This window comes from Paracoccus panacisoli (assembly GCF_042435015.1).
Classification (GTDB): domain Bacteria; phylum Pseudomonadota; class Alphaproteobacteria; order Rhodobacterales; family Rhodobacteraceae; genus Paracoccus; species Paracoccus panacisoli.
Map to the genome: position 1 here is coordinate 1 of NZ_JBHMQU010000088.1, position 54,220 is coordinate 54,220.

55 protein-coding genes and 1 pseudogene (1 of these 56 cut by a window edge) are annotated in these 54,220 nt (G+C 70.8%); 24 read left to right on the plus strand and 32 right to left on the minus strand.

Going from position 1 to position 54,220, the window contains the following annotated elements; genetic code table 11:
• Both ACFHYO_RS15070 and ACFHYO_RS15075 read left to right on the plus strand, forming a co-directional pair.
• Positions 1-842: efflux RND transporter periplasmic adaptor subunit (locus ACFHYO_RS15070; protein WP_394321467.1), on the plus strand; the 842-nt coding region annotated here is incomplete at its 5' end.
• Positions 839-3,901 carry an efflux RND transporter permease subunit gene (locus ACFHYO_RS15075; RefSeq protein ID WP_394321469.1) on the plus strand — a complete coding sequence of 1,021 codons (3,063 nt, stop codon included), beginning with the start codon at positions 839-841 and terminating at the stop codon, positions 3,899-3,901. The genes ACFHYO_RS15070 and ACFHYO_RS15075, both read left to right, overlap by 4 nt.
• A 101-nt stretch (positions 3,902-4,002) precedes the next feature.
• On the opposite strand, the gene ACFHYO_RS15080 is transcribed toward ACFHYO_RS15075, so the two are convergent.
• The 5 genes from ACFHYO_RS15080 to ACFHYO_RS15100 all read right to left on the minus strand — a co-directional run bounded on the left by ACFHYO_RS15080 (position 4,003) and on the right by ACFHYO_RS15100 (position 9,728).
• Entirely contained in the window at positions 4,003-5,388 is a 1,386-nt protein-coding gene (locus ACFHYO_RS15080) for a pyruvate dehydrogenase complex dihydrolipoamide acetyltransferase (RefSeq protein ID WP_394321471.1), read from the minus strand.
• A 12-nt stretch (positions 5,389-5,400) separates the two neighbouring features.
• The gene (locus tag ACFHYO_RS15085) at positions 5,401-6,843 is read right to left on the minus strand and encodes a pyruvate dehydrogenase complex E1 component subunit beta (RefSeq protein WP_394321473.1); all 1,443 of its coding nucleotides are present in this window, start codon (positions 6,841-6,843) and stop codon (positions 5,401-5,403) included.
• Positions 6,844-6,854: 11 nt separating this feature from the next.
• The gene (pdhA, locus tag ACFHYO_RS15090; RefSeq protein ID WP_244961004.1) at positions 6,855-7,919 is read right to left on the minus strand and encodes a pyruvate dehydrogenase (acetyl-transferring) E1 component subunit alpha; all 1,065 of its coding nucleotides are present in this window, start codon (positions 7,917-7,919) and stop codon (positions 6,855-6,857) included.
• A gap of 139 nt (positions 7,920-8,058) precedes the next feature.
• The gene (locus ACFHYO_RS15095) at positions 8,059-8,400 is read right to left on the minus strand and encodes an FtsB family cell division protein (protein ID WP_394321475.1); all 342 of its coding nucleotides are present in this window, start codon (positions 8,398-8,400) and stop codon (positions 8,059-8,061) included.
• 29 nt (positions 8,401-8,429) lie between these two features.
• Positions 8,430-9,728 carry an acetylornithine deacetylase/succinyl-diaminopimelate desuccinylase family protein gene (locus ACFHYO_RS15100; RefSeq protein ID WP_394321477.1) on the minus strand — a complete coding sequence of 433 codons (1,299 nt, stop codon included), beginning with the start codon at positions 9,726-9,728 and terminating at the stop codon, positions 8,430-8,432.
• A gap of 123 nt (positions 9,729-9,851) precedes the next feature.
• Here ACFHYO_RS15100 and ACFHYO_RS15105 point away from each other — a divergent pair, with 123 nt between their 5' ends.
• The 7 genes from ACFHYO_RS15105 to ACFHYO_RS15135 are packed head-to-tail and all read left to right on the plus strand — an operon-like array spanning position 9,852 to position 17,046.
• Positions 9,852-10,931, plus strand: a complete 1,080-nt coding sequence (locus ACFHYO_RS15105; RefSeq protein WP_036706496.1) for a hypothetical protein — start codon at positions 9,852-9,854, stop codon at positions 10,929-10,931.
• Positions 10,932-12,065: a hypothetical protein gene (locus ACFHYO_RS15110; protein WP_394321479.1), complete on the plus strand. Its 1,134-nt coding sequence runs from the start codon at positions 10,932-10,934 to the stop codon at positions 12,063-12,065.
• Positions 12,065-13,993, plus strand: coding sequence for an AAA family ATPase (locus ACFHYO_RS15115; protein WP_394321481.1), 1,929 nt, complete (start codon positions 12,065-12,067; stop codon positions 13,991-13,993). Before ACFHYO_RS15110 ends, ACFHYO_RS15115 begins: the two co-directional genes overlap by 1 nt.
• Positions 13,986-14,660, plus strand: coding sequence for a toll/interleukin-1 receptor domain-containing protein (locus ACFHYO_RS15120; RefSeq protein WP_394321483.1), 675 nt, complete (start codon positions 13,986-13,988; stop codon positions 14,658-14,660). The genes ACFHYO_RS15115 and ACFHYO_RS15120 overlap by 8 nt, the downstream gene beginning before the upstream one ends.
• Positions 14,657-16,063, plus strand: coding sequence for a DUF6638 family protein (locus ACFHYO_RS15125; RefSeq protein ID WP_394321485.1), 1,407 nt, complete (start codon positions 14,657-14,659; stop codon positions 16,061-16,063). Before ACFHYO_RS15120 ends, ACFHYO_RS15125 begins: the two co-directional genes overlap by 4 nt.
• On the plus strand, positions 16,063-16,344 hold the full coding sequence (locus tag ACFHYO_RS15130) for a hypothetical protein (protein WP_231565609.1): 282 nt from the start codon (positions 16,063-16,065) through the stop codon (positions 16,342-16,344). The genes ACFHYO_RS15125 and ACFHYO_RS15130 overlap by 1 nt, the downstream gene beginning before the upstream one ends.
• A gap of 12 nt (positions 16,345-16,356) precedes the next feature.
• Positions 16,357-17,046, plus strand: a complete 690-nt coding sequence (locus ACFHYO_RS15135; protein WP_394321487.1) for a DUF1523 family protein — start codon at positions 16,357-16,359, stop codon at positions 17,044-17,046.
• Here the strand turns inward: ACFHYO_RS15135 and ACFHYO_RS15140 are convergent.
• The 4 genes and pseudogenes from ACFHYO_RS15140 to ACFHYO_RS15155 all read right to left on the minus strand — a co-directional run bounded on the left by ACFHYO_RS15140 (position 17,043) and on the right by ACFHYO_RS15155 (position 20,780).
• Positions 17,043-17,566: pseudogene (locus ACFHYO_RS15140) on the minus strand (sugar O-acetyltransferase). The gene ACFHYO_RS15135 and the pseudogene ACFHYO_RS15140 sit on opposite strands and share 4 nt — an antisense overlap.
• A 32-nt stretch (positions 17,567-17,598) precedes the next feature.
• Positions 17,599-17,976, minus strand: a complete 378-nt coding sequence (locus ACFHYO_RS15145; RefSeq protein ID WP_231555372.1) for an SUF system Fe-S cluster assembly protein — start codon at positions 17,974-17,976, stop codon at positions 17,599-17,601.
• Between the two features lie 88 nt (positions 17,977-18,064).
• Positions 18,065-18,817: a MipA/OmpV family protein gene (locus ACFHYO_RS15150; protein WP_036703985.1), complete on the minus strand. Its 753-nt coding sequence runs from the start codon at positions 18,815-18,817 to the stop codon at positions 18,065-18,067.
• A 115-nt stretch (positions 18,818-18,932) separates the two neighbouring features.
• The gene (locus ACFHYO_RS15155) at positions 18,933-20,780 is read right to left on the minus strand and encodes an ABC-F family ATP-binding cassette domain-containing protein (protein WP_394321489.1); all 1,848 of its coding nucleotides are present in this window, start codon (positions 20,778-20,780) and stop codon (positions 18,933-18,935) included.
• Positions 20,781-21,013: 233 nt separating this feature from the next.
• Between ACFHYO_RS15155 and ACFHYO_RS15160 the strand changes: the two genes are divergently transcribed.
• On the plus strand, positions 21,014-21,220 hold the full coding sequence (locus tag ACFHYO_RS15160) for a cold-shock protein (protein ID WP_036700160.1): 207 nt from the start codon (positions 21,014-21,016) through the stop codon (positions 21,218-21,220).
• Positions 21,221-21,335: 115 nt separating this feature from the next.
• On the opposite strand, the gene ACFHYO_RS15165 is transcribed toward ACFHYO_RS15160, so the two are convergent.
• A complete protein-coding gene (locus tag ACFHYO_RS15165) occupies positions 21,336-22,643 on the minus strand; it encodes a glycerophosphodiester phosphodiesterase family protein (protein ID WP_394321491.1) in 1,308 nt (435 codons plus the stop codon).
• 156 nt (positions 22,644-22,799) lie between these two features.
• The gene (locus tag ACFHYO_RS15170; RefSeq protein WP_036706484.1) at positions 22,800-23,318 is read right to left on the minus strand and encodes an HdeD family acid-resistance protein; all 519 of its coding nucleotides are present in this window, start codon (positions 23,316-23,318) and stop codon (positions 22,800-22,802) included.
• Between the two features lie 231 nt (positions 23,319-23,549).
• On the opposite strand from ACFHYO_RS15170, the gene ndk reads away from it, so the two are divergent.
• The 5 genes from ndk to dps all read left to right on the plus strand — a co-directional run bounded on the left by ndk (position 23,550) and on the right by dps (position 26,928).
• Positions 23,550-23,972 carry a nucleoside-diphosphate kinase gene (ndk, locus tag ACFHYO_RS15175; protein WP_036700154.1) on the plus strand — a complete coding sequence of 141 codons (423 nt, stop codon included), beginning with the start codon at positions 23,550-23,552 and terminating at the stop codon, positions 23,970-23,972.
• 189 nt (positions 23,973-24,161) lie between these two features.
• A complete protein-coding gene (gene fabD, locus ACFHYO_RS15180; RefSeq protein WP_394321493.1) occupies positions 24,162-25,088 on the plus strand; it encodes an ACP S-malonyltransferase in 927 nt (308 codons plus the stop codon).
• 62 nt (positions 25,089-25,150) lie between these two features.
• Entirely contained in the window at positions 25,151-25,888 is a 738-nt protein-coding gene (gene fabG, locus ACFHYO_RS15185; protein ID WP_394321495.1) for a 3-oxoacyl-[acyl-carrier-protein] reductase, read from the plus strand.
• Positions 25,889-26,050: 162 nt separating this feature from the next.
• Positions 26,051-26,287: an acyl carrier protein gene (locus ACFHYO_RS15190; RefSeq protein WP_036700146.1), complete on the plus strand. Its 237-nt coding sequence runs from the start codon at positions 26,051-26,053 to the stop codon at positions 26,285-26,287.
• Positions 26,288-26,454: 167 nt separating this feature from the next.
• On the plus strand, positions 26,455-26,928 hold the full coding sequence (gene dps / locus ACFHYO_RS15195) for a DNA starvation/stationary phase protection protein Dps (RefSeq protein WP_036731701.1): 474 nt from the start codon (positions 26,455-26,457) through the stop codon (positions 26,926-26,928).
• A 131-nt stretch (positions 26,929-27,059) separates the two neighbouring features.
• On the opposite strand, the gene ACFHYO_RS15200 is transcribed toward dps, so the two are convergent.
• From ACFHYO_RS15200 to ACFHYO_RS15215, 4 genes are read right to left on the minus strand one after another with little or no spacing between them, the layout of a single operon-like run.
• Positions 27,060-28,166, minus strand: coding sequence for a BMP family ABC transporter substrate-binding protein (locus ACFHYO_RS15200; protein ID WP_036700141.1), 1,107 nt, complete (start codon positions 28,164-28,166; stop codon positions 27,060-27,062).
• Between the two features lie 22 nt (positions 28,167-28,188).
• Complete coding sequence (locus tag ACFHYO_RS15205) at positions 28,189-29,076, minus strand: ABC transporter permease (protein ID WP_394321498.1); 888 nt, start codon at positions 29,074-29,076, stop codon at positions 28,189-28,191.
• On the minus strand, positions 29,073-30,161 hold the full coding sequence (locus ACFHYO_RS15210) for an ABC transporter permease (protein WP_394321499.1): 1,089 nt from the start codon (positions 30,159-30,161) through the stop codon (positions 29,073-29,075). Before ACFHYO_RS15210 ends, ACFHYO_RS15205 begins: the two co-directional genes overlap by 4 nt.
• Complete coding sequence (locus ACFHYO_RS15215) at positions 30,148-31,671, minus strand: ABC transporter ATP-binding protein (RefSeq protein WP_394321500.1); 1,524 nt, start codon at positions 31,669-31,671, stop codon at positions 30,148-30,150. Before ACFHYO_RS15215 ends, ACFHYO_RS15210 begins: the two co-directional genes overlap by 14 nt.
• A gap of 172 nt (positions 31,672-31,843) precedes the next feature.
• Between ACFHYO_RS15215 and dnaE the strand changes: the two genes are divergently transcribed.
• Positions 31,844-35,320, plus strand: a complete 3,477-nt coding sequence (gene dnaE, locus ACFHYO_RS15220) for a DNA polymerase III subunit alpha (protein ID WP_394321502.1) — start codon at positions 31,844-31,846, stop codon at positions 35,318-35,320.
• A gap of 52 nt (positions 35,321-35,372) precedes the next feature.
• Complete coding sequence (locus ACFHYO_RS15225; RefSeq protein WP_036700129.1) at positions 35,373-35,627, plus strand: DUF333 domain-containing protein; 255 nt, start codon at positions 35,373-35,375, stop codon at positions 35,625-35,627.
• 4 nt (positions 35,628-35,631) lie between these two features.
• On the opposite strand, the gene ACFHYO_RS15230 is transcribed toward ACFHYO_RS15225, so the two are convergent.
• Entirely contained in the window at positions 35,632-36,264 is a 633-nt protein-coding gene (locus tag ACFHYO_RS15230; protein ID WP_394321504.1) for a heme-binding beta-barrel domain-containing protein, read from the minus strand.
• Between the two features lie 142 nt (positions 36,265-36,406).
• The gene (ilvC, locus tag ACFHYO_RS15235) at positions 36,407-37,429 is read right to left on the minus strand and encodes a ketol-acid reductoisomerase (RefSeq protein ID WP_036719724.1); all 1,023 of its coding nucleotides are present in this window, start codon (positions 37,427-37,429) and stop codon (positions 36,407-36,409) included.
• Between the two features lie 158 nt (positions 37,430-37,587).
• On the opposite strand from ilvC, the gene ACFHYO_RS15240 reads away from it, so the two are divergent.
• Positions 37,588-38,310, plus strand: a complete 723-nt coding sequence (locus ACFHYO_RS15240; protein ID WP_394321507.1) for a hypothetical protein — start codon at positions 37,588-37,590, stop codon at positions 38,308-38,310.
• A 57-nt stretch (positions 38,311-38,367) separates the two neighbouring features.
• Here ACFHYO_RS15240 and ACFHYO_RS15245 read toward each other — a convergent pair whose 3' ends face one another.
• From ACFHYO_RS15245 to ACFHYO_RS15260, 4 genes are all read right to left on the minus strand, one after another.
• Entirely contained in the window at positions 38,368-39,597 is a 1,230-nt protein-coding gene (locus tag ACFHYO_RS15245) for a UbiH/UbiF family hydroxylase (RefSeq protein WP_394321508.1), read from the minus strand.
• Between the two features lie 2 nt (positions 39,598-39,599).
• Positions 39,600-39,848 carry a hypothetical protein gene (locus ACFHYO_RS15250; protein WP_394321510.1) on the minus strand — a complete coding sequence of 83 codons (249 nt, stop codon included), beginning with the start codon at positions 39,846-39,848 and terminating at the stop codon, positions 39,600-39,602.
• A gap of 32 nt (positions 39,849-39,880) precedes the next feature.
• Positions 39,881-40,630 carry a pyrimidine 5'-nucleotidase gene (locus ACFHYO_RS15255; RefSeq protein WP_394321512.1) on the minus strand — a complete coding sequence of 250 codons (750 nt, stop codon included), beginning with the start codon at positions 40,628-40,630 and terminating at the stop codon, positions 39,881-39,883.
• An 85-nt stretch (positions 40,631-40,715) separates the two neighbouring features.
• A complete protein-coding gene (locus ACFHYO_RS15260) occupies positions 40,716-40,910 on the minus strand; it encodes a hypothetical protein (protein WP_394321514.1) in 195 nt (64 codons plus the stop codon).
• Here ACFHYO_RS15260 and ACFHYO_RS15265 point away from each other — a divergent pair.
• The 4 genes from ACFHYO_RS15265 (at position 40,909) to ACFHYO_RS15280 (ending at position 43,681) form a co-directional block, all read left to right on the plus strand.
• Positions 40,909-41,556 (plus strand): GntR family transcriptional regulator, encoded by a 648-nt coding sequence (locus ACFHYO_RS15265; protein WP_036700121.1) that lies wholly within the window; start codon positions 40,909-40,911, stop codon positions 41,554-41,556. The two genes, ACFHYO_RS15260 and ACFHYO_RS15265, sit on opposite strands and share 2 nt — an antisense overlap.
• Positions 41,553-42,176: a DNA-3-methyladenine glycosylase family protein gene (locus ACFHYO_RS15270; protein ID WP_394321516.1), complete on the plus strand. Its 624-nt coding sequence runs from the start codon at positions 41,553-41,555 to the stop codon at positions 42,174-42,176. The genes ACFHYO_RS15265 and ACFHYO_RS15270 overlap by 4 nt, the downstream gene beginning before the upstream one ends.
• Positions 42,173-42,838 carry an alpha/beta hydrolase gene (locus ACFHYO_RS15275; protein WP_394321517.1) on the plus strand — a complete coding sequence of 222 codons (666 nt, stop codon included), beginning with the start codon at positions 42,173-42,175 and terminating at the stop codon, positions 42,836-42,838. Before ACFHYO_RS15270 ends, ACFHYO_RS15275 begins: the two co-directional genes overlap by 4 nt.
• A gap of 258 nt (positions 42,839-43,096) precedes the next feature.
• Positions 43,097-43,681 carry an HNH endonuclease gene (locus tag ACFHYO_RS15280; protein WP_036700180.1) on the plus strand — a complete coding sequence of 195 codons (585 nt, stop codon included), beginning with the start codon at positions 43,097-43,099 and terminating at the stop codon, positions 43,679-43,681.
• Positions 43,682-43,696: 15 nt separating this feature from the next.
• Here the strand turns inward: ACFHYO_RS15280 and ACFHYO_RS15285 are convergent, their stop codons facing one another.
• The gene (locus ACFHYO_RS15285) at positions 43,697-43,894 is read right to left on the minus strand and encodes a hypothetical protein (protein ID WP_036700115.1); all 198 of its coding nucleotides are present in this window, start codon (positions 43,892-43,894) and stop codon (positions 43,697-43,699) included.
• A 165-nt stretch (positions 43,895-44,059) separates the two neighbouring features.
• On the opposite strand from ACFHYO_RS15285, the gene ACFHYO_RS15290 reads away from it, so the two are divergent.
• Positions 44,060-45,139, plus strand: coding sequence for a PA0069 family radical SAM protein (locus ACFHYO_RS15290; protein WP_394321519.1), 1,080 nt, complete (start codon positions 44,060-44,062; stop codon positions 45,137-45,139).
• 162 nt (positions 45,140-45,301) lie between these two features.
• On the opposite strand, the gene ureG is transcribed toward ACFHYO_RS15290, so the two are convergent.
• The 9 genes from ureG to trpS all read right to left on the minus strand — a co-directional run bounded on the left by ureG (position 45,302) and on the right by trpS (position 52,070).
• Positions 45,302-45,946 (minus strand): urease accessory protein UreG, encoded by a 645-nt coding sequence (ureG, locus tag ACFHYO_RS15295; RefSeq protein WP_394321521.1) that lies wholly within the window; start codon positions 45,944-45,946, stop codon positions 45,302-45,304.
• Positions 45,943-46,626, minus strand: coding sequence for an urease accessory protein UreF (locus ACFHYO_RS15300; protein ID WP_394321522.1), 684 nt, complete (start codon positions 46,624-46,626; stop codon positions 45,943-45,945). Before ACFHYO_RS15300 ends, ureG begins: the two co-directional genes overlap by 4 nt.
• On the minus strand, positions 46,610-47,074 hold the full coding sequence (locus ACFHYO_RS15305) for an urease accessory protein UreE (RefSeq protein WP_394321524.1): 465 nt from the start codon (positions 47,072-47,074) through the stop codon (positions 46,610-46,612). Before ACFHYO_RS15305 ends, ACFHYO_RS15300 begins: the two co-directional genes overlap by 17 nt.
• A gap of 17 nt (positions 47,075-47,091) precedes the next feature.
• Positions 47,092-48,795 carry an urease subunit alpha gene (ureC, locus tag ACFHYO_RS15310; protein WP_394321526.1) on the minus strand — a complete coding sequence of 568 codons (1,704 nt, stop codon included), beginning with the start codon at positions 48,793-48,795 and terminating at the stop codon, positions 47,092-47,094.
• Positions 48,796-49,101 carry an urease subunit beta gene (locus ACFHYO_RS15315; RefSeq protein ID WP_036700105.1) on the minus strand — a complete coding sequence of 102 codons (306 nt, stop codon included), beginning with the start codon at positions 49,099-49,101 and terminating at the stop codon, positions 48,796-48,798.
• Position 49,102: 1 nt separating this feature from the next.
• Positions 49,103-49,666, minus strand: coding sequence for a HupE/UreJ family protein (locus tag ACFHYO_RS15320; protein WP_394321528.1), 564 nt, complete (start codon positions 49,664-49,666; stop codon positions 49,103-49,105).
• 9 nt (positions 49,667-49,675) lie between these two features.
• Positions 49,676-49,978 (minus strand): urease subunit gamma, encoded by a 303-nt coding sequence (locus ACFHYO_RS15325; protein WP_394321529.1) that lies wholly within the window; start codon positions 49,976-49,978, stop codon positions 49,676-49,678.
• Positions 49,975-50,832: an urease accessory protein UreD gene (locus ACFHYO_RS15330; protein ID WP_394321531.1), complete on the minus strand. Its 858-nt coding sequence runs from the start codon at positions 50,830-50,832 to the stop codon at positions 49,975-49,977. The genes ACFHYO_RS15325 and ACFHYO_RS15330 overlap by 4 nt, the downstream gene beginning before the upstream one ends.
• Positions 50,833-51,050: 218 nt before the next feature.
• On the minus strand, positions 51,051-52,070 hold the full coding sequence (gene trpS / locus ACFHYO_RS15335) for a tryptophan--tRNA ligase (RefSeq protein ID WP_394321533.1): 1,020 nt from the start codon (positions 52,068-52,070) through the stop codon (positions 51,051-51,053).
• A 109-nt stretch (positions 52,071-52,179) separates the two neighbouring features.
• Here trpS and ACFHYO_RS15340 point away from each other — a divergent pair, with 109 nt between their 5' ends.
• Positions 52,180-52,890 carry a rhomboid family intramembrane serine protease gene (locus ACFHYO_RS15340; protein WP_394321534.1) on the plus strand — a complete coding sequence of 237 codons (711 nt, stop codon included), beginning with the start codon at positions 52,180-52,182 and terminating at the stop codon, positions 52,888-52,890.
• Positions 52,891-52,965: 75 nt separating this feature from the next.
• Here the strand turns inward: ACFHYO_RS15340 and murJ are convergent, their stop codons facing one another.
• Positions 52,966-54,220, minus strand: the 3' portion of a protein-coding gene (gene murJ / locus ACFHYO_RS15345; protein ID WP_394321536.1) for a murein biosynthesis integral membrane protein MurJ. 278 nt of this gene lie beyond the right edge of the window; the window shows 1,255 of its 1,533 coding nt (coding positions 279-1,533); its start codon lies beyond the right edge, outside the window; it ends in the stop codon at positions 52,966-52,968.

A 54,220-nucleotide genomic window follows, 5' to 3' on the forward strand; every position in this document is an offset into this window, starting at 1 on the left:
CGACATGGCTACGATCCGACTTGGCGGCGGCGGCCTCGGCCCGCGACGGGCTGGCGGTGGCCGAGGCGAGCCGCGCGCAGGCGCAGGCGGCGCTGGACCTCGCGCAGCTGAACCTCGACCGGACGCGGATCGTGGCCCCGGTGGACGGGCGGGTGACGGCGCGGGCCGCGCAGCTGGGTGGCATCGCCAGCCCGGCGGGCGAGCCGATGTTCACGCTGATCGCCGATGGCAGCGTCGAGTTCGAGGGCGAGGTCATCGAGGCCGCGCTGCCCGAGCTGAAGATCGGGCAGGAGACGCAGTTGAACGTGGCGGGCGTCGGCCCGGTCGGTGGCGAGGTGCGGCAGCTGCCCGCCGCCGTCGATCCGGTCACGCGCCTTGGCCTCGTCCGGGTGGCGCTGCCCGACGACGACCGGCTGCTGACCGGGCTCTTTGCCAGCGGCGACATCGTGACGCTGCGCCGCCGCTCGCTGACCGTGCCCGCGACGGCGGTCCTGTCGGACGACCGCGGCGACCGGGTGCAGGTGGTCGCGGGCGGCGTGGTCGAATCCCGCCCCGTGAAGGCCGGGCTCTTGTGGCAGGGGCGGCGCGAGGTGCTCGAGGGGCTCTCTGAGGGCGAGACGGTGATCGCGCGGGCCGGGGCGTTCTTCGCCACCGGCGACGCGGTGTCGCTGGTCGAGATGCCGGCCGAGGCGGCGCCCGCCACGCCCGCAGCCCCCGCACCCCCAGCCCCCGCGCCGGCCGACCCCGCGGCCCCGGCACCCGCACCGGCCGCCGCGGCGCAGGCGGTCACCCCGGCGGTCGCCGCGGGCACGCCCCCGGCGTCGGGCGAGGCGCGGCCATGAACCTCTCGACCTGGTCCATCCGCCATCCGGTCCCGCCGATCGCGATCTTCCTCGTCCTCATCATCGTCGGCATCTACAGCTTCCTGCACCTGCCGGTCACGGCAATGCCGAACATCGACCTGCCGATCATCTCGGTCAGCGTCGGCCAGCCCGGCGCCGCGCCGTCCGAGCTGACGAGCCAGGTCGTGAAGCCGATCGAGGACGCCATCGCCAACGTCACCGGCGTGCGGCACATGACCTCGAATGCCGGCGATTCGGCGGCCAGCGTGACCGTCGAGTTCACGCTCGAGACCGACAGCGACCGGGCGCTGAACGACATCAAGGACGCGGTGGCGAGCGTCCGCTCGGACCTGCCCGAGGGGATCACCGAGCCGCTGGTGCGGCGGCTCGACGTGACCGGGATGCCGATCCTGACCTATGCGGTCAGCGACCCGACCCGCTCGATCGAGGAGCTGTCGAAGTTCGTCGAGGACGTGATCGGCCGCCAGCTCTCGACCGTGGACGGGGTGGGGCAGGTCAGCCGCATCGGCGGCGCCGACCGGCAGATCGAGGTGGCGCTGGACCCCGACCGGCTGCTGGCGCTGGGCCTGACCGCCGCCGGCGTCAGCCAGGAGCTGCGGGCCAAGAACATCAACATGGGCGGCGGCCGCGGCGACCTTGCCGGGACGGAATACTCGATCCGCACGCTGGGCTCGGCCGACACGGTGGCGCAGCTGTCGGCAACGCCGATCTCGCTCGGGGCGGGCGGGCGGACGGTGCGGCTGGACCAGCTCGGCACGGTGATCGACGGGCCGAGCGAAGAGCGCAGCTTTGCGCTGCTCGACGGGCGGCCGGTCGTGGCCTTCGGGGTCTATCGCGCGACCGGCAAGTCCGACCTCGTGGCCGGTGACGGCGCCAAGGCGCGGCTGGCCGAGATCGGCGCCCAGCATCCGAACCTGCGGATCACGCTGATCGACGACGCCACCACCTACACCTCGCAGTCCTATCACAACGCGATGGAGACGCTGTACGAGGGCGCCGCGCTCGCCGTGATCGTCGTCATGCTGTTCCTGCGCAACTGGCGGGCGACGCTGATCGCCGCGATCTCGCTGCCGCTGTCGGTGATCCCCACGTTCTTCGTCATGGACATGCTGGGGTTCACGCTGAACGGCATCAGCCTGCTGGGGATCACGCTGGTGACGGGCATCCTCGTCGACGATGCCATCGTCGAGATCGAGAACGTGGTCCGCCACATCCACATGGGCGTCGACCCCTACCAGGCCGCCGAGGATGCCGCGACCGAGATCGGCACCACGGTCATCGCCATCTCGATGTCGATCGTCGCGGTGTTCGCGCCGGTCAGCTTCATGGGCGGGATCGCCGGGCAGTATTTCAAGCAGTTCGGCCTGACTGTGGCGGTGGCGGTGCTGTTCTCGCTGCTGGTGGCGCGGATCATCACGCCGATGCTCGCCGCCTATTTCATGCGCGGAGCGGGCGGTGCGCACGAGCCCGAGGACGGGCGGGTGATGCGCGGCCTGATGGGCACGCTGCGCTGGACCATGCGGCACCGCTTCCTCACCCTGCTGATGGGCTTCGGGGTGTTCGCTGGCTCGATCTACTCGGCCACGCTGCTGCCGACCGAGTTCATCGCCGCGGGCGACGTGGGCCGCAGCCAGGTTCAGGTCGAGCTGCCCCCCGGCGCCACCATCGACGCGAACGAGGCGATCTCGCGCAGCCTCTCGGCGCGGGTGGCCGAGATCCCCGAGGTGCAGTCGGTCTTCGTCATGGGCGGCACCGACTCGGTCACCAAGTCGCGGCTGATGATCAACTACGGCCGCAAGGAGGACCGCGACCGCAGCCAGTTCGAGATCGAGGCGCAGCTCAAGGACGAGCTGGCCGGCACCCCGGACGTGCGGCTGAACTTCCAGAACGAGCAGGGCGGCAACGACCTGACCATCAGCGTGCTGGGCGACACCGAGGACGGCGCGGCCGAGGCCGCCAACCTGCTGGTGGCCGAGATGCGCAAGATGGCGTCGCTGGAAAGCGTCACCTCGTCGGCGAACCTGCAGCGCCCGGAAATCCAGATCGCGCCCAAGACCGAGCTGGCGGCGCAGCTCGGCGTCTCGGCCAGCGCGATGGCGCAGACGCTGCTGGTGGCGACGCTGGGCGATAGCGAGGCGAACCTTGCCAAGTTCAACGCCGGCGACGAGCAGATCCCGATCCTCGTGCGGCTGAACGCCGAGGCGAGGAATGACCTGATGGAGCTGCGGAACCTGCGCGTGCCCTCGCAGGCGGGGCAGGTGCCGCTGGCGGCGGTGGCGGACGTCAGCTTCTCGGCCGGGGCGACGGAGATCTCGCGCTATGACCGGCGCTACCGCACGACGGTGGATGCGAACCTGGTCGACGGGGCGATCCTCGGGCCGGTGGCGGCCGAGGTGAAGGCGCTGCAGGGGAAGATCGCCCTGCCGCCGGGGACCGAGTTCCAGACCGCGGGCGACGCCGAGATCATGGGCGAGGTGTTCTCGGCCTTCGCGGCGGCGATGGGGTCGGGGATCCTGCTCGTCTATGTCGTGCTGGTGCTGCTCTTCCACAATTTCGTCACCCCCATCGCGATCCTGCTGTCCCTGCCGCTGGCCATCGGCGGGGCGATGTTCGCGCTGTACCTGACCGGCTACGCGATCGGGATGCCGGTGGTGATCGGCTTCCTGATGCTGATGGGGATCGTGACCAAGAACGCCATCATGCTGGTCGAGTTCGCGCTGGCGGCGATGGACGCGGGCGCGGCCAAGCGCGACGCGATCCTGGACGCGGTTCACAAGCGGGCGCGGCCGATCGTGATGACGACCATCGCCATGGCGGCGGGGATGGTGCCCTCGGCCATCTCGACCGCCGAGGGGTCCGAGTTCCGGGCCCCGATGGCGATTGCGGTGATCGGCGGGCTGCTGCTCTCGACGCTGCTGTCGCTGCTCTTCGTGCCGTCGCTGTTCTCGCTGCTGCACGGCGGGCAGGGGCGGCTCGGGCGGTTCGCGCAGCGGATGGTGGGGTTGAACCGGGCGCCGAAGGGCGAGGCAGCCGAGTAGGGGCTTCGCCCCTCGCGCCTGCGGCGCTCACCCCAGGATATTTGGGCAAGGAAGAAGGGCTGCCGGTGCGGGCAGCCCTTCGGGTTTGCAGTGGGGGATGGTCAGGCGAGCATCCCGACCGGGTTCTCGAGATGGGTCACGATGGCCTCGAGCAGCTGCGCGCCGAGCGCGCCGTCGATGACGCGGTGATCGACCGAGAGGGTCATCGACATAATGTTGCGGATGACCACCTGCCCGTCCTCGACCACCGGGGTCGGGATGCCGGCGCCGACCGCGAGGATCGCGCCATGCGGCGGGTTGATGACCGCGTCGAAGTTCTCGATCCCGAACATCCCGAGGTTCGAGATGGCGAAGCTGCCGCCCTGATACTCGTGCGGGGCGAGCTTCCTGGTCTTGGCGCGGGCGGCGAGGTCCTTCATCTCGGTCGAGAGGGCTGAGAGCGTCTTCTTGTCGGCGTCCTTGAGGACCGGGGTGAAGAGCCCGCCCTCGACCGCGACGGCCACCGCCACGTCCGAGGGCTTGAGCTTGATGATCCGGTCGCCCGCCCAGACGGCGTTGGCGTCCGGCACCTGCTGGAGGGCCAGCGCGCAGGCCTTGATGATGAAGTCGTTGACCGACAGCTTCACCTTGCGCGCCTCGAGCTGGGTGTTGAGCGTGCCGCGGAATTCCATCAGCGCGTCGAGCTTGGCGGACCGCCGCAGGTAGAAATGCGGGATGGTCTGCTTGGCCTCGGACAGGCGCGCGGCGATGGTGCGGCGCATCCCGTCGAGCGCGACCTCTTCGGTCTCGCGGCCTTCGAGCATCTTGGCGACGGTGGCGTAGGACATCCCCTGCGGAGCGGCCGCGGGGGCGGCCTGCGGGGTGGCGGCGGGTTTCGGGGCCTCGGTGGCGGGTTGGCCGGCGGCGGCTTGGCCCGCGGCGGCCGGCTGGGCGGCCGGTTGGGCCGCGCCGGGCTTGGCCCCTTCGACGTCGGCCTTGACGATCCGGCCCTTGGGGCCCGAACCGGTCAGCCCGGCAAGGTCGATCCCCTTTTCGGCCGCGATCCGGCGGGCGAGGGGCGAGGCGAAGATGCGCTCGCCCTTGCCGCGGGCCGGGGCCTCGGCGGGCTTCGCCGCGCCGGCGTCGCTTTTGGCGGGTTCGGCCTTCGTCTCAGGCTTGGCCTCGGTCGTGGCCTCGTCCTTCGGCGCCTCCGCCTTGGCGGCCGCGGGCTTCGACGGTGCGGCCTCGGCGGCGCTGGCGTCCTCGCCCTCGTCCAGCAAGAGCGCGATGGGGGTGTTGACTTTCACCCCTTGCGTGCCCTCGGCCACCATCAGCTTGCCGATGGTGCCCTCGTCCACGGCCTCGAACTCCATCGTGGCCTTGTCGGTCTCGATCTCGGCGAGGATGTCGCCGGACTTGACCGTGTCGCCCTCTTTCACCAGCCATTTGGCGAGCGTGCCTTCCTCCATCGTCGGGGACAGCGCGGGCATCAGGATCTCGGTGGCCATGTCGCGCGCTCCTTACCGGTAGGTGACTTTGCGCACCGCCTCGACCACCTCGGCGGCGGTCACGAGGGCGAGGCGTTCGAGGTTCGCGGCGTAGGGCATCGGCACGTCCTTGCCGGTGCAGTTGATCACCGGCGCGTCGAGCCAGTCGAAGGCGTTCTCCATCAGCCAGGCCGACAGGTGGTTGCCGATCGAGCCAACCGGGAAGCCCTCTTCGACCGTCACGCAGCGGTTGGTCTTCTGCACCGACTTGAGGACCGTGGGGTAGTCGAGCGGGCGCAGCGTCCGCAGGTCGATCACCTCCGCCTCGATCCCGTCCTGAGCGAGCGTCTCGGCGGCCTCGAGCGCGTGGGCCATGCCGATGCCGAAGCTGACGATGGTCACGTCGCGGCCCTTGCGGGCGATGCGGGCCTTGCCGAAGGGGATCGTGAAGTCGTCCATCACCGGCACGTCGAAGCTGCGGCCGTAGAGGATCTCGTTCTCGAGGAAGATCACCGGGTTCGGGTCGCGGATCGCGGTCTTGAGCAGCCCCTTGGCGTCCGAGGCCGAGTAGGGCTGGACGACCTTGAGGCCGGGGATGGCCGCATACCAGGCGGCGAAGTCCTGGCTGTGCTGGGCCGCGACGCGGGCGGCGGCGCCGTTCGGGCCGCGGAACACCATCGGCGCGCCCATCTGGCCGCCGGACATGTAGAGCGTCTTGGCGGCCGAGTTGATGATGTGGTCGATCGCCTGCATGGCGAAGTTGAAGGTCATGAACTCGACGATCGGGCGCAGCCCGCCGAAGGCGGCGCCGACGCCGATGCCGGCGAAGCCCATCTCGCTGATCGGGGTGTCCACGATCCGGCGCGGGCCGAACCGCTCGAGCAGGCCCTGGCTGATCTTGTAGGCGCCCTGGTACTCGCCGACCTCCTCGCCCATCAGGAACACGGTCTCGTCGCGTTCCATCTCTTCGGCCATGGCCTCGCGCAGCGCCTCGCGCACGGTCATCTGGCGGACCTCGGTGCCCTCGGGCCAGTCGGGCTCGGCGTCGGGTTCGGGGGTGTCCACCGCCTCGACGGCGGATTTCGCGGCGGCGGGGGCGGTGTCGGGGGCTTCGCCCGCCTCGTCGCGGCTGTTCTCGCCCTCGCCCGCGCGGGCGGGCGGCTCGGCGTCGGAGGCCTTGGCGGGGGCGTTGTCAGACGTGCCGCCGGACGCCGCGGCGGTGCTGGCGTCCTCGCCCTCGTCCAGCAGCAGCGCGATGGGGGTGTTGACCTTCACCCCTTGGGTGCCCTCGGCCACCATCAGCTTGCCGATGGTGCCCTCATCCACGGCCTCGAACTCCATCGTGGCCTTGTCGGTCTCGATCTCGGCGAGGATGTCGCCGGATTTCACCGTGTCGCCCTCTTTCACCAGCCACTTGGCAAGCGTCCCCTCCTCCATGGTCGGGGACAGTGCGGGCATCAGGATCTCGGTTGCCATGTCTCTCCCCCTCACACGTCGGCGTCGGCGTAGATGTCGGTCCAGAGCTCGGCCTCGGCCGGCTCGGGCGACTCCTTGGCGAATTCGGCCGAGTCGTTCACGATGTCCTTGATTTCCTTGTCGATCGCCTTGAGGTCGTCCTCAGTCGCGTGCTTGCCCTGCAAGAGCAGCTGGCGGACGTGCTCGATGGCGTCGCGCTCGTCGCGCATCTTCTGCACCTCTTCGCGGGTGCGGTATTTCGCCGGGTCCGACATCGAGTGGCCGCGGTAGCGGTAGGTCATGACCTCGAGGATATAGGGCCCCTTGCCGGCCCGGCAGTGCGCCACGGCCTTTTCGCCCGCCGCCTTGACGGCCAGCACGTCCATCCCGTCCACCTGCTCGCCGGGGATGCCGAACGCCTCGCCGCGGCCATAGAGCGTGGTGGACTTGGTGGACCGCTTCATGCTGGTCCCCATGGCGTACTGGTTGTTCTCGATCACGAAGACGACCGGCAGGTCCCACAGCTCGGCCATGTTGTAGGTCTCGTAGACCTGCCCCTGGTTCGAGGCGCCGTCGCCGAAATAGACGAAGGTGACGTTGTCGTTGCCCTTGTACTTGTCCGAGAAGGCGAGGCCCGCGCCCAGCGGCACCTGGGCGCCGACGATCCCGTGGCCGCCGTAGAAATGCTTCTCTTTCGAGAACATGTGCATCGAGCCGCCCTTGCCCTTCGAGTAGCCCCCCTCGCGGCCCGTCAGCTCGGCCATGACCCCCCGCGCGCTCATGCCCGCGGCGAGCATGTGGCCGTGGTCGCGGTATGAGGTGATGCGCTTGTCGCCCTCTTTCGCCGCCGCCTCGAGGCCGACGACCACCGCTTCCTGTCCGATGTAGAGGTGGCAGAAGCCGCCGATGTGGCCCATGCCGTAAAGCTGGCCGGCCTTTTCCTCGAACCGGCGGATCAGCAGCATCTCGCGGTAGTACTTGAGCAGATCGTCGCGCGAGACGTTGGCCGGGGCGTCGGTCCGCGCTTCGGCGGGGGCCTTGTCGCTGTCCGGGGCGGGGGTGTCGGCGGCGGGGGTCGGATGCGGTTTTCGGGCCATGCGTTTCCTCCGGGGAACTGGAAAGGACCGTGCGGGCAAGGTGGTTCAACGTTGAACCATTCCTGACGCGGGCCCGTGGCAGGTGCAAGGTGTTTTGTGACGCGGGGTCAGGTGCCGGGTCCGAACGGGCCCCGCGTGCCTAGCGGACGATCAGCTCGTCGGCCCGGACCAGCCCCAGCACGTCGCGGGCGCGCTCGTCCAGCAGGTCGAGGTCGAGGTAGTCGTCCGAGAGCCGGCGGGTCAGGTTGCGCATCTCGGCCACCTGCGCGGTCAGTCGGTCGCGCTCGGCCACGAGGTCGGCGGTCTCGGCTTCGAGCTGCACCCGGCGCAGGATGCCGGACGGCCCCTGCACCGCGGCGAAGGCGAAGTAGAGCCCGAGCAGCAGCGCGAGCAGGAAGAAAACCACCGACCCGACCGGCAGCCCGGCGCGCGCGGCAGGGCGCGCGGCGGAGGGGGGCAGGTTCTGCGTCGTTCGGGCCATCGGGGCGCCTCGGGGTGGTTACGCCGCGATCATGCCACGGGCGCGGGGGAATGGGAATCCGTCCCCAGCAGGTCCGCAAGCACCAGCGCCATCACCCGGGCGCTGTCCATCATGTCGCCGACCCCGATCCACTCGTCGGGCTGATGGGCGAGGTCGAGCACGCCCGGCCCGTAGGCGATGCAGTTCCTGAGCTTGCCGATCCGGTCGATATGCTTCTGGTCGTAGGTGCCGGGGCTGACGACGTAGCCCGCCTCGATGCCCAGCACCCGCTCGATCGCCGCGGCGGTGGTGCGGACCACGGGCGCGTCCTTGTCGGTCATTGACGGGATCACCTCGAAGAGGTCGCGGATCTCGTAGTAGAAGCTCGGCCGCTCGGCCCTGACCTTCTCCAGCAGGCGGCGGACCTCGGCCTTCACCTCGGCCAGTTGTTCCTCGATCAGGAAGCGGCGGTCGATGACGATGCGGCAGCGGTCGGGGACGCAGGGCGCAGGCAGGCCGGTGTAGCCGTCCTCGGGCTCGCGCGCGCCGCCGTGGATCGAGTTGATGTTCAGCGTCGAGGACCGCGCCCCCTCGGGGATCACCGGCATCGCCGTGTGCTTGCCGGCGAGAAGGGGGTAGAGCGTGCGCTCCATCTCGTCGATCACCGCGCCCATGTGGCGCACCGCGCAGTCGCCGAGAAACGGCATCGAGCCGTGGGCGATGCGGCCGCGGGTCTCGATCTCGGCCCACCAGACGCCGCGGTGGCCAAGGCAGATGCGGTCCTTGTGCAGCGGCTCGGGGATGATGACGTGCTGGACGTCGGCGAAATGCCCGTGCTCGGCCAGATAGGCGACCCCGCCGTAGCCGCCCGATTCCTCATCCGCGGTGGCGCTGATCTGGATGCGCCCGGCGTGGTCGGGGTTGAGCGCCACGTAGGCCTCGGCGGCGATGATGCTGGCGGCGAGGCCGCCCTTCATGTCGCAGGCGCCGCGGCCGTAGATGCGGTCCTCGTCTTCGACGAACTCGGCGCCGAAGGGGTCGCGGGTCCAGCCGTGTCCGACCTCGACCACGTCGTGGTGGCTGTTGAAATGCACCGTGTCGCCGGGCCGCCCCGCGTCGTGGGTGCAGACCACGTTCCAGCGCGGATAGGACTCGCTGTCGCCGGGCGAGCCGTGGGCGCGGATCATCTCGCACCGCCAGCCCTGGGGGTCCATCCGCGCGGCAATCGCCTCGCAGATGTCGCGGTAGTGGCGCCCCGGCGGGTTCAGCGTGGGGATGCGGATGAGCTGTTGCGTCAGCGCGATCAGCGCGTCGCGGCGGGCGGCGATGGCGTGGTGCAGCGGGTCCATGCGCCGACCCTAGGCGCGGGGCGGGGCGCGCGCAATGACCGCGCCGGTCCCCGGAACCACCCTTGCCATGCGCGTGTTTTCCGCGCGTTACTTGCGCCGCCCCAGTGAACGGAGTCTTCCCGCATGGCCAGCCTCGACCAGCAGATCATCGACAGCCAGCGCGAGGTGGCTGCCACGCAATCGAAGATCACCGAGATCGGCACCACGCTGGATCGGATGGCGCGCACGGACGCTGCGGTGAACGCCCCCTCGCTCGACATCGCCAATGCGACGCTGGCCGACGTGCACAAGCACACCGAGGCGATGAACGCCAACATCGCCGAGCTGATCATGGGGCTGGACGACGTGACCGCCGGGTTTTCCAAGGATTTCGAGCAGATGCGCTCGAAGACCGGGTGGGAAAGCTTCGTCGGCATCTTCGCCCGCGGCAAGTCCGAGTCGATGCGGCAGGAGCGGCTGCGCCACGCCTCGATCGACGACAAGCTGCAGGACCTGATCTCCAAGTCCGACGTGATCACCCGGCTGCTGCAGGACCAGCTGGCGCTGCTCAAGGACCAGCAGGTCAAGGTCGAGGGCAACCTGACCCAGACGCTCGCCGACCGCGAGGCGGCGGTGGCGGAACTCGAAAGCCTGCGCGAGCGGATCAAGGCGATGGACCCCCGCCTGATCGAGCTCGAGAACAAGGTGGCGAGCACGGTCGATCCGAGCGACCGGACCAAGCTGGAAACCGAGCTCGCGAACGCCAACAAGGACCACAACGAGCTGGTGCAGGCCGAGCAGGTGGCGCTCGCCCGCAGCCAGACGCTCGAACGCTATATCGAGTCCGGCAAGACCTGGGTGGACAGCCTGCAGAACCAGGCCGCGACCCAGATGGTGCTGATCAACAAGCTGCAGACCGACACCAAGCAGCGGGTGGTCCTCTATGATGCGCTGACCAAGTCGCTCAAGACCGCCCAGCAGCAGGACATCGCCCACCGCATCAACGAGATCGGCGTGCGGACGGATCAGGAAGCCGCGACGGCGATGGCCGGCATCGGGGCGGCGACGAACGAGAAGATGGCCGACATGCTGGAAGCCCACGGCGAGCACATGGTGTTCGCCCGCAAGGTGCTTGAGGAGAAGGCCAAGGCCGACGAGCGCTTCGCCCGCCGCTTCGCCCAGATCGTCGAGAAGCACGACAAGAACCTGTATTCGGGCTCGTAAGTGAGCAATCCCGCCGCCGGCCTCTCTGCCGACCACCGCGAGATCGCGGATGACCTGATCGCGCGCGGCTATTTCCTGCAATTGCGGCGGGTGGCGGCGGCGCTGCCCCCCTCGCTGGCCGAGATGGTGCGCGACCGGGTGTTCGGGCCGACCGACACGCAGGTGATCCAGGGCTACCTTCGGGCGCTGCTCGCGACCGTCGATGCGCTGTCGATGAAGTATCTCGTCGCCTCGCGCGTCGAGGGGCCGCTGTCGCGGCGGCTGGTGATCGACATCCACGACTCGGGCTTTCCGGTCTGGCAAGAGGTCGCCCAGACCGCCGCCGATGCCGCGCAGGCGGGCGAGCAGCTTGCCCGCACCCCCACCGCCGAGGCGATCAAGGACGACATGATCCGCGAGATCGTCTCGGACCTGCGCCACCCGACCAAGCTGCAATATGCGCTGTCGCAGCGGATGTATTACGAGGCGCTGGCGGCGGGGGGCCTCTTCTGGCCGCAGATGCACCCGATGGCGCTGGGGCTGGGGCAGGAGGGCCACCGGCGGCGGTGGCTGATCCACTGGGGCGTCTATGACAGCCGCCAGAACCTGCCGGTGGTCTATCTCATGGACTGCGACGACACCGGCCGCCGGCCGCTGCCCGACGACGCCAAGCGCTGGCCCGAGGCGCAGGCGCATCTGCTCGCCCAGTCGGTCGGCGCCTTGCAGCTTCTGACCATCGCGCAGGGGTTCGACGCGGATTTCGACACGCTGCACCCGTGGCGGCTACGCCGCGTGACGCTCGGGCCGATCCACTCGCGCGAGTTCACCGTGCAGAAGGGGCCGATCAAGTCGGTGCTTGAGGATGCCCATGCGAGCGCCGGCGAGGACTGGGCGCTGGCGATGGCGGTCGAGGATCTGCAATCCGCCCGCGTCGAGATGCAGAACGCGGGGTTGTTCAGCGTCGTGGAAAAGCAGGTCTACAGGATCGACACGGCCGAGACGCATGGCATGGGGCAGGGGCTGACCGCGGCGCAGCGGCTGCTGGTCATTCCGCAGCGGCCTTATCAGGCGCTGGCGCGGCTCGACCCGCCCGGCTTCAGGGGCATCCGCAAATACGTGCCGATGCCCGACGGGCGGGTGATGGGGGTGAACTGATGGAAACCCGCGACGAGATGGAGCTGCCCGAGGCACGCGTTCGCGCCCACTACCCGCAGGCGCTGGGGCTTCTGACCGGCTTCGACCACGCCCCGCGGCTGGCCACGGCTGCGCCGCTGGCCGAGGCCGAGCGCTCGCCCGGCATCCCGCGGGCGTCGCGCTTCCGGTCCACCACGCCGGGGCTGGCGGGGCTGTCCACGCAGCGCCCCGGCGCGGTGCGGCTGGTCGAGCGGATCGAGCGGGCGGGGGGCGACGACTTGCCCTCGGCGCTGTCAGCGACGGTGCTGCGCGCCCTGCGCCGCGCTCTCGCCATTGCGCTCGCCGTAGGGGACGAGGTGGCGGCGCGCTCGGGCGCGGCCGAGTTGAAGCGCGCCAATCTCGAGAACCGCCTGCCGCCCGAGCAGGCCGGCGCCTTCAAGGAGATGCTGGCCGCCGAGTCGCTCGCGGTCCTGTCGGTGCTGGCGAACGCCACCGGCTTCCTGCTGGCCGAGCACGCGGGCGCCGAGACGCCCGACATCGGCGGCGTGGCCGAGATCCTGACCGACGCCCCCCACCTCGCCCTGCAAGGCGCGCTGTGGGAGCTGGACCAGAAGCTCGCCGCCGCCCCCGACGACAAGGCGGTGGCGGCGATCACGCTGGCCTGGGCCGAGGCGCTCGCCGCCGCCGTCCGCGCCCGCGCCGAGACCGCGCCGCGCACCCAGGCCTTCACCGGCGCCCGCTGGCGGGTGGCGGCCGACGACCTGCCCATCGCGGGCTTCGCGCCCGCCACCCGCGCCCGCGGCAAGCCCGTGCAGATGGCCTTCAAGCGCCCCGAAGAGGTCGTCGGCAACGCCATCGCCAAGCATCAGGCGATGCGGCTCGCCCGGATGCTCGTCGCCTATGACTTCGAGCGGCGGCTCAATCCGTTCGTGGAACTCGGCGGCTTCATCTTCACGTTCCTCGGCGACGGGCGGCCGGGGACCGGCAAGACCACGCTGATCCAGATGATGGCGGGGTTGATCAACGAGTATTGCACCGTCGCGGGCTATCCGTTCCGATATGCCAATCTCGGCATCGACAACGTCGACAGCTATCAGGGCAAGTCGGGGCAGAACGCGCGGGCCTTCATCGACAGCGTGATCGACCCCGCGGTGATCGGCTTCGGCACCATCGACGACATTGACCAGGTGGCGGGGCGCCGCGGCGACCGCCAGTCGTCCTCGGGCCAGCAGGAGATCACGGCGGTGCTGATGGACGCCTTCGCCGGCGCCGGGACCGTGGTGCGCGGCAACGCGACCTTCGGGATGTTTTCCAACCACGCCGAGTCCATCGACGACGCCCTGCGCCAGCGCGCCGGCGCCCGCTTCCTGATCGACGGCCCCAAGACGCGCGAGGATTACATCGACATCTTCGCCCTGCTGCTGGGCAAGCGCCACGACATCCCCGTGGGCGAGCACGACCTGATGAAGGCGCAGGAAATCCGCACCGCGGTGCGCGAGGGCTACGCCGGCCACGACCGCCCGGCCGAGGCCTCGCTGGCCGCGATCTGGGACGAGGTGTCGGCCCGGTTGGGCCCGGTGGACACGCTGGCCGAGATCGGCACCTACCTGCACGCCATCGCCGAGGCCGAGCCGCGCTTCACCGGCCGCGCCGTCAAGAACATCACCGACGCGATCAAGACCCGCGCGATGGATTTCGAGATGCCGGACGAGTGGTTCGCCACACCCGAGCCGTTCCTGCACCAGCCCTATGACCGCAAACTCGAGATGATCGCAGCGCTGCGCCAGCCGATCACCCCCGCGATGGTGGTGCAGGAAATCAACCGCTACGCCGACAGCGAATGGCGCTATGCCGAGACGGCGGACGAAAGCGCCATCGAGGAAACGGTGCGCGGGATGGAGCGGATGGCCAAGGCGAAGAGAAGGTATGAGGGGGGTGAGCATGGCTGACGTGTTTATCAGCTATTCGCACGAAGATAGGTTTTTTGCTGAACTGGTCGAGGTTAAGTTCCTAGGAAAAGAAATATCGGTATGGCGCGACACAAGAAGTTTGGCCGGCGGGGCTAAATGGAAATCGGAGATCGATGCAGGCATCGATAAGTGCAAGGTTCTGGTGTTGGTGCTTTCCCCCTCATCCTCAAACTCTAATTACGTAACCTACGAATGGGCAAGGGCAATTGCCTTCGGAAAGTCGATTATACCTATATATATTTCTGAAACCAAAATGCACCAAAAATTGGAAGAGATACAGTACATAGACTTCCGCCACCACAACGACGAATCTTGGTTGAGATTGGTAGATCAAGTTAAGAGCGTTATATCGGGTTCGGAACAAGTTGTAGGTGGCGTCCCTGGGGGCGATTCAGAAGGGATTGCCATGTCTGATGACGCTCAGAACAGCAAGAAGGCGGCGGATATCGAGTTGGCAAATAAAGTTCGCAATTATCTTAACGAAAAGGGCTACAGGGCTATGAGCTTCGATCGTATCCGTTCCAACATAGACAAAGATGCCACGGACGAAATTTTGGGCCAGATGATTAATGCATCAGCATATTTTAGGCCTGTCAAAGTTAGGCCTGGCCCCGGTGAGCCAAAGAGTGGTTTAATCCTTAAATGAACCTCCTCATCGAACGCGGCCTGATGTTCGGGAACCTGCTGCGGGTCGACTCCCCCGCCTGGGTGGCGCTCTACAACCGGGCGCTGGAAAAGCTGACCGGCAGGACCACCGCGCTGACCGAGTTCCACATCGACCTCACCGGCCTCTCGCCCGAGATCGGGGACGAGCTGGGCGATCTGGACTACCTCAACCCCAAGGGCGGCAACCGGCAGTTCATCCTGCTCACGACCGAGCAGAAGACCGCGCCGATGCTGTCGGCGGACCTCTCGGTCTATCGCGCGATCCTGCGCCGCTTCATCGCCGACAACGAAAGCCAGCTCTTCAGCCTCACCGCACGCGACGCCGTGGTGGGCGAGATCGACGACGAGGTCTGGCAGGTTGCGGCGCCGGCCGACCTGCTCGACATCCGCAAGGTGCGGATCAGCGCCGACACCACCGGCAACCACGTCGCCGAGGCCGACCGCCTGACCGCGATGATCGAGCGGTTCCGCAGCCAGCCCGACGCCTGGTGGGACGACGTGCTGATCGCCGAGATGATCGAGCAGGCGAAGAAATCCGGCGACGTGACCCGCAACCCGGTGCGGCTGGCGCACACCAGCTTCGACGTGCCGGATTTCTGGACCCCGGCCTTCGGCGGCGTCTACGTGATCCGCTCGGGGCGCGAGGCGGGGGTGGTGTTCACCGATCCCGCGCAGCGGGTCGCGCTGCCGGGCGTCCGCAGCATGACGCTCGACGACCGCAACGAGATCGCGGCCTGGCTCGCCCGCGCGGGCCTCGCCGAGCCGATCGCCTCGGCGCCGGGGGCCGATACCGCGGCGGTGCTGCGCCAGAAGATCGACTTCATCCTCGTCGATGCCGCGACGCGGGCGGGGATCGACCCCGGCGACGGCAGCCGGGCAGCGCTGCGGCGCGCGGCGGCGCGGCTCGACCCGGCCGAGATGCCGCCCGAGCTGCGCGGCCTCTCGGCAATCCTGCGCTATGTCGAGGCGGGGGGCGACTGGCCGGTGATCGACTCGGGCAACGCTGCCTATTTCTACGCCCTGCGCGCCACCGCCGGGCCGTGGCGGGATGCGGTGAACCAGCTGCTCGCGGAACTCGCGCCGCATGACGTGCGGGCGCTCTTCATCCTCAACAAGCCGGTGTTCTACCGCCGCTACCAGTCGTGGGATGCGGCCAAGCAGCGCTATGTCGCCGACCAGCTCGCCCGCGAATACCAGATCGACAAGGAGGGGACGCGCGAGGCCCTGTTCGGCCCCGAGCCGGGGATGGGTGAGCCGGGCGCGCCCGACCGGCGGGCCCCGGCGGTGCCTGCAGCCGGCCCGTGGGGCCGTGCGGCAGGCCCCGCGCGCGTGAACCTGACCGAGCGGGCCGCCGCGCCCGGGCCGTGGGGGGGGCTGCGCTGATGGCCATCATCCGGCTTGCCGCCATCCTCATCGCCATCGAGGCGCTGTTCTACGTGCTGATCTCGCTCTACCTGCGCTCGCTGCAGCGCGAGCGGCTCGAGGAGACGTGGGACGAGCGCCACCCCGACCGCGCCGGCGACAGCCCGGAACGCCGGGTCTTCGTGCGGCGTTCGATGGTGGGGTTCGAGCGGACGCTGCGTGCCCGCCTCGTCGCGCTGGTGTTCGTGTTGCCCACCGTGGCGTTGATGGTCATCATCTATTTCGTGAACTACCATCGGTAAGGAGCCCCTCTGGTGCGCAATCTTCAGGTCGCCCTCGGCGTCATCTTCGGGGTACTGGTGTTCCTGTTCCTCGACTATGCGCTGCCCTCGCGCCACACGGTGCGGGTGACGAACGTCTACAACCAGATCACCGACCTGGGCTGGAACGGGATCTTCTATGCCTCGCCCGACACCGGGACGGTGCAGACGGCCGACGGGCGGCGCGACATCCGCTATATCGCCACGGTGCAGCCGAACGGGCGGCCCTATGTCTACCGCAACGAGGACACCGGCTGGATCTGGCCGCCGTATTTCAAGTACGACAGCTCGAACCTGCACGCGATCGCCGCCGACAGCGTCTCGACCGCCGACGCGCCGCGGTGGATGAACGTCACCTCGTATGGCTGGCGGGTGTCGTGGGCCACGATCTACCCGAACGCGATCTCGATGCGGCAGGTGGCGGGGCCGGGCGACCGGCCGCTCAACTGGCCGGCGCTGGTGATCCTGGGGGTGATCGGGGCGCTGCTGCTGCTGCTGTGGCGGATGTGGAACCAGTTCCACGAGCGCAGCATCGAGCCGCGGACCCGCCGCGCGGGCCGGGTGATCGAGCATATCGACGCCCGCGCCGATGCCGCGCAGGACGAGGTGGTGGCGAACACCCGCAAGGCCGCGGGCCGGATGCGGAACTGGGTGGACAGCTGGCGCGGGCCGCGCACCCGCTAAGCCGTCCCGACGGGGCGGGCCGGGTTCCCGACGACCGTCGCGCCCGGCGCCACGTCGCGGGTGACGACGGCGCCCGCGCCAAGGATCGCGCCGTCCCCACCGTCACCCCCGGCAGGACCAGCACCCCGGCGCCGATCCACACGTCGTCGCCGATGCGGATCGGGCGCCCGCTCTCTTCCCCCGTCGCGCGGCGCGCCGCGTCGCGGGGGTGGTCGGCGGTCAGAAGCTGCACCCCCGGCCCGACCTGCACCCGCGCCCCGAGCCGGATCTCGGCCACGTCGAGGAACACGCAGTTGTAGTTGACGAAGCAGCCGGGGCCGAAATGGATGTGCAGCCCATAGTCGACCGCGAAAGGCGCGCGGATCACCGCGCCGTTCCACGTCCCGAGTAGCTCGGACAGGATCGCCGCATCGTCGGGGTCGCCCTCGACCCCGTTTCGCGCGGCGGTCAGACGCTGCGCGCGCTGGCGCAGCGCGACGAGTTCTGGGTCGGCCGCATCATAGGCCTCGCCTGCGAGCATCGCCCGACGGGCGGGGCCGGGCGGGGCAGGGGTCACATGAACCCCAGTTCCAGCCGGGCCTCGTCGGACATCATCTCCATCCCCCAAGGCGGCTGGAAGGTCATCTCGACATCCACCTGCCGCACGCCGGGCAGGGCGTTGACGGCATCCGCGACCCAGCCGGGCATCTCGCCCGCGACCGGGCAGCCGGGCGCGGTCAGCGTCATGATGACCCGCACCGCGTCGGTGTCGTCGATGGTGATCGTGTAGACCAGCCCGAGGTCGAAGATGTTGACCGGGATCTCCGGGTCGTAGACGGACCGGCAGGCCTCGACCACGCTGTCGTAAAGCGGATGGTCGGTCGTCGAGGGCGCGATCAGCGGTGCGCCTTCGATCATCGGTTCGACCTGTTTCTGGGCCTGCTGGGTCATGCGGGACGGCTCCCCTCGAATAGCTGAGGGATTATATAGGGGACCGGCCGGGCCGGGGAAACCCCCGGCCGCTGCATGGCAGGCGCGGTCAGAACCGCAGGTCGAAGCGGTGGACGACGCCCAGCCGCAGCGAGGGCTGGGACTTTTCCTCGATGAAGGGCGCGTCGGCGGCATCGCCCACGAGGCGGGCGTATTCGGCCTCACCCACCAGCGCGAGGCTGTCGGTCAGCGCATAGCGCGCCTCAAGCTTGACGCCGGCGGCATAGATCCCGCCCTGGGGCGAGTATTCCGCATAGCCGCTGCGCTGCGCCTCGTCGGCGGTGACGCCGAACCAGGTCCGCGCGAACTGGTCATTGCCGAACTTGGCCTCGATCCCCGGCCAGAGGGTCAGCCGCTCGCGCGGCGTCATCCGCAACTTGGCCCCGACCGCCCCGGCGATCCCCTCGTGCCCGCCGAAGCCCTTGCGGACGACGACATAGGCGCTGGCCGGCCCTTGCGTATAGCGGAAGCGCAGCCCGGCCTCGACCGTGCCGTCGATGTCGTCAAGGCCGGCGAGCGCGTCCGAATCGTCCGCCTTGCGGCCGCCGCGCCAGTTCAGCGTCGGGCCGACCCGGAACCCGTCCGCGGTCCCCTCGTCCCCCGCCGTCTCGCCCGGCGCGGTCACGTCGAAGTTGCGGAAGATCACCCACGGTCCGGTGCTCATGTCCTTGGCGCCGAGCCAGTCCGGCTCGACCTCGGCGCCAAGGCCGATGTCGGCCGCGACGCCCCACCCCTCCTGCGCGAGGGCGGGCGAGGCCGCGAGCACGGCGAGAGCCGCGAGCGCGGCGAGATGGTTTGGCATGGGCTGTCCCTCGGTCAGGTTTTGGCGCGGAATCTGACGGCTGCCGGGCCGCCTGTCCAGCGATGGTGCGGGGTGGGGCGACGGCATCGGCTCATTCCAGCCGAGCCCGCCCGCCTCAGCCCCGCTCGGCCGCCTCGAGCCGTTCCAGCGCGTCCATCCACAGCGCCTCGGCGCGCGGCAGCGCCTCGGTCGCCTCGGCGTGCTTGCGGCCCCATTTCTCGGCCTCGGCCGGGTCGTCGTAAAGCGCGGGGTCGGCCATCTTCGCCGCGATCCGGTCGAGCATGTCGGTCAGCTTCTCGACCCGCTCTTCGCAGCGCCGCGCCTCGGCGCGCAGTTCCAGCACGGTGTCGCGGCTCGGCCGGCGCGAGGCGGGCTTCGCCGCCTCACGCGGGCGCTCGGGCTCGTCGGCGGTCAGCAGGCTGCGGCGATAGGTTTCCAGATCGTCGGCATAGGGTGTCACCGCCCCGCCCGAGACGAGCCACAGCCGGTCCGCCACCAGCTCCAGCAGGTGCATGTCGTGGCTGACCAGCACCACCGCGCCGGTATAGTCGTTCAGCGCCTCGGTCAGCGCCTCGCGGCTTTCGATGTCGAGGTGGTTGGTCGGCTCGTCGAGGATCAAAAGGTGCGGCGCGTCGATGGTGGCGAGCAGCAGCGACAGCCGCGCCTTCTGCCCGCCCGAAAGCGAGGCCACGCGGGTTTCGGCCTGCGCCTCCATCAGCCCGAAGCCGGCGAGCCGGGCGCGCAGCCGCGCCGGCGCCTCGTCCGGGCGCAGGCTGCGCACGTGGTCGAGCGGGGTTTCGTCCAGATGCAGCTCGTCGACCTGATGCTGGGCGAAATACCCGACCCTGAGCTTGCCGGATCGCACGAGCCGCCCCTCCATCGGCTCGAGCCGCCCGGCCAGCAGCTTGGCGAGCGTCGATTTCCCCTGCCCGTTGCGGCCCAGCAGCGCGATGCGGTCGTCTTGGTCCAGCCGCAGGTTGAGGCGCTTGAGCACCGCGCGGTCGCCGTAGCCGACCGACACGCCGTCGAGCGACAGGATCGGCGGCGAGAGCTGGTCGGGCTGCGGAAAGGTGAAGCGGTGGAACTTCGCCTCTTCGGGCGAGGCGATCGGCTCCATCTTCGCCAGCGCCTTCAGGCGCGACTGCGCCTGCGCGGCCTTGGTCGCCTTGGCGCGGAAACGGTCGACGAAGCTTTGCAGATGGGCGCGCCGGGCCTCCTGCTTCTTGGCCTCGGCGGCCTGCAGCGCCCGGCGCTCGGCGCGGACGCGGGCGAAGCTGTCGTAGCCGCCGGAATACAGCGTGAGCTTGCGATCCTCGAGATGCAGGATCGAGCCCACGGCGCGGTTCAGAAGCCCGCGGTCGTGGCTGATGACGATGACCGTGTGGGGGTATTTCGCCAGATAGCCTTCCAGCCACAGCGCCCCTTCGAGGTCGAGGTAATTGGTCGGCTCGTCGAGCAGCAGCAGGTCGGGCTGCGCGAACAGCACCCCCGCCAGCGCCATCCGCATCCGCCAGCCGCCGGAAAAATCGCCGGTCGGCCGGGCCTGATCCTCGGTCGAGAAGCCGAGCCCCTGCAGGATGGCGGCCGCCCGCCCCTCGGCCGACCAGGCGTCGATGTCGGCGAGCCGGGTCTGGATCTCGGCGATCCGGTGGGGGTCGGTGGCGGTCTCGGCCTCGGCCATCAGCGCGTGACGCTCGGTGTCGGCGGCCAGCACCGTGTCCAGCACGGTGACGTCGGTGGCCGGGCTTTCCTGCGCCACCCCGCCGATGCGGGCGCGGGCGGGCAGGGTGATCGCGCCGCCATCCAGCCCCAATTCGCCCCGGATCAGCCGGAACAGCGTCGTCTTGCCCGCGCCGTTGGGGCCGACGAGGCCGACCTTGTGGCCGTCCGGGATGACCGCGCTCGCCTGCTCGAAGAGCGGCCGGCCGGCGATGGAATAGGAAATGTCGTCGATCCGCAGCATGGCTGCGCCTTGCCGCACGCGCGGGGCCGCGTCAACGGGCCGGGGGGGGGGAGGGCTCGGGGTCGGCGAACGCGACGCCCCTTGTAATCCGGGGCGAACGGGTCCATGTGGGTCGGGCAACGTTACCGACTATCTGCCTTCTGTCTCCGTTACCCGGCTGCAGGCTGCTTTTACGACCTGACTGCGCCGGGCCGCCGCATTCCGCGGGCGGCATCACGACAGGAGATCTCACGATGGCCAACGGCACCGTGAAATGGTTCAACCCCACCAAAGGCTTCGGCTTCATCCAGCCGCAGGACGGCAACCGCGACGTGTTCCTGCACGTCTCGGCGCTCGAGCGCGCGGGTCTCTCGGCCCCGGCCGACGGCCAGAAGGTCACCTATGACCTCGAGCGTGGCCGCGACGGCCGCGAATCGGCGATCAACCTCGCGTTCGTCTGAGCCTGAGCCGCTGCGAGCCTGAGGGCTCGGTGGAACGATCGACGGGCAGCCCTGCGGGGCTGCCCGTTTTCGTTTGAGGTCGGGCAGCCCGGGGGCTGCCCTGTCCCCTATCGGATCACTCGATGCCCATGCAGTTGGCGTAATAGGTCACGGTCGCCGGCCAGTCCGAGAAGATGCCCTTGACGCCCACTTCCTGCGCCAGCGTGTCCACCATCTCGTAGATCGCGCCGTCGTCCGTCGCCACGCTCTTGACGCTGCCGTAGTACCAGCCGCCATTGCCGCGCCCGATCGGGCCCGAGCGCTCGAGCGACCAGGTGATGATGTCCATCCCCGCCGCCTTGATCGCCTTGGCATAGGCCGAGGGCACCATGTCGTGCCCCTCGCCCGGCGCGACCAGCGCGAAGAGCGGCGGGGCCAGCGTGCGGATGCCCTTGTCGGCCAGCGGCTGCGGCGCGTACTCGCCCCAGCTTTCGGGCTTTTCGGGATCGAACCCGTCCACGCGGTCGGGATCGACCAGATAGACGGCAGTCTTGGCGAACTCGGGCTCGGCCTTCAGCCAGTGGTCCATGTGGACCATCTCGAAGGTCTGCAGGTGAACGTCCGCGGGCGGGATGCCGGCGGCCTTGTACTCGTCCACGATGGCCTGGGCGTAATCCTCGTTGGTCCAGCCGTCGAAGGGCATCTCGACGATCGCCTCTTTCAGCTCGGGCGTGAACTTGGCGCCCAGGGCCTTGAAGAGCTGGATCGACTCGGCGTGGGTCATCAGATGCGCGCCGTCCGAATAGAGGTCGGTGCGCCAGCCCGGGTTGCCCTTCATGTAGGCCTCGACCGTGGTGGCGGTCTTGTCGGCGCTGTCCATCTTGGGGGACAGGCTGCGGAACTCGTCCAGCGTCAGCTCGGCGGTGCGGCACTCGGCCTTGGCGTCGGTGCCCTCGGCCGCCGGGGCGAAGGGGGTCACGCATTTGGCCGCCAGCGGGGTGGCCAGGATGTTCGTCGTCGTGTGCAGGTCGTTCTGCGCGTGGCGGCAGACGAGCGTCTTGTCCTTGGTGAAGGTCACGTCGCATTCGAGCACGCCCGCCCCCATCGCCGCCGCGGCGAGGTTCGATTCCACGGTGTGCTCGGGGAACATCATCGGCGCGCCGCGGTGGCCGATCGAGAAGGACGAGACTTTCGGTTCCTGCCCGCGGCAGGCGGCGAGCTTGTCCTTGAGTGCCCCCGCCGGCAGCCGGTCGATGAGGTAGAACGGCCGCGGCCCGTAGGTCAGCGCGTCCCGCTTGGCCGCCGCGAAGTCATACGCGGGGGTGGCGGTCGGGGTCTCGGTCGCCGACGGCGTGGCGGCGGGCGTGGCCGGAGCCGTCTGGGCCAGACCCGCGGCCGGGATCAACGCCGCCAGCGCGGCCGAGCGGAAGAGGGAAGAGATCATCGGTAGTCGCCTCGTCATGTTGGGATGTCCGAGGCACTAACGGTCCCGCATGACGGATCGACGTCATTGCTGTGACGGCTTCCTGACGGTCAGGCCCGAGGCGGAGCCTGAGTTCCGGGGCCGGGCACTGCACGCCTCGGCCCCGACCGGGGCTGGTCAGGCGATGTGGCCCTTGCGGTCCATCGCCAGCACGATCAGCGAAATGCCGTTCGAGATCAGCTCGATGGCGAGGAACAGGCCCAGCACCAGCGCCGCCGACTGCGGCCAGTTGCTGTAGATCATGAAGGCGAGCAGCAGCGACAGCGCCCCCGACATGATCAGCAGAAACCGCACGCCCGGCGTGCGGAAGCTGAACCCCAGCGAGATCCGTACGATCCCCAGCACCACCAGCAGGATGGCGGTGGCCATGGTCAGCGACAGCGTCCCGGCCAGCGGGTCGCCGGCAAGGTTGACGCCCAGCAGCACCATGAGGATGCCCAGCAGGATGGCCGCGATGCGCCCGCCCCAGCCCTGATCCGCGAACGCCGAGGCGATGGTCAGGATGCCCACGACGATGAACGCCCAGGCGGCCAGCAGCGTCGCGGTCAATGTCGCCGCCAGCGGGTTGGCCAGGGCGAAGATGCCGCCGAGCAGCGAAATGATGCCCGCGGCCAGCCAAAGTCCCCAGTTTCTCATGAGGTCACTCCAGTTCCGGTTGTAAACGGTCGGTCCGTCGAGAGTAACGGCCCGTCACCGCTCCGGTTCAACCTGCACCGTAACGTCGCGGCGGCTTTCACCGCGCGGTTGTGGCGGCAAAGGCGCGCCCCGCGGGCGGCGGCGCGTGGCCTCCCCGCGGGGTTTCCATCCCCCGGCGCGCGTGATACCGCGCCGCGCAATCGCAACCCCGACATTTCTCCCGAGGACATCATGGCTGTCGAACGCACCCTCTCGATCATCAAGCCCGACGCGACGCGTCGCAACCTGACCGGCAAGATCAATCAGAAATTCGAGGATGCCGGCCTGCGCATCGTCGCGCAGAAGCGCATCCACCTGTCGCCCGCCCAGGCTGGCAAGTTCTACGAGGTCCACAAGGATCGCCCCTTCTACGGCGAGCTGGTCGAGTTCATGGCCTCCGAGCCGGTTGTGGTGCAGGTGCTCGAGGGCGAGAACGCCATCGCCAAGAACCGCGAAGTGATGGGCGCGACCAACCCGGCCAACGCCGACGCGGGCACCATCCGCAAGGAATACGCGCTCTCGGTCGGCGAGAACTCGGTCCACGGCTCGGACGCCGCCGAGACGGCGAAAGAGGAAATCGCCTTCTTCTTCTCGGGTCTCGAACTGGTCGGCTGATCCCGCCCGACCCGTGAGACGCTGCGGCCGCCCTTTCCCGAGGGCGGCCTTTTTCGTGGCCGAAGCATCCTTGGGGGGAACCCCGCAGGGACGGGGGCGACGCTCCCCTGCGACCCTGGCTGCCGCGCGCGGACGTTGCCTGCCGGGCGCGCAAAAGCTATGCCCGGTGCAAATCCAATGGAGCCACAGATGCGCGCATACGTCTTTCCGGGCCAGGGGGCCCAGACCATCGGCATGGGCCGCGAGCTGGCCGAGGCCTATCCCGCCGCCCGCGCGGTCTTCGACGAGGTGGACGAGGCGCTGGGCGAAAACCTCTCGGCGCTGGTGTGGGAGGGGGACATCGAGACCCTGACGCTGACCCGCAACGCCCAGCCGGCGCTGATGGCGACCTCGGTCGCGGCGATGCGGGTGCTCGAGGCCGAGGGGTTTGCGATCACCGATGCCGCGTTTGTCGCGGGGCACTCGCTCGGCGAATACTCGGCGCTCTGCGCGGCCGGCGCGATCAGCCTCAGCGACACGGCGCGGCTCCTCCAGATCCGCGGCACGGCCATGCAAGAGGCGGTGCCGGTCGGGCAGGGGGCGATGGCCGCGATCCTCGGGCTCGACTTCGCCACCGTGGACGAGATTGCCCGCGAGGCGGCCGAGGACGAGGTCTGCCAGGCCGCGAACGACAACGACCCCGCGCAGGTGGTGATCTCGGGCCACAAGGTCGCCGTGGAGCGCGCCGCCGCGCTGGCGAAGGAGCGCGGCGCCAAGCGGGCACTGATGCTGCCGGTCTCGGCGCCCTTCCACTCGGCGCTGATGCAGCCGGCGGCGACGGTGATGGCCGATGCGCTCGCCGGCGTGGACATCCACGAGCCCGCCGTGCCGCTGGTCGCCAACGTGCGGGCCGAGGCGGTGCTGCAGCCCGGCGCGATCCGGCAGCTTCTGGTCGAGCAGGTGACGGGCGCCGTGCGCTGGCGCGAGTCGGTCGCGTTCATGGCCGAGCAGGGCGTGACCGAGTTCTGGGAGATCGGGGCCGGCAAGGCGCTGTCGGGGATGATCAAGCGCATCGTGCCGGGCGCGTTGACGCGCAACTTCGGCACGCCGGCGGATCTGGCAGCCCTCAGGGGCTGAGGCCGGACCGGGGCGCTGCCCCGGACCCCGGGATATTTGAACAAGGAAGAAAGGGACCCGCGATGTTCGACCTGACCGGAAAATCGGCGCTGATCACCGGCGCCTCGGGCGGCATCGGCGGCGCCGTCGCGGCCGCGCTGCACAAGGCGGGGGCGCAGGTGACCCTCTCGGGCACCCGCGAGGCGCCGCTGCGCGACCTGGCCAAGCGGCTGGGGGATCGCGCCCATGTCGTCACCGCCAATCTGGGCGACGCGGCCGAGGTCGAGGCGCTGCCGAAGAAGGCAGCCGAGGCGATGGGCGCGGTCGACATTCTGGTCAACAACGCCGGGATCACCCGCGACAACCTGTTCATGCGGATGTCGGACGCGGAATGGGCCGAGGTGCTGGACGTGAACCTCACCTCGTCCTTCCGGCTGGCGCGGGGCGTGCTGCGCGGGATGATGAAGGCGCGCTGGGGGCGGATCGTCTCGATCACCTCGGTCGTGGGTGCGACCGGCAACCCGGGCCAGGGCAACTATGCCGCCGCCAAGGCCGGGCTGGTCGGGATGTCGAAGTCGCTGGCCTATGAGGTCGCCAGCCGCGGGATCACCGTCAACTGCGTCGCCCCCGGCTTCATCGAGACGGCGATGACCGACAAGCTGAACGACGAGCAGAAGGCCCGCATCCTGACCCAGATTCCCGCCGGGCGGATGGGGTCGGCCGACGACATCGCGGCCGCCGTCGTCTATCTCGCCAGCCCCGCGGCGGGCTATGTCACCGGTGCCACGCTGCACGTGAACGGCGGCATGGCGATGCTCTGATCGGCCGTCCGGCCGCCCGCATCGCGCCGTCGTGAAACCAGTTGCAGAGGGGACGAGCGGTGCTATATCCCGAGGCCAAGGCCGCGCGGAACCGCCCGCGGCTGTCGCCGGTTCAGGGATCGGCAACATCCGGGCGGAGCGCCCGCAACTGAGGAACGAGACATGAGCGATATCGCTGATCGCGTGAAGAAGATCGTCGTCGAGCACCTGGGCGTCGAGGAAGAGAAGGTCACCGAGACCGCTTCCTTCATCGACGATCTGGGCGCCGACTCGCTCGACACGGTCGAGCTGGTCATGGCCTTCGAGGAAGAGTTCGGGATCGAGATCCCCGACGACGCCGCCGAGACCATCCAGACCTTCGGCGACGCGGTGAAGTTCATCCAGACCGCCACGGCCTGATCTTCGGCTTCGGCGATGCTTTCGACGGCGCCTCCCGCAAGGGGGGCGCCGTTCGCGTTGCGGGGGTGGGGCACGCCGGGCCGGCTCTGCATGGCCGCCATGCGCCCGGAACCCCTGTGCCGGGGGGCCGTTGATTGGGGGACAGTCCCAATTCAAGGAGGCATGACATGGCCGTCAATCTTCAGGGTCTCAAGGACAACGCCCGCAAGACCGCGATCACCGAACTGCAGAGCTGCATGAACGATGCGGCGTCGCTGTCGATGGCGCTCAAGCAGGCGCACTGGAACGTCAAGGGTCCGAACTTCATCGCCATCCACGAGCTGTTCGACGCGGTAAAGGCACGGCTCGACCCGCAGATCGACGCGATGGCCGAGCGCGTCCAGCAGCTCGACGGCGTGGCCGTGGGCACCGTGGAAGAGGTCGCCAAGGCGACCAAGCTCAAGCCCTATCCGACCGACCTCACCAAGTCGGCCGACCATATCCGCGAGATCTCGGCCCGGCTGCGCGAGTACGGCGCGCGCGTGCGCGAGGCAATCGACACCACCGACGAGGCGGGCGACGCCGACACCGCCGACATCCTGACGGCCGCCTCGCAGCAGGCCGACAAGGACCTGTGGTTCATCGAGAGCCACCTCGAATAACGCCGAGACTGCGCCATGCGCCCGCCACCGGGCGCAGAAAAAGGGGGGCCGGTTCGCCGACCCCCCTTTCTCTTTGCCCGGAATATCCCGGGGTCCGGGGCAGAGCCCCGGTCCGGCGGTGCTGCCCGCGCCTATTTCGGCATCTGGGCGGTGATCCCCTCGACGAAGAAGTTCATCTGCGACAGCTCCTCGTCCGTTGCCACTTTTCCCTCGGCCAGCCAGTCGCTGCCGTCCGCCTTCTTCAGCGGGCCGGTGAAGGGGTGGTATTCCTTCTTGCCGATCCTGTCGCGCAGGGCCTCGGCCTCGGCCTTGACCTCGGCGGGGACCGCGTCGGTGATCTCGCCGATCTCGACCTCGCCCTCGCCGATGCCGGCCCAGGTGGCCGAGCTGGTCCAGGTCCCGTCCAGCACCTCGCCCACGCGCTTGACGTAGTAGGGCGCCCAGTTGTCGATGATGGCGCTGACCCGCGGCGTCGGCTTGAAGGCCGCCATGTCGGAGGCCTGGCCGAAGCCGATCCCGCCCGCCTCTTGCAGCTTGCCCATCGGCGCCGTCGAGTCGGTGTGCTGCAGGATCACGTCCACCCCTTCTGCGATCAGGGCGGATGCGGCGTCAGCCTCTTTCGCGGGGTCGAACCAGGTGTAGGCCCAGACCACCTTCATCTCGACCGCCGGGTTCACCTTGCGGGCGTGGATGAAGGACGAGTTGATGCCCTGCACCACCTCGGGGATCGGGAACGAGCCGATGTAGCCGATCTTGTTCGACTTGGTCATCCGGCCCGCGATGGTGCCCATCACCGCGCGGCCTTCGTAGAAGCGCGCGTCATAGGTCGCGACGTTGTCGGCCCGCTTGTAGCCGGTCGCGTGCTCGAACTTCACGTCCGGGAACTTCTTGGCCACGTTGATCACGGCGTCCATGAACCCGAACGAGGTGGCGAAGATCAGCTTGTTGCCGGCGAGCGCCAGCTGGGTCAGCGCGCGCTCGGCGTCGGCGCCCTCGGGCACGCTTTCGATGAAGGTCGTCTCGACCCGGTCGCCGTATTCCTTCTCGATCGCCTGCCGGCCCTGGTCGTGCTGGAAGGACCAGCCGCCGTCGCCCACCGGGCCCACGTAGATGAAGCCGACCTTGAGCTTTTCGCCCTCGGGGATCGGGGTCGCGGCGGCGGCGCCGTGGGGCAGGGCGGGCAGCATGGCCACCACCGCCAGCGCGGCGGCCGAGGCCAGAAGTTGTCTGCGGGTCATCGTGATCTCCTCTGTCGGGTGCTTACCGCGTCGCGTGGAAGCTGCGGCCCAGCGATCCCGGGGCCGCGCCGCTGGCCGAGCGCGCGTATTTCTGCCGCGCCGATATGACCACGAGGACGAGGATCGTGGCAAGATAAGGCGCCATCGAGAGCAGCTGCACCGGCACCGCGACGCCCGCCGCCTGCAGGCGAAGCTGCATCACGGTCACGCCGCCGAAAAGCCAGGCACCGGCGAGAACGCCCCACGGGCTCCACCCCGCGAAGACGACGATGGCGAGCGCGATCCAGCCCGCGCCCGCGGTCATCCCCTCGGTCCATTGCAGCACCGTGGCGATCGAGACATAGGCCCCGCCGAGGCCCGCGAGCGCCCCGCCCAGGGCGATCGCCGCCACGCGCACGGCGCGGACCTTGTAGCCGAGCGCGTGGGCGGCATCGTGGTTCTCGCCCACCGCGCGCAGGATCAGGCCGGGGCGGGTGCGGTTCAGCGCCAGCCAGATCAGCGGCACGAGGGCGAGCCCGGCCCAGATCACCCAGTTGATCCCCAGCGGCCCGCCCGGCATGGTGGGCGCCTTGACCCCCTCATAGGGCTTGCCGAACATCGCCGTGAGGCCGAGGCCGAAGAGCGTCAGGGCCAGCCCCGTCGCCACCTGGTTGGTGAGCAGATACTGGGTCAGCACCGCGAAGATCATCGACAGCGCCGCCCCGGCCAGTGCCCCGCCCAGAAACCCCAGCGCGGGCGAGCCGGTGGCGTGCGCCAGCGCGAACCCGGCCAGCGCGCCGGTGATCATCATCCCCTCGACCCCGAGGTTGAGGACGCCCGCACGCTCGACCACCGCCTCGCCCAGGGCGGCGAGCAGGATCGGGGTCGCCCCCGACATCAGCAGCAGCAATGTGGTCCAGTCGAGGATCATGCCCGCGCCTCCCCCGGTCGTCCCCAGCGGATGCGGAACCGGCCCAGCGTGTCGAAGGCCAGGAGGAAGAAGAGCAGCATCCCCTGGAACACCTGCACGGTCGCGGCGGGCAGCGACAGCATGAGCTGCGCGAGTTCGCCGCCGATGTAGGTCAGCGCGAGCAGCAGCCCGGCGAGCAGGATGCCCAAGGGGTGCAGCCGCCCGAGGAAGGCCACGATGATCGCGGTGAAGCCGTAGCCCGAGCCGAAGCTGTCGGTGATCTGCCCGCCCGGCCCGGCGGCCTCGAAGAGCCCCGCCATCCCGGCGAGCGCGCCCGAGAGCCCGAGGCAGAACGCGACCAGCGCCTCGGGCCGGACGCCCGCGAAGCGGGCCGCGCGGGGGGCGAGGCCCGCGACGCGGATGTGAAAGCCGCGGATGTGGCGGGTCATCAGCACCCAGGTCACGACGACCGCCACCGCGGCCGCGATCACGCCCCAGTGGATGCCGGTCCCGGCGATCAGCTCGGGGTTGGCGGCGGGCGGGTATTGCTGAAGGTTGCGCGAGCCGGGCATCCCGAAGCCCTCGGGGTTGCGCATCGGGCCAAAGGCCATCCACGCGGCCAGCCGCTGCGCGACATAGACCAGCATCAGCGAGACGAGGATCTCGGAGGCACCGAACCAGTTCCTGAGCACCGCCGGGATCATCCCCCAGGCCCAGCCGCCGGCGGCGCCCGCCAGCACCATCGCCGGGAAGATCCACGCGCCCTCGGCGGGATAGGCGGCGAGCGCCACGGCCGCCCCGCAGATGCCGCCGACGATGTACTGGCCCTCGGCGCCGATGTTCCAGATCCCGGCGCGAAAGCCGATGGCGAGGCCGCAGGCGATCAGGATCAGCGGCCCGGCCTTGACCAGCAGTTGCGGGCGGGAATAGGCGGCCGCCTGCCCGAAGAGCGGGTCCCAGAAGATCGTGCGGATCGCCGCCACCGGGTCGAAGCCCATCAGCGCGAACAGCAGGCCGCCCGCGATCATCGTCGCCAGCACCGCAATGACCGGCGTGGCGATGCCCAGCCACCAGGGCGCGTTGGTCCGGGGCTCAAGCCGCAACATGGGCGACCTCCATCCCATGCGCGCCGCCGAGCATCAGGCCCACCTGTTCCAGCGTCAGCCCCTCGGTCGGCACGGGGGCCGACAGCCGCCCCTCGTTCAGCGCCGCGAAGCGGTCGCTGAGTTCCAGAAGCTCGTCGAGGTCCTGGCTGATCACCACCACCGCCGCCCCGCGCGCGGCGAGGTCCAGGAGCGCCTGCCGGATCGCCGCGGCGGCGCTAGCGTCCACGCCCCAGGTCGGCTGGTTCACGATCAGCGCGCGGGGTTCCTGCATGATCTCGCGGCCGATGACGAATTTCTGCAGGTTGCCGCCCGACAGCGCCCCCGCGGCGGTGGAGGGGCCGGGGGTCCGCACGTCGAAGCCCGCGATGACGCCTTCGGCAAAGCGGCGCGCGGCGGCATGGTCGATCATCCCGCCCTTCGCCAGCCCCTGCCGGGTGGCGGCGGTCAGGATGGCATTCTCGGTCAGGCTCATCTCGGGCACCGCGGCGTGGCCGAGCCGGTCCTCGGGCGCCGCCAGAAGCCCCGCGCGCCGGCGCGCCTCGGGGCCAAGCGCCGACACATCCGCGCCCGCCAGCGTCACCGTGCCGGGCCTGCCGGTCGTCTCGCCCGAGAGCGCGGCGATCAGCTCCTCCTGCCCGTTGCCGGCCACCCCGCCGATCCCGAGGATCTCGCCCGCGCGGACTGCGAATCCCACGTCGCGCAAGGGCGTCCCGTCGATCCCCGCCGCCGAGGTCAGGCCCCTGACGGCGAGCAGCTCGGCCCCCGCCTGCCGGCCCGAGCGGTCCACGATCCGCATCTCGGCGCCAACCATCATCGCCGCGAGGTCGCGGGCGGAATGGGCGCGCGGATCGACGGTGCCCACGACGCGCCCGTGCCGCAGGATCGTGGCGCGGTCGCAATGGGCGCGGATTTCCTCGAGCTTGTGTGAGATATAGAGGATCGCGGTCCCCTGCGCGGCCAGCTGGCGCAGCGTGGCGAACAGGATCTCGGCCTCCTGCGGGGTCAGCACGCTGGTCGGCTCGTCCATGATCAGGAGCCGCGGCCCGCCCAGCAGGCAGCGCACGATCTCGACCCGCTGGCGTTCCCCGGCCGAGAGCGATGCGATGCGCCGCGCGGGGTTCAGCGGCAGCCCGTAGGCGGCCGAGACATCCGCGATCCGCCGCGCCAGCGCCGCGCGCGGCGGCGGGGCGTCCATCCCGAGGGCCACGTTCTCGGCCACGGTCAGCGCGTCGAACAGGCTGAAATGCTGGAAGACCATCCCCACGCCCGCCGCCCGCGCGGCGCGCGGATCGGCCGGGGCATAGGGCTGGCCGCCGAGTGTCATGGTCCCCGCGTCGGGGCGCACGAGGCCGTAGATCATCTTGACCAGCGTGGACTTGCCCGCGCCGTTCTCGCCCAGAAGCGCGTGGATCTCGCCGGGGCGCGCGTCGAACGACACGGCGTCGTTGGCGCGCACGCCCGGATAGGTCTTGGTCAGGCCCTCGGCCCGGAAAAGCACGTCTGTCGTCACGAGAGCCCCGCCGTCGAACCCGCCCACGTTAGCCCGAAAACGCTGCGGCACAATCATCCTCGCGGTCCTGCCAAGCCTCTGCCGCGGCGTAAAGAGTTTACGTGGTGCGGGCGGGTCAGGTGCCGGCCCCCCGCCCCTTCTGCCCCGGGGGCCGGGGTGCTAGTCATCCCCCATGCCGACCGACACCCCCCGATTCATCCACCTGCGCTGCCACTCGGAACACTCGCTGCTCGAGGGGGCGATCCCGGTCAAGAAGCTGGCCGGGCTGGCCGCCAAGAAGGGGATGCCCGCCGTCGCGCTGACCGACACCAACGCGCTGTTCGCCGCGCTCGAGTTCTCGGTCAAGGCGATGGACGAGGGGGTGCAGCCGATCGTCGGCTGCCAGATGACGCTCGACGCAGGCCCCGCCTGCGGGCCGGTGGTGCTGCTGGCGCAGGATGCGGCGGGCTGGGCGAACCTGATGGCGCTGTCCACCTGCCTCTACGTCACCCCGCCGCGCGACTTTCCCCATGTGACGATGGCCGAGCTTGCGGCCCACGCGGGCGGGCTGATCTGCCTGACCGGCGGTGCGGGCGGCCCCCTGGGCCAGATGGTGGCGGCCGGCCACCGCGCGGATGCCGAGGCGCATCTGCGCGACCTGACCGCCGCCTTCGGCGACCGGCTTTACGTCGAGTTGCAGCGGCACATGATGGACAACGGCCAGATGATGCCTGCCGAGGTCGCCTCGGAGGCGGGGATGATCGACCTGGCCTATGCGCTGGGCCTGCCGCTGGTCGCCACCAACGACGTGCATTTCCCCGATCCGGCGATGTTCGGCGCCCATGACGCGCTGATCTGCATCCGCGAGCGGGCGCTGGTCGATCAGGCCGCGCCCCGGCGGCGGCTGACTGCCAACCACGACTTCAAGTCCGAATCCGAGATGGCGGCGCTGTTCGCCGACCTGCCCGAGGCGCTCGACAACACCGTCGAGATTGCCCGCCGCTGCGCCTTTGCGGTGGCCAAGCACAAGCCGATCCTGCCGCGCTTCGCCGAGGACGAGGTGGACGAGCTGCGCAGGCAGGCGCGCGAGGGGCTCGCCGCCCGGCTGGCCGTGATCGAGCATTCGGTCAGCGTGGCCGAGTACGAGGCGCGGCTCGACTTCGAGCTGGGGATCATCGAGCAGATGGGCTTCCCCGGCTATTTCCTGATCGTCGCCGACTTCATCAAATGGGCCAAGGCGCAGGGCATCCCCGTGGGCCCGGGCCGCGGCTCGGGGGCCGGGTCGCTGGTCGCCTATGCGCTGACCATCACCGACCTCGACCCGCTGCGCTATTCGCTGCTGTTCGAGCGCTTCCTGAACCCTGAGCGGGTGTCGATGCCGGACTTCGACATCGACTTCTGCATGGACCGCCGGGAAGAGGTGATCGACTACGTCTGCCAGAAATACGGCCGCGAGAAGGTGGGGCAGATCATCACCTTCGGCGCGCTTCTGTCCAAGGCGGCGGTGCACGACGTGGGCCGCGTGCTGGGGATGGGGTTCCCGCAGCGCGACAAGCTGTCGAAGATGATCCCGGTCGAGGGCGTCAAGCCCGTCTCGATCGCCAAGGCGCTGGCCGATGAGCCGCGCCTGCGCGAGGCCGCGGCCGCCGAGGAGAACGTCCGCCGGATGCTCGACTATGCGGGCCAGGTCGAGGGGCTGCTCAGGAACGCCTCGACCCACGCGGCCGGCGTGGTGATCGGGGACCGGCCGCTCGACCAGCTCGTGCCGCTCTACCGCGACCCCGGCTCGGACATGCCGGCGACGCAGTTCAACATGAAGTGGGTCGAGCAGGCGGGGCTGGTCAAGTTCGACTTCCTCGGCCTCAAGACGCTGACGGTGATCCAGAACGCCGTCGACCTGATCCGCGCGGGCGGCCGCCACCTGCACATCGCGGCGGACGGGCGCCGCCTCTACGACCCGCCCGAGGGGGCGGTGGACGAGATCAACCTGATCCCGCTGGACGACGAGGCGTCCTATCGCCTGTTCGCCAGCGCCCGCACGGTGGCGGTGTTCCAGGTGGAATCCTCGGGGATGATGGACGCGCTTCGGCGCATGAAGCCCACCTGCATCGAGGATATCGTGGCGCTGGTGGCGCTCTACCGTCCCGGTCCGATGGAGAACATCCCGACCTATTGCGACGTCAAGAACGGGGTCCGGCCGCTCGAATCGATCCATCCGACCATCGACCACATCCTGGCCGAGACTCAGGGCATCATCGTCTATCAGGAACAGGTGATGCAGATCGCGCAGGTCATGGCGGGCTATTCGCTCGGCGGCGCGGACCTCTTGCGCCGCGCGATGGGCAAGAAGATCGCCGAAGAGATGGCCAAGGAACGGCCGAAGTTCGTCGACGGCTGCGTGGCGCAGGGGGTGGACGCCAAGAAGGCCGGCGAGGTCTTCGACCTGCTCGAGAAGTTCGCCAACTACGGCTTCAACAAGTCGCACGCCGCCGCCTATGCGGTGGTCAGCTACCAGACCGCCTGGCTCAAGGCGAACCACCCGGTCGAGTTCATGGCCGCGGTGATGAACTGCGACATCCACCTGACCGACAAGCTCGCCGTCTATCGCCGCGAGGTCGACCGGATGGGGATCGAGATCGTGGCCCCCTCGGTCAACGTCTCGCAGCCGACCTTCTCGGTCAGTGAGGGGCGGATCGTCTATGCGCTCGGCGCGCTGAAGAACGTGGGGGTCGAGGCGATGCGCGTCCTCGTCACGGCGCGCGGCGACACGCCCTTCCGCGACCTGAACGATTTCGCCCGCCGCGTGCCGATGAAGCAGATCGGCAAGCGCGCGCTCGAGATGCTGGCCCGCGCCGGCGCCTTCGATGCGCTCGACGCGAACCGGGCGCGGGTGCTCGCCTCGCTCGACGGGCTGATGGCGTGGTCGGCGGCGGTGCAGGCGGCCGAGGTCTCGAACCAGTCCTCGCTGTTCGGCGGGGGCGAGGACCTGCCGCCGCCACGCCCGGCGCTCGCCAAGGTCTGGATGCCGGCCGAGAAGCTGGCCGAAGAGCGGCTGGCGGTCGGGTTCTACCTCTCGGGCCACCCGCTTGACGACTATCTGCCGGCGCTCAGGCGCAAGGGGGCGATGACGCTGGCCGAGGTGCAGGCGGCGTCGCTCGACGGGCCGCTGGCGGCCCAGATCGCCGGGACGGTGGCGGCGCGGGCCGAGAAGAAATCCGCCAAGGGCACGCGCTATGCCTTCGTCACGCTCTCGGACCCGACCGGGCTTTACGAGGCGACGGTGTTCTCGGACACGCTCGACGCCCACCGCGATCTGCTGGAGCCGGGGCAGAACGTGCTGCTGACGGTCAATGCCGAGCCCTCGGGCGATCAGGTTAAGATGCTGGCCCGCGGGGTGCAGCGTCTCGAGGATGCGGTGGCGGATGCGGGCTCGGGCAAGCTGGCCGTCGAGGTTGCGGACGCGCCCACCGCCGTCGCGGTGCTCGACCGGCTGCGCGCGGCCTCGGCCGAGATCGCCGTCTCGGCCAAGGGCCGCGGGCCGCTGCTGCTGCGGGTGCGCGAGGGGCACCGGGTCTACGACATCGCCGTGGGCGACGACGTGCCGGTGACGCCGCGGATGCGCCAGACGCTGCGCGCGGTCGAGGGCGTGATCGACGTCACCGAGGAATGAACCTTTCCCCGCCCGCGCGGTTGGGACAGGGATATCTTGCAGGAGGAACCCGATGCGCGCCCCCGCTTCCCTCGTTACTGCCGCCGCAGTCCTGACGCTCGCCGCCTGCGGGGCCCCGGCCCCCACCACGACCCAGCGCAGCGTGACCTCGTCGGCCATCGTCGATCCGGCGGCGCTCTATTGTCAGGGGACGGGCGGGACGGTCATCCACCGCACCTCGGGCGGCCGCCGCGCCGATCTGTGCCGGATGAGCGACGGCCGCACCGTCTCGGCCGCCGAGCTGCTCAACAGCCACAACGACCTGTGACGCCTCACCCCGCGGCGAGCGGGTTCGGCTGCGGCGGCCCGACCCGGCGCAGGCGGTTGGTGTCGTGGTGGTCGAACGCCTTGCCTTCGACCATCAGCGTGGTGTCCAGCCGATAGGACCAGCTGTCATCGTCGTGCAGCGTGATCGCGCAGCGGTAGCGGTCGGTGCGGAAGTTCTGGTCCAGAAACGGGTTCGACGCGATGCCGTTGGTCGTGGCCCCGCGCACCGCCTCGACCGTGACGCTGCGGTCGTCTGCGCCGGCGTGCCCCTGCGCCAGCAGCGCCTGGCCCCGCGGGATGGTCACGCTTTGCAGCAGCAGCCCGGTCGCGGGCTCCCACAGCCAGTAGCCGATCTGGTCGTGGAAGGTGATCTTCTCGTCGGGCGTGTTGATGTGCATGTGATAGCGCAGCCCGTAGAAGAGCTGCGGGCCGTTCGTCTGGCCGTCGATCACCGCGAAGCTCGCGTGCTCGACATAGGGCTTCGTCTCGGGCCCGTCGGCCTTCGGGCTGGTGTCCACGCCCTTCGCCGCCTGCCACCGCCCCGCCAGACCGCGCAGCGGCCCAAGATGGGACAGCGTGTCGGCCGCGACGGGCGGCTCGTCGAAGATGCCGGGGTGAGGGGGCTGGGTCAGGGTCATGGCGGTCCTCGGCTGCGCTCGTCCGGCCAGCTTGCCGCCCCCGCGCCCGCCCGGCAAGGCAAAGGGGCGCCACGGCGGGCGCCCCTCGTTCCTGGCCGGGTGTGAGCGGCCGGGGGCGCGAGGCCCCCTCGGTCCCGCCGGATCAGTTCCGGGCGCGGTCCACCATCTTGCCCTTCGAGATCCACGGCATCATCTCGCGCAGCTTGGCGCCGACCTGCTCGATCTGGTGCTCGTCGTTGATCCGGCGGGTCGCCTTGAAGGACGGCTGGCCGACCGCGTTCTCCTGCATGAAGTCGCGCACGAACTTGCCGGTCTGGATGTCGCGCAGCACCTCTTTCATCCGCGCCTTCGTCTCGTCGTAGGGCAGGATGCGCGGGCCCGAGACATACTCGCCGTATTCGGCGGTGTTCGAGATCGAGTAGTTCATGTTGGCGATGCCGCCTTCGTAGATCAGGTCCACGATCAGCTTCACCTCGTGCAGGCACTCGAAATAGGCCATCTCGGGCTCATAGCCCGCCTCGACCAGCGTCTCGAAGCCCATGCGGATCAGCTCTACCAGGCCGCCGCAGAGCACCGCCTGCTCGCCGAAGAGGTCGGTCTCGCACTCTTCGCGGAAGTTCGTCTCGATGATCCCCGAGCGGCCGCCGCCGATCGCCGAACAGTAGCTGAGCGCGAGGTCCATCGCCTTGCCCGAGGCGTCGTTGTGGACCGCAACGAGGCAGGGCACGCCGCCGCCCTTGACGTATTCGCCGCGCACCGTGTGGCCCGGGCCCTTCGGCGCCATCATGATGACGTCCACGCCCTTCTTCGGCTCGATCAGGCCGAAGTGCACGTTCAGCCCGTGGGCAAAGGCGATCGCCGCGCCTTCGCGCAGGTTGTCATGGACGTATTTCCTGTAGGTCTCGGCCTGCAGCTCGTCGGGCATGGTGAACATGATCAGGTCGGCCCATTTCGCCGCCTCGGCGATGTCCATGACCTGCAGCCCCTCGCCCTCGGCCTTGGCCTTCGAGGGCGAGCCCTCGCGCAGCGCCACCACGACGTTCTTGGCGCCCGAGTCGCGCAGGTTCAGCGCATGGGCGTGGCCCTGCGAGCCATAGCCGAGGATCGCGATCTTCTTGTCCTTGATGAGGTTGACGTCGCAATCCCGGTCATAATACACGCGCATGGTCTTATCTCGCCCCTTCGGTTTCGGATGTGTCGGCAGAGCGCCTACACCGCGCAACTTTCGGTGTCCAGAACGCCCGGCCCGGCAATGGATGCAAAATGCCGGGTTTCGCGACCCCCGCGCCGCGACCGCGCCGCCGTTGAGAGCCCGATCCGCCGATGACGCATCCCCACCTGCCGCCCCCCGACTGCGACCTTGCAGCGCTCTTTGCCCGCCGGCTGCCGGGGCCGCGGGCCAAGGGCTGGCCGGGGCGCGAGCGGGACCTTTCCGCCCATCTCGACCGGCTGCGGCCCGAGTTCGGCGACCGCTCCGAGGCGGCGTATCTGCTGGCCCGCACCATCGTGATCCTGCGCCGCGACCTGGGCGACACCCATGCGGCCGCCCTGTTTGGGCGGCTGACGGCCGAACTCGGCGCCCCCCTCGCCGCCGATCTCAGCCTGCGCTGGCTGATCTCGGTCTGCGACACGGTGGCCGACCTGCCGGGCCGGGCTCTGGCCGAGCGCACGCTCGCCATGCTGGGGTCGGGGCTCGCCAACCTCGTCAAGCTGGCCGAGACGGAACGCCGCATCTATCACCCGCCGCGCCCCTGGCCGCCGCGCCAGCGCTTCGCCACCGGGCACGAGATGTTCGACGGGCTCAAGGCCTTCTGGCCCGGGCGCGGCGACATGGTCGACAACCTGCTGGGCCGGATCGGCGACCTGCTGGACGACCCCGAGGCCGCGGCGCTGGCGGTCACCCCCTTCGTGGCCGAGATCGTCCAGCGCCTGACCTCGGACGACACGGTGATCGGCCGGCTGGCGATGCTGCGCGGCGACGCGCCGCTGCCGCAGGTCGAGGGCGCCCGGCGGCGCCAGCTCGACGCGCTGCTGCGCGACCTCTAGGCGTCTGTCCGGCGCAAATATCCGGCGACGGTCCCATCGGGGACCGCCATCGCCGGTTCAGCGCAGCCCCAGCCCCGCCCGCATCATCGTCCGCCGCACCGGGGCGAGCGCGTAAAGCCCCCCCAGCGCCGCCGCCCGCAGGTCGCGCAGCGGGCGCAGCCGCATCATGCTTGCCCGGTTCAGCGCATCGATGCCGATCAGCCGCGCCAGCGCCTCGGGGCGCCGCGCGCGGGCATAGGCGTCGAGCGCCGCGGCATCGCCGGGGTCCGACCCCATCAGGTCCAGCAGCGCCGTCAGGTCGGCAAGGCTCATGTTCAGCCCCTGCGCCCCGATCGGCGGGACGACATGGGCAGCCTCGGCGATCAGCGCGGTGCGGGGGCCGGTGTAGGCATCCGCGATCTGGCTGATGATCGGCCATTCGGTCAGCCCGGTGGCGAGCGTGAGCCGCCCCAGCACCCCCGCCGAGCGGTCGTTCAGCGCCGCCTCGAACGCCGCGCGCGGCAGGGCGCGCAGCCGCGCGACCTCGGGGCCGCGCTCCATCCAGACCACCGCCGACGAGGGGCGCCCATCGCGGTCGGGCAGCGGGACCAGCGTGAAGGGGCCGCCCGAGCGGTGGATCTCGGTCGAGACATTGTCGTGCGGACGCTCATGGGTGACGGCAAAGGCCAGCGCCTTCTGCCCGTAGCGCAGGGTGCGCACGCCGATCCCCAGCGCCTGCCGCACCGCCGAGTTGCGTCCGTCGGCGGCGACGACGAGCCGCGCCCGGACGCGGGTGCCGTCCGACAGATCGACCAGCGCCGCATCCTCGCGCACGGCCAGCCCCGCGGTCCCGGTGCCGGGGCGGAAGCTGACGCCCGGCAAGTCGGCCAGCCGCGCGGTCATCTCGCGCCTGAGCAGCCAGTTGGGCAGGTTGTAGCCGAACGGCTCGCCCGAGATCTCGGAGGCGTCGAACTCGCGCGTCAGCCGGGCGACGGGCTCGGCCCCGCCGGCATCGACGATCCGCATGACCTGCAGGGGTGCGGCGTGCGGGGCCAAACGGTCCCACAGCCCGATGCGCCTGAGCAGCGCGACCGAGGGTTGCAGAAAGGCGGTGGTGCGCAGATCGGCACCGGCGGCGGATTCCTCGGTCACCGGCGGGGCGGGGTCGACGCAGACGACCGACAGCCCCTGCGCGCCGAAGGCCGCGGCCGCGGCCAGTCCCGCGACGCCGCCGCCCGAAACGAGCACGTCGACCGTGTCGGTGCTGCCGGCCGTCCCCGCGGGGGCGGTGGCCCCCGGCGCGGCCACGGTCAGTACCCTGTGGCGTAGGCGATCAGCACCACGAAGACGAGCACGGTGGCGGCCAGCCCGACCATGGTCAGCGCCGGCAGGCCGAACAGCACCACCAGCACCGCCACCAGCACCGCCGCCAGCACCACGCCGATCAGCAGCCGGCCGGCGATCTGGCGCTCGCGCTTGGTCTGCATCGCCTCGTCGCCGCTGACGGCATGGGTCATCGCTTCGGCGGTGGTGGCCGAGGAGGTGTTGGGGTGCGCCATGATAAGCCTCGTGGTCGGGTCGTGTGATCGGATCAGCGCGACATTGCCACGCCGGGCAGGGCTGCGGCAAGCGCCGCGACGAAGTCGCCGAGCGCCGCGGTCTGCCAGAGCACATGGTCGCCGTGCCGGTGGTCGGCGGCCAGCGGGTCCGGTCCATGCCGGCCGGGACCGACCAGAACCGTGCGCATTCCCAGCGAAAACGGCACTTCGAGGTTCCTCGGGTCATCCTCGAACATGGCCGCGCGAGCCGGGTCGATGCCATGCGCCTCGAGCACCGCGGCAAATGCGCGCGGGTCGGGCTTCGGGTGATAGCCCACCTCGCCGATGCCGTAGATCGCGTCGAAGACGCCGAGCCCGCGATGGGCGAGGACGCGGCCCGCGTAGGCGGCGTCCGCGTTGGTGTGGACGATCTTCTGCCCCGGCAGCGCCCGGATCGCCGCGGCAAGGTCCGGGTCGGGGGTCAGCGCGCCCATGTCGATGGCGTGCACCTCGTCGAGGTAGGCGACCGGGTCGATGCCGTGCTCGGCCATCAGCCCGGCCAGCGTCGTGCCGTGCTCGCGCCAGTAATGGGCCCTGAGCCGGTCGGCCTCGGCCGGCGCGACGCCCAGCAGGCGCTCGACATACGCCGTCATCCGCCGCTCGATCTGGTCGAAGAGCCGCGCTTCGGGCGGATAGAGCGTGTTGTCGAGATCGAAGATCCAGACATCGACATGGGCGAAATCCGCGGCCAGCGCGGCGCGCGTGGCGGCTGCGCCGCCGTTCGCTCGGTGTTCGGCTGTCATCGATCGCCCCTTGTCCGCGCCGCGTCCTGGACGGCCGGCTAACGCAGCCCCGCCGCGCCGGCAAGGCACGGGACGCGGGCGGCGGTCAGGACGACCGGCGCTCGAGCAGGATGAGGCCGGGCGCCGCGGGCACGGTCATCACGTCCGCATCCATGAACCCCTGCGCGCCGTGGTGGCGGATGACATCGAGGGGCTGGCCGGGCGCAAGCGCGGCCGGAAAGGACGGCCATCGTCTGCCGCCTTGCTTTTCGGCCCCGTCCCGCCGAACCTGCCCGCCCATGAAGGACGCCTATTCCCTGATCCTGTCGGCGATCGACAACGGCACCTATCGCCCCGGCGACCGGCTGGTCGAATCCGAGCTGGCCGAGCGCTTCGGCGTCAGCCGCACGCCGGTGCGCGAGGCGCTGCAGCGGCTCGAAACCCAGTCGATGCTGACCCGCGACGGGCGCAGCCTGATCGTGGCGACGCTGGACCACAACCAGCTGGCCGAACTCTACACCGTGCGCACCGAGCTCGAGGCGCTGGCCGCGCGCCTCGCCGCCCGCCACGCGACGCGGGAAGAGGCGCGGGTGCTGGGCCAGATGGTGATCGAGGACCGCCGGATCATCGACGACCCGCAGGCGCTGAGCCGCGCCAACCGGCGCTTCCACCACCAGATCCACCTCGCCTCGCACAACCGCTATCTCGTCCAGCAGCTCGACATCGTGCACCGCACCATGGCGCTGATGGCGCGCACCTCGCTGGCCGCCGAGGGCCGGGGCGAGAAATCGCTGGCCGAGCACCAGACCATCGTCGATGCCATCGCCGCGGGCGACGCCGAGGCCGCCGAGGCGGCGCTGCGCACCCATATCTCGACCGCCTTCGAGACCCGGCTCAAGGAATCCGCCCGCGCCTGGGCCAATACCATCGAGCAGGACCGCCGGTGAGGCTGATCGCCGCCGAAGCCGACCTGGCCGAGGGGGCGGCGCATCTGGCGGCGGTCTGCCCGGTCTGGGCGCGTGTGCTGCCCGACCTCGGGCCGCTGCCCTTGCGGCGCCGCGCGGACGGGTTCCCGGCGCTGCTCGATGCGGTCGTCTCGCAGCAGCTGTCGGTGGCCTCGGCGCGGGCGATCTCGGGGCGGCTCGCGGCGGCGGGGCTGGACGCGCCGGCGCCGATCCTCGCGGCGGGCGACGACGCGCTGCGGGCCTGCGGGCTCTCGGCGCAGAAGATCCGCTACCTGCGCGGGATCGCCGCCGCGGGGATCGACTATGCGGCGCTGGCCCGTGCCCCCGACGAGGCGGTAATCGAGACGCTGGTGGCGCTGCCCGGCATCGGGCGCTGGACGGCCGAGATCTACCTGATGTTCGCGCTCGGCCGGGCCGACGCCTTCGCCCCCGACGACCTCGCCCTGCAAGAGGCCGCGCGGCTGCTCTACGGCCTGCCCGAGCGCCCGCGGGGCCGCGCGCTCGCCGCGCTGGCCGAGCCGTGGCGGCCGTGGCGGTCGGTTGCGGCGCGGGGGCTCTGGGCCTATTACCGGCTCGCCAAGGGACGCGAGGGGACGACATGACGCGCACGCTGCAATCGGGACGCCGGGGCCCGGAGAAACCCTCGTCGGTCGTGGTGTTCCTGCACGGCTATGGCGCCGACGGGGCGGACCTGCTGGGGCTGGCCGAGCCGCTGGGCCGCTATCTGCCGCGCACCGCCTTCTACGCCCCCGACGCGCCCGAGCGCTGCGTCAACAATCCGATGGGCTACCAGTGGTTTCCGATCCCGTGGCTCGACGGGTCGAGTGAGGCCGACGCGAAGGCCTCGATGGCGAAGTCGGTGGCCGACATCGACGCCTTCCTCGACACGGTGCTGGCGGCCGAGGGGCTGGGACCCGAGCGCATGGTGGTCGTCGGGTTCTCGCAGGGGACGATGATGGCCCTGCACGTCCTGCCGCGGCGCGCGACGCCGGTGGCGGGGATCGTCGGGTTCTCGGGCCGGCTGCTCGCGCCCGAGATGCTGGGCGAGGTCAGGGTCCGCCCGCCGATCATGCTGATCCACGGCGACCAGGACCCGATGGTGCCCTATGCCGACCTCGGGCTGGCCGAGCGGGCGCTGAAGGGCGCCGGATTCGACGTCGCCACCCACACCATGCCGGGCACCGGGCACGGCATCTCGCCCGACGGCTTGGGCGCGGCGCTCGGGTTCATCACCCGCGTGCTGGGCGAGGCCCCGCCGCGCTGACCCCTCGCGCGCCGGCCACGGCGCGGTTCGCCTAAACCGAGCGTATCTCCACCAGAAAGATGCGGCAGGGGCGGCAGTTACCTGTCACGGGCCTGTCGCGCCACCGTCATGCGCCTGTCGCGTGGGCGCGGCATTGCTGCGTCAACACGGCCATATGCAGAGGCTTGCCAGCCGTCTGACGCAGGATATAGTCGGCGTCAGAAGTCCAAGGGGCAGGCGGTCGGAAAGGGGCGCGCGCGGATGCTGGACGATCGACGGTTGGATACGGATTTCCGCACCCAGTTCGTGCGCGACCCGGCCGCACTCAGGCGCAACCCGGCGCTGGTGCTCAACGCCGATCACCGTCCGCTCAGCTACTACCCGCTGTCGCTCTGGCCCTGGCAAGAGACGATCAAGGCGGTGTTCCTCGACCGCGTGGCGATCCTCGCCGAGTATGACGAGGTCGTGCGAAGCCAGCGCGAGGCGATACGCATCCCCTCGGTCGTGGTGCTCAAGGACTATGTGAAACCCAGGAAGCGCGTGGCCTTCACGCGCTTCAATCTTTTTCTGCGGGACGAGTTCTGCTGCCAGTACTGCGGCTCGCGCGGCGACCTGACCTTCGACCACGTCGTGCCGCGCTCGAAGGGCGGGCTGACGAGTTGGGAGAACGTGGTCGCCGCCTGCTCGCCCTGCAACCTGAAGAAGGCAAACAAGAGCCTGCGGTCGTCGGGCCTCAAGCTGCGGCGGGCGCCGCGCCGGCCCTCGTCGGAAGAGATGCACGCCGCCGGCCGGCGCTTCCCGCCGAACCACCTGCACGTGAGCTGGATGGATTACCTGTACTGGGACGCCGAGCTGGAGTGCTGAGGCGCCGCTGACGCCTCAGGCCTGCGGCGAATGCGGCGGGCCGCCGTCGAAGCCATGCCCGAGCCGCACCGCCAGATGCGCGACCAGCGCCGCCAGCGCCGCGCCGAGCGCCAGCACCGTGAGCGGCACCCCCACCATGAGCGCGGCAACGACCGACAGCGCGGCGGCCACGGTGACGGCCGCGACGAGGGCGAGGAAGTGGGGCAGGGGCATTCGGACCTCCGATTCCCTGTGAATATGGGGAACCGGGCGGGGATTGAAAAGGCGCCCGCGGGGTTTCCCGCCGATTGGTGGCAGCCGCGGCGGGCTTGCGCGCCTCAGGCGGGGCGAGGGACCGGCGGGATTGCCGATGTTCGCGCAATGTTCTAATCTCGGGGGATGCTGCCGCCCCGCAACCCCGACGAGACGCTGAAAGCCCGCGGCGCCGCCCACCGCCCGGCGGCGCGGTTCGAGCCCTATCAGTCCGTGCCCGAGGACGACGGCTGGGACAGCCCGCCCGACGAGCGGCTGCTCAGGACCGAGATCACGACCGAGCGGCCGCGCCGGATCATCACCCGCAACCAGTCGCCCGACGTGCCCTTCGACCGCTCGGTCAACCCCTATCGGGGCTGCGAGCACGGCTGCATCTACTGCTTCGCGCGCCCGACCCACGCCTATCTCGGCCTCTCGCCGGGTCTGGATTTCGAGACAAGGATCACCGCCAAGCCCGAGGCGCCGGTGCGCCTCGCCGAGGAGATCGCCCGGCCCGGCTATGCGGTCGCCCCGCTCGCCTTCGGCACCAACACCGACCCTTATCAGCCGGTCGAGGCGCGGCTGGGGATCATGCGCGGCTGCCTCGAGGTGCTGGCGGCGTGGAACCATCCGGTCAGCATCGTGACCCGCGGCCGGACGATCCTGCGCGACCTCGACCTGATCGGGGCGATGGCGGAACGGGGGCAGGTGTTCGTCGGCGTCTCGCTGACGACGCTCGACGCAAAGCTCGCCCGGCAGATGGAGCCGCGGGCGCCGGCGCCGGCCACCCGGCTCGGGATGATCCGGGCGCTGGCCGGGGCGGGGGTGCGCGTGCGGGTGATGTGCGCGCCGATGATCCCGGGCCTCACCGACCACGAGATCGAGGCGCTGCTGGCCGCGGCGCGCGAGGCGGGGGCGGCGACGGCGAGCATGATCCCGATCCGCCTGCCGCTCGAGGTGGCGCCGCTGTTCCGCGACTGGCTGGACCGGCACCACCCCGGCAAGGCGGCCCATGTGATGTCCCGGATCCAGGCGATGCGCGGCGGGCGCGACAACGACCCGCGCTTCGGCAGCCGGATGCGCGGCGAGGGGGTCGAGGCGGAGCTGCTCCACCAGCGCTTCCGCCTTGCCCGCAAGCGGCTGGGGTATAACACCGACAGCCCGCCGCTCGACGCCGCGCGCTTCGGCCCGCCGCCGCGGGCGGGGGATCAGCTGGCGCTGTTCTAGGCCGGGCATGGCCGCGTCCGGGCGTGCGTCGGGCCGTAGCGGTTGCCCGCGACCCGAGGCGCCCGAGGCGCGCCGTTCCGCACCTTCCGGCCCGTTATCGTAGCCAGCCCCCAGAGGTGCCACACCGTGCGCCGACCTGCGCGGCCCGACGCCGCGCCGGGGTCAGCGCGGGGCGAGACCCCCCGCCTCGACGATGTAGCGCACCACCTGATCGACCCCTGTGCCGTGCCGCAGCGCCGCCATCACCACCGGCCTTGTGCCGCGTGCGGCGCGGGCGTCGGTTTCCAGCAGCCCTGCATCGACCCCCACATGGGGCGCGAGGTCGGTCTTGTTGACCACCAGCAGGTCCGAGCGCGCCAGCCCCGGGCCCTTCTTGCGCGGGATGTCCTGCCCGGCCGCCGTGTCGATCACATAGATCGTCAGGTCCGCCAGCTCCGGCGAGAAGGTCGCGGCGAGGTTGTCGCCGCCCGACTCGATCAGCACCAGCTCGAGGTCCGGGAAGGCCGCCGAGAGGTCCGCGACGGCGGCGAGGTTGATCGAGGCGTCCTCGCGGATCGCGGTGTGCGGGCAGCCGCCCGTCTCGACCCCGCGGATGCGCTCGGACGGCAGCACCTGGGCGCGCATCAGCGCCTCGGCGTCTTCGCGGGTGTAGATGTCGTTGGTGATCACCGCCATCGACAGCCGCGGGGCGAGGGCGCGGGCGAGCTCGATGGTGAGCGTCGTCTTGCCCGCGCCGACCGGGCCGCCGATGCCGACGCGCAGGGGACCGTGGGCGGGCGGATGATGGGCGTCGAAGAACTCGGTCATGAGCGGAAGATCCTCGTGGGCATGGTTTCGTGGCGCATCTGGGCGATCTCGGCGCCGAGCGCGCAGGTGCCGAGCGCGGCCTCGTCGGCCACCGCCGCGCGGGCCGCGGTGGCGCGGATCGCGGGGCCGAGCGCGGCGAGCAGGCGCTGCCCCTCGGTCTGCCCGAGCGGCAGGAACCGCACCGCCGCCAGCGTCAGGTTCAGCGTCTGGCCGTGCAGGTAGAGCGTCAGCACCTCGGGCGCGGGCAGGCCCAGCGGCGCCAGCGCCCGCCCCACGGCGACGGGCAGGGCGGCGGGGGTGGGGGCGCCCAGCCCCAGCGCGGCGGCGGTGCGGGCAAAGGCCGCGCCCTGTTCCAGCGTCTCGGTCAGCCGCTCGGGCGAGAGGCAGAGCGCGCGGGCCAGCGCGCCGAGCCGCGCGGGGTCGGCGCCCGGCCGCAGCGCCAGCGCCATCAGCACCGCGTCGGACCAGAGCGCCCCATGCGCCAGCACCGCCCCGATCCAGTCCCCGAGCGTCGCGGCGTCGGTGACGATCCCCGCGTCCATCGCCCATTCGAGCCCCTGCGCATAGGCGAAGCCCCCGGTGGGGAAGGCCGGCGAGAGAAGCTGCACCGCGACCAGCCGGGCCGCAGTCGGGTCGTGGGCGAAGGCGTCGGCCGCGGCGCCCTCAGTGGCTGTGGCCAAAGGTCCGGCCATGCCCGTAGGCGCCCCCCTCGGGGCGGAAGGGGGCGAGGCTGCGCGTCACCCGCGCGCCAAGCTGCGCCAGCATCTGTTCCAGCACCGGGTCGGCGCGGATCACCAGGTGGTCGGCGTGGATCTCGCACGGGCAGTGGCGGTTGCCGATGTGCCAGGCGAGCCGCGTCAGGTCGCCCTCGACCCGCAGCACCGGCTCGCGCGCCGGCACAACCTCGACGGCCGAGCCGTCCTCGAGCACGAAGGCCGCGCCCGCGTCGAGGCTGACGGTGCGGGGCAGATCGACCATGAAGGCCGCCCCGCCCTCGGTCATCAGGCGGCGGCGGCGCAGGCAGCGGGCCTCGTAGTCCATGACGACCCGCCCGACGACGCGCCGGCCGGCGGTCTCGGCGGTGGTGGCGCAGGCGGTGCCGAGCGTGTCTCCATCGGCCATGAGCATGGGTCTCTCCTTCTCGGTCAGAACAGGAAATAGCGTTGCGCGAGCGGCAGTTCGGCCGCCGGCTCGCAGGTCAGCAGGACGCCGTCGGCGCGGACCTCGTAGGTCTCGGGGTCCACCTCGATCACCGGCGTCGCGTCGTTCAGGCGCATGTCGCGCTTGCCGATGCCGCGGGTGCCCTCGACCGCGACCGCGGCCTTGCCCAGCCCGTCGCAGGCCCCGGCCTCAAGCCCCGCGCGGCTGACAAAGCTGACCGCGGCGGCGTGGCGGGCCCGGCCGAGCGCCCCGAACATCGGCCGCATGGCCATCGGCTGCGGGGTCGGGATCGAGGCGTTGGCGTCGCCCATCTGCGCCGCGGCGATCTGGCCGCCGACCAGCACCATCTCGGGCTTGGCGCCGAAGAAGGCGGGGTGCCAGATCACCAGATCGGCGCGCTTGCCCGGCTCGACGCTGCCCGCGTGGGCGCTGATCCCGTGCGCCACCGCCGGGTTGATGGTGTATTTCGCCACGTAGCGGCGGGCGCGCAGGTTGTCGTTCTCGCCCGTCTCGCCGTCCAGCCGGCCGCGCTGGACGCGCATCTTGTGCGCCGTCTGCCAGGTCCGGGTCACGACCTCGCCCACCCGGCCCATCGCCTGGCTGTCCGACGAGATGATCGAGAAGGCGCCGAGGTCGTGCAGGATGTCCTCGGCCGCGATCGTCTCGCGCCGGATGCGGCTTTCGGCGAAGGCCACGTCCTCGGGGATGCGGCGGTCGAGGTGGTGGCAGACCATCAGCATGTCGAGGTGTTCCTCGATGGTGTTGACGGTGTAGGGCCGGGTCGGGTTGGTCGAGGAGGGGATGACGTTCTGCGAGCCCACCACGCGGATGATGTCGGGGGCATGGCCGCCGCCCGCGCCCTCGGTGTGATAGGCGTGGATGGTGCGCCCGGCGATGGCGGCGAGGGTGTTCTCGACGAAGCCGCTTTCGTTCAGCGTGTCGGTGTGGATCATCACCTGCACGTCGTGATGCTCGGCCACCCCGAGGCAGCAGTCGATGGCGGCGGGGGTGGTGCCCCAGTCCTCGTGCAGCTTGAGCGCGCAGACCCCGGCGCGGACCATCTCGTCCAGCGCCGCGGGGCGGCTGGCGTTGCCCTTGCCGGCGAGGCCGATGTTCACTGGCAGGCTGTCGGCGGCCTCGAGCATCCGGCGGATGTGCCACGGCCCCGGCGTGCAGGTGGTGGCGAGCGTGCCGTGCGCGGGCCCCGTGCCGCCGCCGATCAGCGTGGTCACGCCCGAGGCCAGCGCCTCGTCGACCTGCTGGGGGCAGATGAAATGGATGTGGCAGTCGATGCCGCCGGCGGTGACGATCCGCCCCTCGGCGGCGATGACCTCGGTGCCGGGGCCGATGACGATGGTGACGCCCGGCTGGGTGTCGGGGTTGCCGGCCTTGCCGATGGCGGCGATGCGGCCGTCCCGCAGGCCGATGTCGGCCTTGGTGACGCCGGTCCAGTCGAGGATCAGCGCGTTGGTGATGACCGTGTCGACCGCGCCCTCGGCGCGCGTCGCCTGCGACTGGCCCATGCCGTCGCGGATGACCTTGCCGCCGCCGAACTTCACCTCTTCGCCGTAGAGGGTCAGGTCGCGCTCGACCTCGATCACCAGCGCGGTGTCGCCCAGCCGCACCCGGTCGCCTGTGGTCGGGCCGAACATCGCGGCATAGTCGCGGCGGGCGATCTCGACCGGCATCTAGAGCGCCCCCATGATCTGGCCGTTGAAGCCCCAGACCTGCCGCGCACCGCCGAACGGGACGAGCTGCACCTCGCGGCGCTGCCCCGGCTCGAACCGGATGGCGGTGCCGGCGGGAATGTCGAGGCGCATCCCCCGAGCCGCGGCCCGGTCGAAGTCGAGGCCGGGGTTCGTCTCGGCGAAGTGGTAGTGGCTGCCGACCTGCACCGGGCGGTCGCCGGTGTTGGCGACCATCAGCGTCAGCGCCGGGCGGTCGGCGTTCAGCGTCAGCGTGCCGGGCGCGGGGAGGATCTCGCCGGGGATCATCTCAGGCCACCGCCAGCGCGACGCCGGCGAGCGCGGTCGCCCCGCCCACGATCCGGGTCGAGAGCCGCGGCAGCAGCCGCGCGGCGAGGATGCCCGCAAGGTGCAGCGCCGCCGTCGCCGCCGCGAACCCGGCGGCATAGGCGGCAAGGCCGGTCGCGGGCCCCTCGGCCCCATGCGCCCAGCCGTGGGCGGCGCCGGACACCGCGCTCATGGCGATGAGGGCGGTGCGCGGCAGCCGCACGGCAAGGGCGACCAGCGCGGCCAGCACGATGACCGAGGCGAGGATCACCGGCTCGACCGCCGGGAACGGCAGCCCGGCCGCCCCCGCCGCCCCGCCGGCCAGCATCGCCGCGACGAACCCCGCGGGCAGCGCCCAGACCGCCCGCCCGCCGGTCTGCGCCGCCAGCGCACCCAGCGCGACCATGGCGAGCACGTGGTCCGCGCCGCCAATCGGATGCGCCACGCCTGCGGCCAGCCCGCCGAGCGGGTGGCCGGTATGGGCGAGCGCGGCGCCGGGCAGGGTCAGCGCGGCGAGCGAGAGGACGGCGAGGGGGGGCAGGCGCATCGGCGGCTCCTAGCGGATCGGGTGGTGGACGGTGACGAGCTTGGTGCCGTCGGGGAATGTGGCCTCGACCTGCACGGTCTCGATCATCGCGGGGATGCCCTCCATGCAGTCTTCGGCGCGGACGACCTGGGCGCCGGCCTCCATCAGCTCGGCCACGCTGCGGCCGTCGCGGGCGCCCTCGACGACGAAATCGGCGATCAGCGCGATGGCCTCGGGGTGGTTCAGCCGGACGCCGCGGGCAAGGCGGTTGCGCGCCACCATCGCCGCCATGGCGACGAGCAGCTTGTCCTTTTCGCGGGGGTTCAGGTTCATGCGGCCCTCTCGGGGGTGAATTGCCAGCAGCGGGGCAGGGGTTCGGGGCGCAGCAGCGCGACGATCCGGGCGAGCTGGCGGCGCAGCGGCCAGGCGTCGGGGGCGTGGGCGCGCAGGATCAGCCGTCCATCCCAGCCGGTCGCGGCGGCGGTGACGCCGGGTTCGGTCAGCGCCGCGCGGACGGGGGCGAGCGCGTCCTCGGCCCCCGGCGCGGCGAGGATCAGCGTGGCGAAGGCCCGCGCCCCGGCAAGCAGCGCCGGCTGGCCGGCCCGGGCCAGCGCGGCGGTGTCGAGCCGCAGCGGGTCGATCAGCAGCGGCGCGCCGCCGCGGCGGATCTCGCGCCGGTCGGTGAGCGAGAGGGTGGCCACCGTCTCGCCCATCGCCGCGCGGCCGAGGACGATGGTCTCGATCCCGAGGAAGCGCGCGTCGGGGGCGAGGTCGACGCGCGTGTGCCGGTCCAGCGCCGCGCCGTCGAAGAGGATCGTCTCTTGCGGCAGCCAGTCGAGGCTTGCGCCGGGGCCGGCGCTGAGCGTGACCTCGACCGCAGCGCGGCCGCCCTCGGCGCGATAGGCGCGCTCGGCGGTCTGGGTGGTGGCGGTGGCGCGGCCGGCGGCGAGGTCGAGCGCAAAGGCGAGGCGGTCCCCCGCCGTCAGCCCGCCCGAGGTGTTGAGGAACACGACCTGCGGCGCCTCGGTCGCGGGCGGCAGGTGCAGCATCGCCTTGGCCGACCCGGCCTGCGCGAGCGCCATGATGCGCCCGCCCTCCAGCGCCACGCGCGCGCGCCCGTGGCTGCGCTGGTGGCGCACGGGACGGGGGGCGGTCGGCAGAGGGGTCAGGACCTGGGCATCGAGCATGGCCCGAGGCTGCGCGGCAGGGGCCGCCGTCGGAAGGGGCCGGGGCGGGCGCCGTTACGTCCCCGGTCGCCCGGCGCGCAGTTTGCCCGAGGATTGGGCAGCGTGGCGGTGGGTTGGGCCGTGGCGGGATGGAGCCGAGGGGTCGGGCCCTGGCCGGTGCGCGGGCAGCGGGCGTGACGCCGCGCCCGTAACCCGGTCAGGCGCGCCGTGTGCCCGCCTCAGCGGCGGGCGGGGATCATCCCCATGATCTCGCGCGCCTCGGCCACGATCGGCGCCGCGATGGCGTCGGCGCGGGCGGCGCCGTCCTGCAGGATGCGGTCGATGGCGTCGGGGTCGGCCACCAGCTCGCTCATCCGCGCGGTGATGGGCGAGAGCGCCGCCACCGCCACATCGGCGAGCGCCGGCTTGAAGGCGCCGAAGCCCTGCCCCTCGAACCGGGCCAGCACCGCGTCCTGCGCCTCGCCCGACAGCGCGGCGTAGATGTTGACGAGGTTGCGGGCCTCGGGGCGGTCCTTCAGCCCTTCCATGCTGCCGGGCAGGGGGTCGGCGTCGGTGCGGGCCTTGCGGATCTTCTGGGCGATGGTGTCGGCGTCGTCGGTCAGGTTGATCCGGCTCGCGTCCGAGGGGTCGGACTTGGACATCTTCTTGGTGCCGTCACGCAGGGACATGACGCGGGTCGCGGCGCCCTCGATCACCGGCTCGGGCAGTGGGAAGAAGTCGGTGTCGTAGTCGTGGTTGAACTTGGCGGCGATGTCGCGGGTCAGCTCGACGTGCTGCTTCTGGTCCTCGCCCACAGGGACGTGGGTCGCCTGATAGGCGAGGATGTCGGCCGCCATCAGCGCCGGATAGGCGAAAAGGCCCAGCGACTGCGCCTCGGCGTTCTTGCCGGCCTTGTCCTTCCACTGGGTCATGCGGTTCATCCAACCCATCCGCGCCACGCAGCTCAGCATCCAGCCGAGCTCGGCATGGGCCGGGACGTGGCTTTGGGCAAACAGGATCGACTGGCCCGGATCGACGCCCGCGGCGATGAAGCCCGCGGCCAGCTCGCGTGTCTGGCGGCGCAGCGCCTCGGGGTCCTGCCACACGGTGATCGCGTGCAGGTCGACGAGGCAGAACACCGTCTCGACCTTGCCCTGGCCTTCGGCGAAGCGCTTGAGCGCGCCGAGGTAGTTGCCGAGCGTCAGCCCCCCGGACGGCTGGATGCCGGAAAAGATGCGGGGAGAGTGAACGCGCGCCATCGGCCTGCCTGCTGGAAAAAGGATCGGCGCCGGATTACCCCTTGGTCCGAACGGGCGCAACTCCCTGCCCCCGGACGGGCGCGTGCTGCGCCACGCGAGAGGACGACAGATGCGAGCCGGATACGACGAAAGCCCCGTGAACCCCGTGCCCGCGGTCATCTGGCTGCTGGCGCTGCCGATCCTCGCGTCCGAGCTCTACTTCGGCCTCGGGCGGCTGGGGTTCCTGTCGGGCGGCAGCGGCGCGGGACAGGCGGCGCGGCAGATCATGGTCGAGCGGACGGCCTTCGCGCCCGAGTTCCTGATCCGCGCCTGGGACCGCCACAGCGTCGCCGGCGGGCAGCTTTGGCGGATGCTGACCTATCCCTTCGTGCATTACTCGATGACCCACGCGCTCTTCGTGCTCGTGTTCCTGCTGGCGCTCGGCAACATGGTGGCGCGGGCGATGCGGCCCTGGGCGGTGGCGGTGGTCTTTGCCAGCGCCGCGGTCGGTGGGGCGGCGGTCTATGCCGCAATCGCGGCGGCGCTGCCGCAGATGCGCTTCGATCCGCTAGTGGGCGGGTATCCGGCGGTCTACGGGCTGCTCGGCGCGTTCACCTTCCTGCTCTGGGCGCGGTTGGGTGAGGAGCACGCCAACCAGTTCCGCGCCTTCACGCTGATCGGCTTCCTGCTCGCGTTCCAGCTCATCTTCGGGGTGCTGTTCGGCGGCGCCGGGAAGAACTGGATCGCCGAGGTGGCGGGGTTCGTGATCGGGTTCATGATGTCCTTCGTGCTGGTCCCGGGCGGGCTGGCGCGGCTGCGGGGACGCATCCGCCACCGCTGAGCGACCCCGCCGGACCGGGGGTTTTCCACCCCCGGACCCCCGGAGGATATTTGCGCAAGGAAGAACGACGCGCGGTCAGCGCTTGCGGCGCACCGCGGCCTTGAGGTCCGCGGGGCGGATCGCGCCGGTGGCGAAGCTCAGCGCGAAATAGAGCGCGGCGCCCCCGAAGACGAGGATGGCGAGGCCCAGCGGGTCGCCCTCGCCGTCGGCGGCGAGCCAGCGGCGCAGCACCCACAGCCCCGCGGCCATCAGCAGCGACGAGATCAGGATGCGCGGCAGGCTGCGGATGAGCCGCGCGTCGGCGCGGGCGGCCGTGCCCATCCCGCGCGTCCCCCACCAGAGCTGGGCCACCATGAACCACGCGGCCATCGTCGTGCCGAGAGCGGCGGCGAGGAACCCGACGGTGCCCATCAGCCCGAACGCCACCGCTGCGTTCACCACCATGGACACCAGCGCGAAGCGGAAGGGCGTCCGGGTATCCTCGCGCGCGAAATAGAGCGGCTGGAGGATCTTCTGCATGACGAAGGCGGGCAGCCCGAGGGCGTAGACGATCAGAGCCCGCGCCGTCTGCTGGGTGTCGTTTGCGTCAAAGGCGCCGCGCTCGAACAGCGTCGCCACCATCGGCACGGCGATCACCGCGATGGCGCAGGCGGCGGGCAGGGTGAGGAACATCCCGAACTCGGTCGCCCGCGAATAGGCCGACTGCCCGCCCGCCTCGTCGCCCGCCCTGAGCCGGCGCGCCAGCTCGGGCAGCAGCACCACGGCGACCGCGGCCCCCACCACGCCGAGCGGCAGCTGGTAGAGCCGGTCCGAGTAGCTGAGCCAGCCGATCGCGCCCTCGAAGAACGAGCCGACCTGCCGGCCGACGAGCAGGTTCACCTGCACCACGCCGCCGGCGAAGATCGCGGGGAGCGCGATGGTCAAGAGCCGCTTCATGTCCGGCGTCAGCCGCGGCCGGCGCGGGATGAAGCGCCAGCCGGTGCGGCTCGCGTCCCACCAGACCAGCGCGAGCTGCGCCACCCCGGTCAGCGGCGTGGCCCAGGCGAGCGTCAGCCCGAGATCCCAGCCAAGCGCCCGCCCGAGCAGCATCCCGACGATGAAGAGCAGGTTCAAGAGCACCGGCGCCGCCGCCGCCGCGGTGAAGCGGCCGTTGGCGTTCAGCACCCCCGACACCATCGAGGCGAGCGAGATCAGCAGGATATAGGGGAATGTGATCCGCCCGTATTCGACCGCGAGGTCGAAGCGCTGGTCCCCCGCGAACCCCGCCGCCATCAGCCACACGAGCCCCGGCATGGCGATCATCGCCACGGCCGAGAACACCGCGACCACG

What these genes read in the sequence shown, in the direction of transcription:
- ACFHYO_RS15100 (WP_394321477.1), bottom strand. Translation starts at nt 9,728, where the DNA reads ATGGACCCGCTGCACCACGCCATCGCCGCCCGCCGCGACGCGCTGATC.
- ACFHYO_RS15130 (WP_231565609.1), top strand. Translation starts at nt 16,063, where the DNA reads ATGGCCATCATCCGGCTTGCCGCCATCCTCATCGCCATCGAGGCGCTG.
- ACFHYO_RS15120 (WP_394321483.1), top strand. Translation starts at nt 13,986, where the DNA reads ATGGCTGACGTGTTTATCAGCTATTCGCACGAAGATAGGTTTTTTGCT.
- ilvC (WP_036719724.1), bottom strand. Translation starts at nt 37,429, where the DNA reads ATGCGCGTGTATTATGACCGGGATTGCGACGTCAACCTCATCAAGGAC.
- ACFHYO_RS15150 (WP_036703985.1), bottom strand. Translation starts at nt 18,817, where the DNA reads ATGCCAAACCATCTCGCCGCGCTCGCGGCTCTCGCCGTGCTCGCGGCC.
- pdhA (WP_244961004.1), bottom strand. Translation starts at nt 7,919, where the DNA reads ATGGCCCGAAAACCGCATCCGACCCCCGCCGCCGACACCCCCGCCCCG.
- fabD (WP_394321493.1), top strand. Translation starts at nt 24,162, where the DNA reads ATGCGCGCATACGTCTTTCCGGGCCAGGGGGCCCAGACCATCGGCATG.
- ACFHYO_RS15085 (WP_394321473.1), bottom strand. Translation starts at nt 6,843, where the DNA reads ATGGCAACCGAGATCCTGATGCCCGCACTGTCCCCGACCATGGAGGAG.
- ACFHYO_RS15105 (WP_036706496.1), top strand. Translation starts at nt 9,852, where the DNA reads ATGGCCAGCCTCGACCAGCAGATCATCGACAGCCAGCGCGAGGTGGCT.
- ACFHYO_RS15330 (WP_394321531.1), bottom strand. Translation starts at nt 50,832, where the DNA reads ATGCTCGATGCCCAGGTCCTGACCCCTCTGCCGACCGCCCCCCGTCCC.
- ACFHYO_RS15075 (WP_394321469.1), top strand. Translation starts at nt 839, where the DNA reads ATGAACCTCTCGACCTGGTCCATCCGCCATCCGGTCCCGCCGATCGCG.
- ACFHYO_RS15095 (WP_394321475.1), bottom strand. Translation starts at nt 8,400, where the DNA reads ATGGCCCGAACGACGCAGAACCTGCCCCCCTCCGCCGCGCGCCCTGCC.
- ACFHYO_RS15230 (WP_394321504.1), bottom strand. Translation starts at nt 36,264, where the DNA reads ATGACCCTGACCCAGCCCCCTCACCCCGGCATCTTCGACGAGCCGCCC.
- ACFHYO_RS15315 (WP_036700105.1), bottom strand. Translation starts at nt 49,101, where the DNA reads ATGATCCCCGGCGAGATCCTCCCCGCGCCCGGCACGCTGACGCTGAAC.
- ACFHYO_RS15080 (WP_394321471.1), bottom strand. Translation starts at nt 5,388, where the DNA reads ATGGCCACCGAGATCCTGATGCCCGCGCTGTCCCCGACGATGGAGGAA.
- ACFHYO_RS15340 (WP_394321534.1), top strand. Translation starts at nt 52,180, where the DNA reads ATGCGAGCCGGATACGACGAAAGCCCCGTGAACCCCGTGCCCGCGGTC.
- ACFHYO_RS15255 (WP_394321512.1), bottom strand. Translation starts at nt 40,630, where the DNA reads ATGACAGCCGAACACCGAGCGAACGGCGGCGCAGCCGCCACGCGCGCC.
- dnaE (WP_394321502.1), top strand. Translation starts at nt 31,844, where the DNA reads ATGCCGACCGACACCCCCCGATTCATCCACCTGCGCTGCCACTCGGAA.
- dps (WP_036731701.1), top strand. Translation starts at nt 26,455, where the DNA reads ATGGCCGTCAATCTTCAGGGTCTCAAGGACAACGCCCGCAAGACCGCG.
- ACFHYO_RS15325 (WP_394321529.1), bottom strand. Translation starts at nt 49,978, where the DNA reads ATGAACCTGAACCCCCGCGAAAAGGACAAGCTGCTCGTCGCCATGGCG.
- ACFHYO_RS15145 (WP_231555372.1), bottom strand. Translation starts at nt 17,976, where the DNA reads ATGACCCAGCAGGCCCAGAAACAGGTCGAACCGATGATCGAAGGCGCA.
- ACFHYO_RS15190 (WP_036700146.1), top strand. Translation starts at nt 26,051, where the DNA reads ATGAGCGATATCGCTGATCGCGTGAAGAAGATCGTCGTCGAGCACCTG.
- ACFHYO_RS15240 (WP_394321507.1), top strand. Translation starts at nt 37,588, where the DNA reads ATGACGCATCCCCACCTGCCGCCCCCCGACTGCGACCTTGCAGCGCTC.
- ACFHYO_RS15210 (WP_394321499.1), bottom strand. Translation starts at nt 30,161, where the DNA reads ATGTTGCGGCTTGAGCCCCGGACCAACGCGCCCTGGTGGCTGGGCATC.
- ACFHYO_RS15275 (WP_394321517.1), top strand. Translation starts at nt 42,173, where the DNA reads ATGACGCGCACGCTGCAATCGGGACGCCGGGGCCCGGAGAAACCCTCG.
- ACFHYO_RS15155 (WP_394321489.1), bottom strand. Translation starts at nt 20,780, where the DNA reads ATGCTGCGGATCGACGACATTTCCTATTCCATCGCCGGCCGGCCGCTC.
- ACFHYO_RS15125 (WP_394321485.1), top strand. Translation starts at nt 14,657, where the DNA reads ATGAACCTCCTCATCGAACGCGGCCTGATGTTCGGGAACCTGCTGCGG.
- ACFHYO_RS15165 (WP_394321491.1), bottom strand. Translation starts at nt 22,643, where the DNA reads ATGATCTCTTCCCTCTTCCGCTCGGCCGCGCTGGCGGCGTTGATCCCG.
- ACFHYO_RS15265 (WP_036700121.1), top strand. Translation starts at nt 40,909, where the DNA reads ATGAAGGACGCCTATTCCCTGATCCTGTCGGCGATCGACAACGGCACC.
- ACFHYO_RS15320 (WP_394321528.1), bottom strand. Translation starts at nt 49,666, where the DNA reads ATGCGCCTGCCCCCCCTCGCCGTCCTCTCGCTCGCCGCGCTGACCCTG.
- ACFHYO_RS15305 (WP_394321524.1), bottom strand. Translation starts at nt 47,074, where the DNA reads ATGCTCATGGCCGATGGAGACACGCTCGGCACCGCCTGCGCCACCACC.
- ureC (WP_394321526.1), bottom strand. Translation starts at nt 48,795, where the DNA reads ATGCCGGTCGAGATCGCCCGCCGCGACTATGCCGCGATGTTCGGCCCG.
- ACFHYO_RS15200 (WP_036700141.1), bottom strand. Translation starts at nt 28,166, where the DNA reads ATGACCCGCAGACAACTTCTGGCCTCGGCCGCCGCGCTGGCGGTGGTG.
- trpS (WP_394321533.1), bottom strand. Translation starts at nt 52,070, where the DNA reads ATGGCGCGCGTTCACTCTCCCCGCATCTTTTCCGGCATCCAGCCGTCC.
- ureG (WP_394321521.1), bottom strand. Translation starts at nt 45,946, where the DNA reads ATGACCGAGTTCTTCGACGCCCATCATCCGCCCGCCCACGGTCCCCTG.
- ACFHYO_RS15160 (WP_036700160.1), top strand. Translation starts at nt 21,014, where the DNA reads ATGGCCAACGGCACCGTGAAATGGTTCAACCCCACCAAAGGCTTCGGC.
- ACFHYO_RS15285 (WP_036700115.1), bottom strand. Translation starts at nt 43,894, where the DNA reads ATGCCCCTGCCCCACTTCCTCGCCCTCGTCGCGGCCGTCACCGTGGCC.
- ACFHYO_RS15115 (WP_394321481.1), top strand. Translation starts at nt 12,065, where the DNA reads ATGGAAACCCGCGACGAGATGGAGCTGCCCGAGGCACGCGTTCGCGCC.
- ACFHYO_RS15225 (WP_036700129.1), top strand. Translation starts at nt 35,373, where the DNA reads ATGCGCGCCCCCGCTTCCCTCGTTACTGCCGCCGCAGTCCTGACGCTC.
- ACFHYO_RS15205 (WP_394321498.1), bottom strand. Translation starts at nt 29,076, where the DNA reads ATGATCCTCGACTGGACCACATTGCTGCTGCTGATGTCGGGGGCGACC.
- ACFHYO_RS15250 (WP_394321510.1), bottom strand. Translation starts at nt 39,848, where the DNA reads ATGGCGCACCCCAACACCTCCTCGGCCACCACCGCCGAAGCGATGACC.
- ndk (WP_036700154.1), top strand. Translation starts at nt 23,550, where the DNA reads ATGGCTGTCGAACGCACCCTCTCGATCATCAAGCCCGACGCGACGCGT.
- fabG (WP_394321495.1), top strand. Translation starts at nt 25,151, where the DNA reads ATGTTCGACCTGACCGGAAAATCGGCGCTGATCACCGGCGCCTCGGGC.
- ACFHYO_RS15170 (WP_036706484.1), bottom strand. Translation starts at nt 23,318, where the DNA reads ATGAGAAACTGGGGACTTTGGCTGGCCGCGGGCATCATTTCGCTGCTC.
- ACFHYO_RS15290 (WP_394321519.1), top strand. Translation starts at nt 44,060, where the DNA reads ATGCTGCCGCCCCGCAACCCCGACGAGACGCTGAAAGCCCGCGGCGCC.
- ACFHYO_RS15260 (WP_394321514.1), bottom strand. Translation starts at nt 40,910, where the DNA reads ATGGGCGGGCAGGTTCGGCGGGACGGGGCCGAAAAGCAAGGCGGCAGA.